The organism is Streptomyces sp. NPDC102279 (assembly GCF_044766365.1).
In the GTDB taxonomy this organism is placed as follows: Bacteria; Actinomycetota; Actinomycetes; order Streptomycetales; family Streptomycetaceae; genus Streptomyces.
This window is the reverse complement of sequence record NZ_JBIWLU010000003.1, coordinates 458,730-502,156: the sequence shown is the minus strand read 5'-3', so window position 1 is coordinate 502,156 and position 43,427 is coordinate 458,730. Positions and strand designations below refer to the sequence as shown.

Below are 43,427 nucleotides of genomic sequence, written 5' to 3'. Positions count from 1 at the left end.
GTCCGTCTGCCCCAAAAACAAATTTTTCCAGACCAGTGCAACCACCCATCTTTCGCCCCCCCCCCCCCCCCCCACCCCCCCGGGGGGGGGGGCGGGCCCCCCCCCCCCCCCCGGCCCCCCCGCCCGTTGACCCTGCCCCGACCAGGCACTCGAACCCGTGCCGTGCCGGGGGCGCGTCTGTGAGCTACGAAACCGCCGCCGGATCCGCCGACTTGGCGACCCCGTCGGTGTCGTCCTCCTCATCCCCCATGGCGATCCCGCGCCGCTTGGAGATGTACACGGAGCCCGCGATCACCAGGAAGGCGAGGATCGCGACGAACACCCGTACGCCGACGCTCTTGTCGTCGCCGTACGAGAACTTGACGATGGCCGGAGCGATCAGCAGCGACACCAGGTTCATGACCTTCAGCAGCGGGTTGATCGCCGGGCCGGCCGTGTCCTTGAAGGGGTCACCGACCGTGTCACCGATCACCGTGGCGGCGTGGGCCTCGCTGCCCTTGCCGCCGTGGTGCCCGTCCTCGACGAGTTTCTTGGCGTTGTCCCAGGCACCACCCGAGTTGGCGAGGAAGACGGCCATGAGCGTGCCGGTGCCGATCGCGCCCGCGAGGAACGAACCGAGTGCGCCGACGCCGAGCGTGAACCCGATCGCGATCGGTGTGAGCACCGCGAGCAGACCTGGAGTGGCCAGTTCGCGCAGCGCGTCCTTGGTGCAGATGTCGACGACGCGCCCGTACTCGGGTTTCTCGCTGTAGTCCATGATCCCGGGGTGCTCGCGGAACTGCCGCCGCACCTCGTAGACCACGGCGCCCGCGGACCGCGACACCGCGTTGATCGCCAGCCCCGAGAAGAGGAAGACGACCGCGGCGCCCGCGATGAGGCCCACCAGGTTGTTGGGCTGCGAGATGTCCATCATCAGGTTCATCGGCGCGCCCGGTCCGGAGACCTTCTCGCCCACGTCGCTCGCCGCCGTGGTGATCGCGTCACGGTACGAGCCGAAGAGGGCCGAGGCGGCGAGGACCGCGGTGGCGATGGCGATGCCCTTGGTGATGGCCTTGGTGGTGTTGCCGACGGCGTCAAGGTCGGTGAGCACCTGCGCGCCCGCGCCCTCGACGTCTCCGGACATCTCGGCGATGCCCTGCGCGTTGTCGGAGACCGGTCCGAACGTGTCCATCGCGACGATGACGCCGACGGTGGTCAGCAGACCGGTTCCGGCGAGCGCGACCGCGAACAGCGCCAGCATGATCGACGTACCGCCGAGCAGAAACGCCCCGTACACGCCGAGGCCGATCAACAGGGCGGTGTAGACGGCCGATTCGAGACCGATGGAGATGCCGGCGAGGACGACGGTGGCCGCGCCGGTCAGGGAACTCTTGCCGATGTCCCGGACGGGACGGCGGCTGGTCTCGGTGAAGTAGCCGGTCAACTGCTGGATCAGCGCGGCCAGCACGATGCCGATCGCGACGGCGAGGACCGCGAGGACCCGTGGATCGCCGCCCTTGGCCTTGATCGCCGCGTCCGTGACACCGTCCAGGTCGCCGTAGGAGCCCGGGAGGTAGATGTAGACGGCCAGGGCGACCAGCACCAGCGAGATCACCGCGGAGATGAAGAACCCACGGTTGATCGCGGACATGCCGCTGCGGTCCGAGCGGCGGGGTGCCACCGCGAAGATGCCGACCATCGCGGTGAGGACACCGATCGCGGGCACGATCAGCGGCAACGCGAGCCCGGCGTCGCCGAACGCCACCTTGCCGAGGATCAGCGCGGCGACGAGCGTGACGGCGTACGACTCGAAGAGGTCGGCCGCCATACCGGCGCAGTCGCCGACGTTGTCGCCCACGTTGTCGGCGATGGTCGCGGCATTACGCGGGTCGTCCTCCGGAATGCCCTGCTCGACCTTGCCTACCAGGTCGGCGCCGACGTCGGCGGCCTTGGTGAAGATGCCGCCGCCGACACGCATGAACATGGCGATCAGTGCCGCACCGAGGCCGAAGCCCTCCAGTACCTTCGGCGCGTCGGCCGCGTACACGAGCACCACACAGGAGGCGCCCAGCAGACCGAGCCCCACCGTGAACATGCCGACGACGCCACCGGTACGGAAAGCGATCTTCATGGCTTTGTGCGAGACCGCGGTGAGATCCCTTTCGGACTCACCCTCTGCCGGGGTCGCTTCCCGCGCGGCGGCGGCCACGCGGACATTGCTCCGAACGGCGAGCCACATACCGATATAGCCGGTGGTCGCCGAGAACGCCGCGCCGATCAGGAAGAAGATCGATCGCCCGGCGCGCTGATTCCAGTCGTCCGCGGGAAGCAGCATGAGCAGGAAGAACACCACGGCGGCGAATACGCCGAGCGTGCGCATCTGGCGTCCCAGGTAGGCATTGGCGCCCTCCTGGATCGCCTTCGCGATCTCCTTCATGCTGTCGGTTCCCTCGCCGGCCGCGAGAACCTGGCGCACCAGGATCCCGGCGACCACGAGCGCGGCCAGTGCGACGACGGCGATGACCACCACGATGAGGCGGTTGCCGTCCGTCAGGACCGCGGCTGCGAGGGTTGTGGGATGGCCAAACTGCTGAGGGGTAGAAAGCCCCGCCATTCGTCCTCCTTGACGCTTGGGCTGAGCTCAAGATGTGGACGGATTCTAGGTACCGGAACCTGATCAAAACAGTGTGCGGTAAGTGGAATTAATCTTCACGTACTCTTCAGCAAATGATCGTCGAGCGCTACAGGGCCCGAATGGAGTAATGCCTCTGAGGCATTGACGCATGATCCAGATATCACGCGCCTGATCGTGAATGAATTCACGAAACGCCGTAACCGATCACCCGTACAGCCGCCGCCCAGGTCGCGTATCGACGCTGCGCAAGCCTCGGACGTGGCAGAAGGGTCCGGAGAGAAATCGCGGGCGGGGCGGAGTGGGGGCGCCGTGCGGACCCCGGACATGCCGAAGGGCCCCACCGAGTAGGGCCCTTCGGGGCAAGAAAAAAGAGGGGCGGTTGTCAGGTAAGAGCCACGGCCGGCGGCGTGGTGGGCCAGCTCATCCTGATCAGTCCGCCGTGCTCTCCGGCGATGACTTCCACGTCGTCCACGAGACCGCTGATGACCGCGAGGCCCATCTCGTCCTCTTCGGTCTCCACGTCCGGACCGCCGGAAGCGGCGCCGGACGCCGCTCCACCGGGCACCGAACCAGGCGCCTCGTCACCGACCTCGATGGAGAACTGCTTCTCCTCCTCGATCAGCGACACATGCACCGGCGCCGAGATGCCACCGCTCTGGTGCAGCCCGACGGCGCGAGAACAGGCCTCGCCGACAGCGAGCCTGACCTCGTCGAGTACGGCCTCGTCCACTCCGGCCCTGCGCGCCACCGCTGCCGCCACCAGTCGGGCGGTCCTGACGTGCTCGGGCAGCGCGCTGAAGCGGAGTTCAACGGTGGCCATGCATCCCCCTCTGAACTACGGGCGTGCTGTCAGGAGGCCGGGCCGCGGGCCCGGCCTCCCACTTCTCGAGCCCGGGCCGGAACCCGGGAGACCGGTGGTCAGTCGGTCGCGTTGACCGCCTCCTCCACCGAGGTGTGAATCGGGAACACCTTGGTGAGACCGGTAATACGGAAGATCTTCAGAATGCGCTCCTGGTTGCAGACCAGACGCAGCGAGCCCTCGTGGGCACGGACGCGCTTCAGGCCGCCGACCAGCACGCCGAGACCGGTGGAGTCGAGGAAGTCCACGCCCTCCATGTCGACGACGAGGTGGAAGCTGCCGTCGTTCACCAGCTCGACCAGCTGCTCGCGCAACTTGGGCGCGGTATATACATCGATTTCGCCGCCGACCTCGACGACCGTACGGTCGCCATTGGGGCCGGACACATTGCGAGTCGACAGGGACAGGTCCACGGATCCTCCAGCACCTTGCTATCGAGCGGTCGCCCCATGGGACACCTCGGCAGAGCCCCCGGGACGGTTCGCCAGCCGCGATGGCATTCAATCACTTACCGGCAGGCGTGCACGACGCCTTGAGTCCATTGTCCGTCACGCCAGTGACACACTCGATGCCGATGGCCAAGAATCACCGATCCGATCGATCCTCGACGGACACAGCGTCCCGCCCCTCGCCGAGCACGGTCCTGGACCGGCTCGCCTCGGGGCCGAGCCGGGCTTCGCGCATCACTCATACGGAGCACTTGCCCCCGCGAGCGGGTCGCCATGCCGTCTGGCCGGACCGGATCCGTTCGGAGGTCATCGCCGCGGTGCAGGCCGCGGGTATCGAACACCCGTGGGCCCATCAGGCACGCGTCGCCGAGCACGCCCTGGACGGCGAATCGGTGATCGTCGCGACGGGCACCGCCTCCGGCAAGTCCCTGGCGTACCTCGTCCCGGTCCTCACAGCCCTCCTGGACGGCTCCGAGGCGCCGAACGGCCGGGGAGCCACCGCGCTGTATCTGGCCCCCACGAAGGCCCTCGCAGCCGATCAACGGCGTTCCGTGAAGGAACTTTCACAACCGCTGGGCAATGCGATCCGCCCGGCCGTGTACGACGGCGACACGCCGTTCGAAGAACGCGAGTGGGTTCGCCAGTACGCGAACTACGTCCTGACCAACCCCGACATGCTGCACCGCGGGATATTGCCCTCCCACCCCCGCTGGGCCTCCTTCCTGCGCTCCCTGCGCTACGTCGTCATCGACGAATGCCACACCTACCGTGGCGTCTTCGGCTCCCACGTCGCCCAGGTGCTGCGCCGCCTGCGCCGCCTGTGTGCCCGCTACGGCGCCTCCCCCGTCTTCCTGCTGGCCTCCGCGACCGCCGCCGAGCCCTCCGTCGCGGCCCGCCGTCTGACAGGGCTCCCGGTCGTCGAGGTCGCCGATGACGCCTCCCCCCGCGGAGAACTGGTGTTCGCCCTCTGGGAGCCCCCGCTCACCGAACTGCACGGCGAGAAAGGTGCACCCGTCCGGCGTACGGCAACCGCCGAAACGGCCGATCTCCTCACCGACCTCACCGTCCAGGGCATGCGCTCGATCGCCTTCGTACGGTCCCGGCGTGGCGCCGAGCTGGTCTCGGTCATCGCCCAGGAACGCCTCGCCGAGGTCGACCGCTCCCTCGCCCGGCGCGTCGCCGCCTACCGCGGCGGCTACCTCCCCGAGGAACGCCGCGCCCTGGAGCGCGCTCTGCACTCCGGCGAACTTCTCGGCCTCGCCGCCACCACCGCCCTCGAACTCGGCGTCGACATCTCCGGCCTCGACGCCGTCGTCATCGCCGGCTATCCCGGCACCCGCGCCTCGCTCTGGCAACAGGCGGGCCGCGCCGGCCGCGCCGGGCAGGGCGCGCTGGCCATCCTCGTGGCCCGCGACGACCCGCTGGACACCTTCCTCGTCCACCATCCCGAGGCCCTGTTCGACCAACCGGTCGAATCCACCGTCCTCGATCCGGACAACCCGTACGTCCTCGCCCCGCACCTGTGCGCCGCGGCGTCCGAGATTCCCCTCACGGACGCCGACCTCGAACTCTTCGGCCCCGCCACCGCCGATCTGCTGCCGCAGCTGGAGGCCGCGAAGCTGCTGCGCCGCCGGGCGACGGCCTGGCACTGGACGCGCCGCGAACGGGCCGCCGACCTGACCGACATCCGCGGCGAGGGCGGCACCCCGGTGCAGGTCGTCGAGTCCGGCACCGGGCGGCTGCTCGGGACCGTCGACGCGGGCGCCTCGCACACGGCGGTCCACGAGGGCGCGGTCCACCTGCACCAGGGCCGCACGTACCTGGTGCGCAAACTGGACCTGGAGGACTCCGTCGCCCTGGTCGAGGAGTCCAGCCCTCCGTATTCGACGGTCGCCCGCGACACCACCTCCATCGCCGTCCTCGAGACCGACGTCGAAGTCCCCTGGGGCGAGGGACGGTTGTGCTACGGCTCCGTCGAAGTCACCAACCAGGTCGTCTCCTTCCTCCGTCGACGTGTCATCACCGGCGAGGTGCTCGGCGAGACCAAGCTCGACCTCCCTCCCCGCACGCTGCGTACGCGCGCCGTCTGGTGGACGGTCACCGAGGACCAGCTGGACGCGGCGCGGATCAACCCGGAGATCCTCGGCGGGGCCCTGCACGCCGCCGAACACGCGTCGATCGGCATGCTGCCGCTCTTCGCCACCTGCGACCGCTGGGACATCGGCGGCGTCTCGGTCCCCCTCCACCCGGACACGCTCCTGCCCACCGTCTTCGTCTACGACGGCCACCCGGGCGGCGCCGGATTCGCCGAGCGCGCCTTCCACACGGCCCGCTCGTGGCTCGTCGCCACCCGCCAGGCCATCGCGTCCTGCGAGTGCGACGCCGGCTGCCCTTCCTGCATCCAGTCACCCAAGTGCGGCAACGGCAACGACCCCCTGCACAAGCGAGGCGCCGTACGCCTCCTCACAGAACTCCTGCGGGCTGCGCCGGACGAGTGACACCGCCCGCCGCACAGGGCCTCGCGCGGCCCATCAGGGTCTCGCGCGTCTCGCGAGCGTCGTACCTCTCATGGACTCCAGCCACGCAGGAAGCCCCGTCGCCCGCGCCGCCTCCGGCTCCCGCTCCGGTATCGACCACGATTTCGTCGAGGCCTTCCGGCCCGCAGGAACCTCGGCCCCTGCGGATGCCTGTCCCTCCGGTCCGGAGGGCGCTCTCCGCCCGAACCCCACGGGCACCGCCGACGCCACGAGTGCCTCCGCCCCCTTGAGCTCATCGGTCCCCGCAGATGCCTCTGCTTCCGGTGGTCGCGATGCCTCAACCCACGCAGATGCATCAACTCCTCCGGAGGGCTCCTCCCCCGGCGATGCCGATGCCGATGCATCGGCATCCGGCGGGCCGGCGGCATCCGCCCCCGGCGGTCCCGCCCGCGCCCTGGCTTCGGATGTGAACAGTCCGTCCCCCGACGCCGCCTTCACATCCGAGATCTCGCCCTCGACCGCGCACCGGACGAGCCGCGCGTTCTGCGCCCGGACCACCCGGTCCGCGCGGGCGCATGCCGCCACGCGGCCGTCGCTCCAGTGGTCGGCCGCGGCGAGGGCCGCCAGATCGGCTGCCCCTGCCGCCCGGTGCCGCGTCACGGCGGCGTGTCCCATCGCCAGCACCACACCGAACACGGCACAGAGCGCGGCCATCGCACCTACCGTCCAGACGGTGGCCGAGCCTCGGTCGGAGGACATCACTCTCCCTCCACTCGCCCGGCCCCTGTCCCCGCTCTCGTCACCCCCCGTCGCGCTCGGCACCCGGCACCCCCTCCTCCAGGCGCTCCGCCTGCTCATCGCCCGCTCACCCCCACCGTCTCCTCCGCCAGCGCCACCGCCTCGTCGCCGACCCCGAGGGAGAGCGCCGTGGGCCCCGGTGTTCGCGCGTCGACCGTCACCCTGACCAGGTCCGCCTCGCGGCTCACCGTGACCTTCGCGCCGGCGGGGGCCGCTCGGCGAGCGGTCGCCACGACCGCTTCCTGCGAGTCCTGGCGTGCCGCCGCCCGGGCACCCGCCCTCGCCGCGTCCACGCACTGGATCTGCGCGGACGCGGCGAGCAGGGCCCAGACCAGCGCCATCCCGACCAGCACCAGCGACGGCAGGACCACCGCCGCCTCGGCAGTCACGAAACCGCGATCCCCGGCGGCCCGGCTCTCCCTCAACAGGACTGCGCGTTCGCCTCGTTCACGTCTGGCCATTGAGTGCCCGCCCCACGATGCCCTGCAGTTCCTCGCTGACCTGCCCGCTCGTCACCACCTTGTAGAGCACGGCGGCGAAGGCCACCGCCGCGATGACTCCCACCGCGTACTCGGACGTGACCATCCCCGTGTCCCTCCGCACCAGCCGTGCGAGCATCCACGCCCGCGTCCACGCCCGTCCTCGCCTCAGAACCCGTACCGTCCTGCGCATTCCAACCCCCGTAAGGTCGAACCCTGCCCGTCATGTGGTCCACGTGAAGCGGCCCACCTGTCTCCGTCAGTCACCACCGCCCTCTCAGCCGGCACCCCCTTTCAGCAGTCCGCCGGCCAGCCCGATCACCACGGGCAGTACGCCGATAGCGAGGAACGCGGGGAGAAAGCACAGCCCCACGGGCGCGGTCACCATGACGGCCGCTCGTCGTGCCCGTGCCGTCGCCGTGCGACCCCACTCGGCGCGGGCCTCCGCCGCGAGCCTCCCGACCGGCACGGCCGCCGGCACACCCGAGTCGCCCGCGCGCTCCAGCAGTCGCGCCAGCCCCTGCGCACCCGGTATCGATGCCAACCTCCGCCACGCCTCGGCCGGTTCACCCCCGAGCCGCACCTCAGCCGCTCCCCGTGCCAGCCGCTCGCCCACCGGTCCGCCCAAGGCCTCACCCACCGCCTGGGCCGCCGTCACGGGACTCGCACCCGCCGCGATACAAGCGGCCACCAGGTCGGCGGCGAGCGGGAGTTGCCGGGCCGCCAAGGCTTCGTCGTACTCGACGAGATCCGCGGCCGCCGTCCGCAGCTTCCGCTCCCGCCACCAACGGATCCCGACGCCGGCCACCAGGCCCACCACAGCCCCGACGACACCGCCGACCAGGATCCAGCCGACACACACTGCGGCCGACACGGGCAGCCACCTGCGCCCGGATCCGCCGATGTCGAAACGGCGTCGCGGTTGAGGCGCCTCCAGTGCCAGCAGCACGGCCAACCGTCCACGCATCCTTCGCTCGCGTCGCGCCGCCCCGATCCACCGGGCGAACGATCCAAGCAGGAACACCCCGCACACCACCGCCCCCAGCCTGTGGACAACTTCCGCGCTCATGCCGCCTCCGCTCCTCGCACGATCCGCAGCGCCCACCACAGGCCCGCGGCCTCCAGCACCCCGCCGACCAGCAGGCATCCCAGCCCTGGCCCCGTGTGCAGCAGCACGTGCAGCGGATCGGCGCCGAGCGCCGTGCCGAGCAGGAGACCGAGCACCGGAAGGCCTGCGAGCATCGAGGCCGTCGAACGTGAGCCCGCCAACTGCGCCCGCATGTCCGCTCTTTGATCACGCTCGGCACGCAGCGCACCCTCAAGCCGGTCCAGCCCCGCAGCGAGTCCCGCACCCCGGTCCACGGCCACGCGCCAGCACGCGGCGAGCCCCGCCAGACCGTCGGCGCCGGGCTGACGCGCCGCCTCCGTGAGCGCACCCGGAACATCCCCGCCGAACCGAGCCGCCGCCAACACCACCGGCTGCCCACCACCGAGCCCGTCCGAGTCGCGCGCCGCTCCGAGCAACGCCTCCCCCGGCTGCCGTCCAGCCCGTACCTCACCGGCGAGAGCGCCGCACAGGGCGATCACGGCGTCGCCGCGCCGCTCCCGCTCCCGCCGCGCATCCGACGCCCGCCTCACCCGGCCCAGCAGTGGCACTCCGGCCGCCCCGAGGAGAAGAGGCACCACCGAGGAGCCGATCGCCGCGATCACCAATCCGGCCACGAGTGACCAGAGTTCGGGCCGCATCCGTGCCCGCAGTCGCCTCCACTCCGCGCTGACCCGCTCCCGGTGGGGCGGACCGACCCCCTCGGCCCCATCGCCCGCTAACAGCAGCCGCGCCCTGCGCGCTCCCACGCCGCGCCCGCTCATCAGCCAGGCCGCGATCCCGGCACACGCCATGGCGGCACTCACGTACACATCCGCCGCCTCACCGATCGCCATCCCACTCCCCGTTCGTCTCCCGGTCTCCGGGCGCGGTCGCGCCCGCTTCTCGTCCTGCTGACACAGGGGTCCTCGCAGTTCTCGTAACTCCACCGACCCCTTGAACTCCTCGCGCATCGATGCGAATCGGCCCGTGACGGCCTTGCCCGCCGTCCCGAAGCAGCCCCCGCAGCCGCTCCCAGCCGCGCTCGTACGCGAAGGCCTCATCGCCCCACCGGAGGGCCGGTACGGTGACCACCAGCCCAGACGGGTCGCGTTCGAGGACGTGCACCTCGGCGATCCGCCGCCGGCCCGCCCGGTCCCGGACAAGGTGCAGCACCACGGACAGGGCCGCCGCCAACTGGCTGTGCAGGGCCGCCCGGTCGAGCCCGGCCGCGGTACCCAGCGCCTCCAGGCGGGCCGGGACCTGCGCCGCCGCGTTCGCGTGGACCGTGCCGCAGCCGCCCTCGTGACCCGTGTTCAGCGCCGCCAGCAGCGAGACGACCTCCGGACCACGCACCTCACCGACGACCAGCCGGTCCGGGCGCATTCGCAGGGCCTGCCGGACCAGGTCCTGGAGCGCGACGAGCCCGACGCCCTCCTGATTGGCCGGCCGCCCCTCCAGGCGCACCACGTGCGGATGGTCGGGCCGCAGTTCCGCCGAGTCCTCGGCGAGCACGATCCGCTCCCCGGGGCCCACGAGACCCAGCAGCGCGCTGAGCAGCGTCGTCTTGCCCGACCCGGTTCCTCCACTGATGAGGAAGGACAACCGGGCGTCCAACAGAGCTCTGAGCACCCGGTCCCCGCCGGGTGGCACCGTCCCGGCCGCGACCAGTTCGTCGAGCGTGAACGCACGCGGCCGCACGACTCGCAGGGAGAGGCAGGTGGAACCGACGGCGACGGGTGGCAGCACGGCGTGCAGCCGTGTCCCGTCGGGCAGCCGGGCATCCACCCACGGCCGGGCGTCATCGAGCCTTCGGCCCGCCACGGCCGCGAGCCGTTGCGCGAGACGCCGGACGGCTGCCGCGTCCGGGAAGGAGACGGGCGTCAGCTCCAGGCCGCCACCCCGGTCCACCCACACCCGGTCGGGTGCCGACACCAGGACGTCGGTCACCGACGGGTCGGCGAGCAGCGGTTCGAGCGGGCCGCTGCCGACCAGCTCCGACCGCAACCGCTCAGCCGCACCGAGGACTTCGGCGTCCCCGAGCACCCGGCCCTGCGCCCGCAGCGCCTGCGCCACCCTCGCCGGGGTCGGTTCGCAGCCACTTTCGGCGAGCCACTGGCGCACCCCGTCCAGCAACTCGGCGGCCTCGTCGGCCCCGGACCACGTCTCCCCCGGTGTGCCCAGCGTCCCTCCGGCCCCGGACCACGCCTCCGCCCGGCCGGTCAGGAAGCCTCCCGGTACGCCCCTCGCCTCCGTCGTCCCGGTCATCCGACCCCCGTACGCCCCCGACACGCCCCCGTCCCGCGCGTCCAATGTCCTCATGGGCACCGCGTACTCAGGCCCGTCCCGTGCGTCCGTCCGCCCGTACGGCACTCCCTGGCGCAGGTCCTGCGGTCCCCTCCCCTTTCGCCCTTCGAGGCCCGCTCCGCAGTCCATGCCTGTGGTCGCGTCCCAGCTCATACGCCCCCTCCTTCGACCGGAATCCGCTCCCAGAAGGCCGTGCAGAACCGGGCCAGAGGCCCGCGGGCCACACTCCCTGGCGGTGGCCCGCCGTCCAACGGGGAGGGTTCTTCGGGTACTTCACCCACCAGGGGCAGGTCGAGCAGTCGAGCGACCTCGCGGTCGTCCAGTCCCGGAACGAACGGACCCCGCACGGCGACCCGCAGATCGCGCAGGACCATGCCGGCCGCGGACGCCATCCGCCCGGCCGCCGCGATGGCGCGCAGATCGCCCGGGACCACCAGCACCCCCACATCGAGCTGGGAGAGGACCTCGGCGACCCCCTCGTCGATACGGCGGGGCAGGTCGACGACCACCGCGCCGCCACGTCGTCTGGCGGCGGCCAGTACCGCTCGTACCGCTCGCGGCGGGATGGTGACCGCGTCACCCCTGTCCCAGCTGAGGACCCGGAGGGCGTGCAGTTCGGGCAGGGACTCCTCCAGAGCGCCGCCGCCGACCCTGCCGCGGGAGGCGGCGAACGCCGGCCAGCGCAGTCCCTCGGCCGCCTCTCCGCCGAGGAGTACGTCGAGTCCGCCACCCAGGGGATCCGCGTCCACGAGCAGGGTGCGCCTTCCCTGGCGCGCCGAGGTGAGGGCGAGTGCGCAGGCCAGCGTGGACGCGCCGGCACCGCCACGGCCGCCGAGGACGCCGACGGTGAGGGCGGGCCTGCCGATCCCTTCGGTCACGTCGGCGATCCGGTCGACCAGCCACTGCTCGCCGTCCGGCAGCATCAGGACGTGGTCGGCCCCGATCTCGACGGCTCGTCGCCAGACTCCGGAGTCGTCCTGATCCCGCCCGACCAGCACCACGCCCCTTCTCCGGGAGGCCCCGCGCACCCGCAGAGCGGCGTCGTCTCCCACCAGGACCAGGGGTGCCGCCTCCCAGCTGTCCCTGCGTTCCGGAATCCCGTGATGGACCTCGGGTCGCGCTCCCGCCGCCGCGCACAGGCGCAACAGGTCGTCGAGCAGTTCGACGTCCTCGGTGACGATCAACGGTCCGCCCTGCCGCCCCTCGGCGGTGGGCGGCCGGTCATGTTTGATGGCTCCCGCCACGATCTCCAGCCCCCTTCGCTGCTTCTTGCGCGGGGCCCTCCAGGACCCCGCGATTCCCGCCCGTATGAAGAGCCGGCTGGCGGCCTCCATATGAACGGCCGATACGAACCGGCCAAACGCGTCCGACAAACGGAACCCGCCATGAACTGGCGGCGAGCGGAGCGCGTGGGAATCACGGTGCAGCGATCCCGGAAATCGTGTGGATCTTGGTCGAAAACTGTGGACAACTCAGCGGCTGTGAATATCGCCTTCACCCATACCGGTGAGCTCTCAACGTCTTCCACAGAGCAGTCTCACGACTACACAAAGTCACGGATCATGGTCATGAAAAAAGCGCGGCCTGAACGGTGCCAAAGTCGCACCGAGGCCGCGCAGAGGTGGAAGAAAAAGCATCCGGACATGCGACGACCCCCGCCGGGGGGGAGAGCGGGGGTCGTCCCCACGGCCGACTCGGGGGGGGAGGAGCCGGACCGGGTTAGCACGGTCGCGAACGATCCGTGACTTCCATGGTGTACCCGAGAGCCTTCTCAGGCAAACCCACGCGCCTCACCTTACGCCGAATGGTGGGCCCTATGCTCAACCTTGTGGAAAACCACTCCTTGCCTCGTACAGCCGCCTTCTTTGACCTGGACAAGACGGTCATTGCGAAGTCGAGCACGCTCACGTTCAGCAAGTCGTTCTACCAAGGCGGACTGATCAACCGCAGGGCGGCCTTGCGCACCGCGTACATCCAGTTCGTGTTCCTGGCCGGTGGCGCCGACCACGACCAGATGGAACGGATGCGCAAGTACCTGTCGTCGATGTGCCGCGGCTGGAACGTCCAACAGGTCAAGGAGATCGTCGCCGAGACGCTCCACGACCTCATCGACCCGATCATCTACGACGAGGCCGCCTCCCTCATCGAGGAGCACCACACCGCCGGGCGCGACGTCGTGATCGTGTCCACGTCCGGAGCCGAGGTGGTCGAGCCGATCGGTGAACTGCTCGGCGCGGACCGCGTGGTGGCGACCCGCATGGTCGTGGGCGAGGACGGCTGTTTCACGGGCGAGGTGGCGTACTACGCGTACGGTCCGACGAAGGCCGACGCGATCAAGGACCTGGCCGCGTCGGAGGGCTACGACCTCTCCCGCTGCTACGCCTACAGCGACTCGGCGACCGACGTGCCGATGCTGGAGTCCGTCGGCCACCCGCACGCCGTGAACCCCGACCGGGCCCTGCGCCGCGAGGCGGTCGCCCGCTCCTGGCCGATCCTGGACTTCCACCGCCCCGTCCGCCTCAAGCAGCGGCTGCCCAACCTGTCCGTCCCACCCCGGCCGGCCCTGGTCGCGGCGGCGGCCATAGGAGCGGCGGCCGCCACGGCCGGGCTCGTCTGGTACGCGAGCCGACGGCGCGCCTCCGTGGTGTGAACAGCCCGCCCGGGGCGGGCATGAGCGTCTCGCGCGAGCCCCGAAGCGGGCGCCACGCGTGCGCGTGCAGCCCGCGAGCGCCCTTTTCTCACCCTTTGAACCTAAAAGTAAAGAAGTGTGGCCAGGGGTTCCGCTTCCTCCGGACCAGGAGTACAAAGGGGTTAACGGCCCGCGAGACCAAGGACATCCGCGAGGATCACCTTTGAACGCAACAAGGCCCCACGGACCGAGCATGAACATCGAGCACCCACGCGACGTCGACCCGTCGATTACGGGCCAGCCGCACCAGGTGACGGGCCGAAGTTCCCGACCTGATGGGCAACATCCGAGGACGCTTGGTAACCCGGTGAACATGCCAGCGGCGGTACGAGAACTCGTACCGCCGCAACCCTGTTCAGGGTGTTTCCACTTCCCGGCCCGCTGCCGGGCCGCCCTTCCCGCTAGGCCGCGCCTCGCTGAAGCGCCTCACAGACCGCCGCGGACTCCCGCGCGCCCAGCTCAACAGCCTTGCCGCAATGGGCGATCCAGGCAGCCATACCTTCTGGCGTGCCGGAGACATAGCCGTCCAGCGCCGCCAGATAGGCCGCGCGGCCCAGCTCGGCGTGACCGACCTCCACCGGACAGATCGACTTGGGGTCGAGACCACTGCCGATCAGTACGATGCGCTCGGCCGCGCGCGCGACCAGCCCGTTGCGGGACGTGAAGGGGCGCAGGGCGATCAGCTCACCGTGGACCACGGCCGCCGTGACCAGCGCGGGCGCCGAACCACCGGCGATGATCAGCTGAGAGAGGCCTTCGAGCCGCCCGGCGACCTCGTCCGCGTCCGGCAGGGGCAGCTCCACGAGGGGCTCGTCGACCCGCTCGCCGCGTTGTCGCGGCCGACCGGTGCCGTCGCCCTGGTCCGCCGCCGCCACCAGGTGCAGCCGGGCCAGCACCCGCAGGGGCGACTGCCGCCAGATGGACAGGAGTTGCCCCGCCTCGGCGGTCAGCCGCAGGGCCGCACCGACGGTGCGTGCCTCGTCGTCCGAGCTGAAGTCGGTCCGCCGGCGCACCTCTTCGAGAGCCCAGTCGGCTCCTGATACCGCCGCCGAACCGCGCGCACCGCGCAGCGCCGCCTCGGACGTGATCTCGTTGCTGCGGCGCCGCATGATGCGGTGCCCGTAGACCCGGTCCACGGCCTTGCGGACGGACTCCACGGATTCGGCCACCCCGGGAAGCGAGGCCAGAGCCGCGAGCGGATCGGCGGTCGCACCTGTCGTACTCATGAGTACGACCCTACGCACCTCACGGCCACACCCCACGAAGGAGTGGTCTTCTTCACGCAGTGCAACCACGGAATGCGATCAACGCACTACTCTTGGTGAACATGAAAATTGCTTTCGTCGGGAAGGGCGGCAGCGGCAAGACCACCCTGTCGTCGCTCTTCGTCCGCCACCTCGCCGCCTCAGGGGCTCCGGTCGTCGCCGTGGACGCCGACATCAACCAGCACCTGGGGCCCGCACTCGGCCTTGAGGAGACGGAGGCCGCGGCCCTCCCCGCGATGGGTGAGCGGCTGCCCGTCATCAAGGACTACCTGCGCGGCTCCAATCCGCGCATCGCCTCCGCCGAGACGATGATCAAGACCACTCCGCCCGGGCAGGGGTCGCGGCTGCTGCGGGTCGACGAGACCAATCCGGTGTACGACGCGTGCGCGCGACCGGTGAAACTCGACGGCGGCACGGTCCGTTTGATGGTCACCGGCCCGTTCACCGAGGCCGATCTGGGAGTTGCCTGCTACCACTCCAAGACCGGCGCGGTGGAGCTCTGCCTGAACCACCTCGTCGACGGCCCCGGCGAGTACGTCGTGGTCGACATGACGGCCGGCTCCGACTCCTTCGCGTCCGGCCTCTTCACCCGTTTCGACATCACGTTCCTCATCGCCGAGCCGACCCGGAAAGGGGTCTCCGTCTACCGCCAGTACAAGGAGTACGCCCAGGACTTCGGCGTCACCCTCAAGGTCGTCGGCAACAAGGTGCAGGGCGAGGACGACATCGACTTCCTGCGCGCGGAAGTCGGCGACGACCTCTTGGTGACGGTCGGACACTCCGACTGGGTCCGCGCCATGGAGAAGGGCCGGCCGCCCCGGTTCGAGCTCCTGGAGGAGGTCAACAGGCACTCGCTCTCCCGCCTGAAGACCGCCGCCGACGCCACGTACGAGCTGCGTGACTGGGATCGGTACACGCGTCAGATGGTGCACTTCCACCGTAAGAACGCGGCCAGTTGGGGCAACACGAGGACCGGGGCGGACCTCACGGAGCAGGTCGACCCAACCTTCGTACTCGGCGAGAGCCCGCTGGCCACGGCCTGAGCAGCCGGGCGGCCCCGGCTCCTCCGGCGAGGAGCGAGGGGCCGGGCCGGACCGGCGCGCCGCTACTGCTTGAGGGCCGGCGCGCCAGGGACGCCCTTCGGGGCCGGGGCGGGGCCTCCGGAGAGGAAGGACGCCCAGCCCTGCGACGGAGCCTCACCGACATCGAGGCCACGGAGCTTGGCGACGGTGGCCGGGTCCTGGGCGTCGAGCCAGTCGGCGAGCTGCCGGAAGGAGACACAGTGGACCTCAGCCTTGGTGCAGACGCGCTCGACGACCTCGTCGACGGCGCGCATGTAGTTGCGGCCGTTCCAGGACTCGAAATGGTTGCCGATCACCAACGGCGCACGGTTCCCGTCGTAGGCGCGCTCGAAGCCCTTGAGCAGGCCGTCACGCATCTGATCGCCCCAGAGCTCCTGCTTGTCGGGGTCGCCCTGGGTCTGGGTGCCCGACTGGTTGACCATGAAGTTGTAGTCCATGGTCAGCTGCTCGTAGGAGTGGCCGGGGAAGGGCACCAACTGCATCGACAGATCCCACAGGCCCTCCTTCTTCTGCGGCCAGAGCTGGTCGTTGACGCCACTGGTGTCGTAGCGGAAGCCCAGCTGATGGGCGGCCTTCATGAAGTTCTGCCGGCCCTCCAGACAGGGGGTGCGGGCGCCGATGAGTTCCTTGTCGTAGTCGAACGGCAGCGCCGATTCCTTCTTCAGTCCCGTGTTGGTCTTCCAGGACTTCACGAACGACTTCGCCTGGGCGATCTCGCTCTTCCAGTCCGCGACCGACCACTGGCCGACGCCGCCCTCCGTGCCGCAGAAGTGGCCGTTGAAGTGGGTGCCGATCTCGTTGCCCTCCAGCCACGCGCCGCGCAGCTGCTTCACGGTGTCCTCGATGCCCTGCTGGTCGTTGAAACCGATCTCCGAGCTGCCGGCCGAGTGCTGGGGTGGGCGGTACAGGTCGCGCTTGTCCTCCGGCAGCATGTAAACGCCGCTCAGGAAGTACGTCATGGTCGCGTTGTTGGCCTTGGAGATCTTCCGGAAGTGGGAGAAGAGCTTCTGGCTGTCCTCGCCGGCGCCGTCCCAGGAGAAGACCACGAACTGCGGCGGCTTCTGGCCGGGCTTCAGCCGCTCGGGCCGGGGCAGATGCGGCTGCGCCCCGGTGTACGAGGTGGAGCCGTCGCCGATCAGACGGACCGCGGTCTTCGGGGCGGGCGCACCTTCCGCCTTCTTCACGGTCTGCGTGGCGTGGGAAGAAGGGGTACCGCCCGCACAACCGGCGAGCGCAGTGGCGCAGGCCGCGGCGAGTGCTGCGCCCGCGGCGATCCTCTGGGTGGCGGCCATCTCCGCCCTCCTTTTCCTCGGTCGGTCACCCCTGGTCAGGGCGTCATGGGGTTGGCGTGCAGCCGTGTGCCGACAGCGCCGCCAAGGTTTCACGGGACCGAGAAGGAATAAGTACGACAAGCCGATAAAAAGCTCACTTCACTCCGGGGAGTGATTTACTGCCCCATTTGCTCCGGTTTACCGCATGAGCGCTTTACCCTGCATTACGATCCGTTTACCGAGCGTTGAAAATCCCGCCGCTGCACGCCGTGACCCACGGCCGCGACCCGCCCCCCGCCGCAATCGGACGGGGGACCACCTGTTCCGCGACCGCGCTGCCCCGGAGGAGACGGGAACATGTCTGCCTGCGTCCCCACTCGCGCCGCCGACCCCACTCGGCCCGCGCGCACCCACCAGCCCCACAGCCCCCCACCGACCCCGCCCCGCCGGTTCCGCATCGAGAGTGCGGACCTGTCGGCCTCGATCGCGGTCTTCCTGATCGCTCTCCCTTTGTCCCTCGGCATCGCCCTCGCCACCGGCGCCCCGCTCCAGGCCGGCCTCGTCGCCGCCGCCGTGGGCGGACTCGTGGCCGGGCGCATCGGCGGCTCGGCACTCCAGGTGAGCGGTCCCGCCGCCGGCCTGACGGTCGTCACCGCCGAACTGATCCAGCACTACGGCTGGCGCGCGACCTGCGGCATCACCGTTCTCGCCGGCATCACCCAACTCGGCCTCGGCTGCCTGCGCGTCGCGCGGACGGCTCTGGCGGTCAGCCCCGCGATCGTGCACGGCATGCTCGCCGGCATCGGCGTCACCATCGCCGTCGCCCAACTGCACATCGTGCTCGGGGGCGTGCCGCAGAGCGCCGTCCTCGACAACCTCGTCGGCCTGCCGGGCCAGGTGGCACGCATGCAGCCCGCCGCGGTGTCCATGAGCGTGCTGACGCTGGTGCTCCTGTTCGCCTGGCCGCGCCTGCCCGGGCGGACCGGCCGCCTGCTGCGCAAGGTGCCCGCCGCCCTGGTCGCCGTCGCCGGCGCCACCGCGACCGCCTCGCTCGCCGGACTGACCCTTCCCCGGGTCGACCTGCCCTCCTGGAGCAGCCACGCGCTGGCCGGACTCCCCGAAGGTCCGGTGCTCGGCGTCGCCGCAGCCGTCCTCACCGTGACGCTGGTCTGCAGCGTGCAGTCACTGCTCGGCGCCGTCGCGGTGGACAAGCTGGTGAGCGCCCGGCCGGAACTCCAGGCCCGCGTGGGCCGTTCCGGCCTCGACAGGGAATTGCTCGGCCAGGGCGCCGCCAACGTCGTCTCCGGCGCGCTCGGCGGACTGCCGGTCGCCGGTGTGGCCGTCCGCAGTTCCGCGAATGTCCAAGCGGGCGCTGTGAGCCGGAACTCCACGATGCTGCACGGCGTTTTCGTAGTAGTTGCCGCGCTGCTGATGGTCCCGATCCTGGAGCTGATCCCCCTCGCATCGCTCGCCGCCCTGGTGATGGCCGTCGGCATCCAGATGGTGTCCCTGCACCACATCCGCACGGTCACCCGCCACCGCGAGGTACTGGTCTACGCCGTCACCACACTCGGCGTCGTGTTCCTCGGCGTCCTCGAGGGTGTGGCGCTCGGAGTCGCCGTGGCCGTCGGCGTCGCCCTGCACCGCCTCACCCGCACCCGCATCACGCACGAAGAGAAGGGGGGAGTCCATCACGTCCGCGTACGAGGGCAGTTGACGTTTCTGGCGGTGCCGCGACTCAGCCGGGCCCTCCACCTCTTCCCCCGCGGGGCCGACATCGTCGTGGAGTTGGACGGATCGTTCATGGACCACGCGGCGTACGAGTCACTGCAGGACTGGCAGAGCTCGCACAGCGCCCAGGGCGGCACGGTGGAGATCACCGGGCGGGCCGGGACCCGGATCGCCGAGCCGGCCGACTCCGCGCACTGCCGTTGCCGCCCCTGGACACCGTGGCGGAACCATCACTGCGAGGATCCCAGTGCCATGGGATCCGCCTCCCCTTCCGGCGGGCACGACGAGAAGACCGGTGAGCCCCGGCCGAGCGGGCATCAACTGGCGCGCGGCATCAGCGCGTTCCAGCGGAACACCGCTCCGCTGGTGCGCGAGGAGCTGGCCAGGCTCGCGCGGGAGGGGCAGCGGCCGTCGCAGCTGTTCCTGACGTGTGCCGACTCCCGGCTCGTCACATCGATGATCACCTCCAGTGGTCCGGGTGACCTCTTCGTCGTGCGGAACGTGGGCAACCTCGTGCCGTTGCCCGGCGAGGAGAGCGGGGACGACTCGGTGGCCGCCGCCATCGAGTACGCCGTGGACGTGCTCAAGGTGCGGTCCATCACCGTGTGCGGGCACTCCGGATGCGGGGCCATGCAGGCGCTGCTGGCGTCGGAGCCCGGAGGGGCCCTCACGCCGCTGAAGCGGTGGCTGCGGCACGGGCGGCCGAGCGTGGAGCGGATGGCCGACGAGGACCGGCCGAAGCCGCGCCTCACCGGGCGGGAACCCGCCGACACGGTGGAGCAGCTCTGCCTGACCAACGTGGTGCAGCAGTTGGAGCACCTGCGGGCGCACGACTCCGTCGCGCGGGCGCTGCGCGAGGGTGCGCTCGAACTGCACGGGATGTACTTCCACGTCGGTGAGGCCCAGTCGTATCTGCTGGCCGACGGCCACGAGGCCGAGCTGTTCGGTCACGTGGGCGCGGCGGACGATCTGCGTCATCCCGCGTGAGCGGCGCGGGTGCGCGGCCCTGCCCGACGGGGCCGCGCACCCCGCCCGATGCCTGACACCTCCCTTTCCCTCCCCAGCGCTCTCCGCCGGCCTTTCGTGATCGCCCTCCTTGCGCCGCTGGACCCCCGCGACGACACGCCTGGCAGGGGGAACGGGGTGGCGGTGCCGGGCAAGGTGTTCCGTGAACCCGGTGTCCGCGGCGTACGTGCATCAGGGTGTGGCCCCGCCTTCCAGGCCGTCAGGCCTCGTGTGATCTTGTGGGGGCCGGCCGGGCCGCACCCCGTGGCGAGGATGCGCCACAGGGTCACGGGCCGGAGCGGCGACGGACGATAGGTCTAAACCAATTTGGGGTCGACCCTTGTCACCGAGCCCCCCGGTCTGATGAGCTGTGGCCTGGGACACAACGGACACCCTGGGAAAGGGAGATGTCGTGAGCAACGAAAGCCTGGCCAACCTGCTGAAGGAAGAGCGCAGGTTCGCGCCGCCCGCCGACCTGGCGGCGAACGCCAATGTCACCGCGGAGGCGTATGAGCAGGCCAAGGCTGACAGGCTCGGCTTCTGGGCCGAGCAGGCCCGTCGGCTGACCTGGGCCACCGAGCCGACCGAGACGCTGGACTGGTCGAACCCGCCGTTCGCGAAGTGGTTCGCCGACGGCAAACTGAACGTCGCGTACAACTGCGTGGACCGGCACGTCGAGGCCGGCAACGGCGACCGCGTCGCCATCCACTTCGAGGGTGAGCCGGGTGACAGCCGTGCCATCACCTACGCCGAGCTCAAGGACGAGGTCAGCCGGGCCGCCAACGCGCTGACCGAACTCGGTGTCGGCAAGGGCGACCGGGTCGCCGTCTACCTGCCGATGATCCCCGAGGCCGTCGTCGCGATGCTGGCCTGCGCCCGTATCGGCGCCGCGCACTCGGTGGTCTTCGGGGGCTTCTCCGCCGACGCGATCGCCGCCCGCATCAAGGACGCCGACGCGAAGCTGGTCATCACCTCCGACGGCGGTTATCGCCGCGGCAAGCCCTCCGCGCTCAAGCCCGCAGTCGACGACGCGGTCAGCCGGGCCGACGGGGTCGAGAAGGTGCTGGTCGTGCGCCGTACGGGCGAGGACGTCGCCTGGACCGAGGGCCGCGACGTCTGGTGGCACGACGTCGTCGCCAAGCAGTCGGCCGAGCACACGCCGGAGGCGTTCGACGCCGAGCACCCCCTGTTCATCCTCTACACCTCCGGCACGACGGGGAAGCCCAAGGGCATCCTGCACACCTCCGGCGGCTACCTCACCCAGGCCAGCTACACCCACCACGCCGTCTTCGACCTGAAGCCGGAGAGCGACGTGTACTGGTGCACGGCCGACATCGGCTGGGTCACCGGACACTCGTACATCACCTACGGGCCGCTCTCCAACGGCGCGACGCAGGTCATCTACGAGGGCACCCCGGACACCCCGCACCAGGGCCGGTTCTGGGAGATCGTGCAGAAGTACGGCGTGACGATCCTCTACACCGCGCCCACCGCGATCCGCACGTTCATGAAGTGGGGCGACGACATCCCCGCGAAGTTCGACCTGTCCTCGCTGCGCGTCCTCGGCTCGGTCGGTGAACCGATCAACCCCGAGGCCTGGATGTGGTACCGGAAGCACATCGGATCCGACAAGACGCCGATCGTCGACACCTGGTGGCAGACCGAGACCGGCGCGATGATGATCGCTCCGCTGCCCGGCGTCACGGAGACCAAGCCCGGCTCCGCGCAGCGCGCACTGCCCGGAATCGCCGCCACCGTCGTCGACGACGAAGCCAACGAAGTACCCGACGGCGGCGGCGGCTACCTGGTGCTGACCGAGCCGTGGCCGTCCATGCTGCGCACCATCTGGGGCGACGACCAGCGCTTCCTCGACACGTACTGGTCGCGCTTCGCGGGCAAGTACTTCGCCGGTGACGGCGCCAAGAAGGACGACGACGGCGACATCTGGCTGCTGGGCCGCGTCGACGACGTGATGCTCGTGTCCGGCCACAACATCTCCACCACCGAGGTCGAATCCGCCCTCGTCTCCCACCCCTCGGTCGCTGAAGCCGCGGTCGTGGGCGCCGCGGACGAGACCACCGGACAGGCCATCGTCGCCTTCGTCATCCTGCGCGGCACCGCGTCCGCCGAGGACGAGAACCTCGTCGCCGACCTGCGCAACCACGTCAGCACCACCCTCGGCCCGATCGCCAAACCCAAGCGGGTCCTCCCGGTCGCCGAACTGCCCAAGACCCGGTCCGGCAAGATCATGCGCCGCCTGCTGCGCGACGTCGCCGAGAACCGCGCAGTCGGCGACGTCACCACCCTCGCCGACTCCACGGTCATGGACCTGATCCAGGCCAAGCTGCCGGCAGCGCCCAGCGAGGACTGACGCGGGACCGTTTCCCGTAGGCCGCCCGGAGGGGGTGGCGGAGCATCCGGATTCCGGAGCTCCGCCACCCCCTCGGCAGTTTCCGCCACCCCCTCCGCGGTTTCCGGCACCTCCGGTTCGGTTTCCGGGGCCTGTCGCTCAGCTCTGGGTACCCGAGCGCGACGAGCGCGGCGCCACACCACCCGATGTCCGATTTCCCCGTAATGTGAAGGTCCCGGTGCCGACCCGGGCCGCACGTTGGGTACCGTAAGCAAAACGTCAAAGACGCGACAAGATCCATCATGGTGTGCCGGGAAGTCTGGTCGGCGAGTGCTCAGTCCTGCCTGCCGACCGGAGGTCCTCACCGTGACCGCGCCCCGCACCGCCACCCGTAAGTTCTTCGGACGGATGTCCCTGCCCGAACGCAACTTCGTCGCGGACGCGTTGCGCACCGAGACCGTCGGCGGCGTCCTCCTGCTGATCGCGGCGATCGTCGCGCTGGTCTGGGCCAACACACTGCAGGACAGCTATGCGAGCGTCTCGCACTATCACTTCGGACCCGCCGCGCTCGGACTCGACCTGTCCGTGGCGCACTGGGCGGCCGACGGCCTGCTCGCCGTGTTCTTCTTCGTCGCCGGAATCGAGCTGAAGCGCGAACTGGTCGCCGGGGACCTGCGCGACCCCAAGGCCGCACTGTTGCCCGTGGCCGCCGCGGTCTGCGGCATGGTCGCCCCCGCGGTCGTCTACACCCTGACCAACGTGGTCGGCGGCGGCTCCCTCGACGGCTGGGCCGTCCCCACCGCCACCGACATCGCCTTCGCGCTCGCCGTACTCGCCGTCATCGGGACGTCGTTGCCGTCCGCGCTGCGCGCCTTCCTGCTCACGCTCGCCGTCGTCGACGACCTGTTCGCGATCCTGATCATCGCGGTCTTCTTCACCGACTCCATCAACCTCCCCGCACTCGGCGGGGCCGTCGTCGGACTCGGCGTCTTCTGGCTGCTGCTGCGCAAGGGCGTCCGCGGCTGGTACATCTACGTCCCGCTCGCCCTCGTCATCTGGGGGCTGATGTACAACAGCGGCATCCACGCCACCATCGCCGGTGTCGCGATGGGCCTGATGCTGCGCTGCCATCCGCTCGAAGGCGAGGACCACTCCCCCGGCGAGCACATCGAACACTTGGTGCGCCCGGTGTCGGCAGGCCTGGCCGTCCCCCTGTTCGCCCTGTTCAGCGCCGGCGTCTCGATCTCCGGCGGAGCCATCGGCGACGTCTTCACCCGGCCCGAGACCCTCGGCGTCGTGCTGGGACTCGTCGTCGGCAAGGCCGTCGGCATCTTCGGCGGTACGTGGCTGACGGCCCGGTTCACCCGGGCCTCGCTCAGTGAAGAGCTCGAATGGGCCGACGTCGCCGCCGTCGCCACCCTCGCCGGCATCGGCTTCACCGTCTCGCTGCTCATCGGCGAACTCGCCTTCGTCGGCAACACGGCCCTCACCGACGAGACGAAGGCGGCCGTACTGATCGGCTCGCTCATCGCGGCCGTGCTCGCCACGGTCCTGCTGAAGATGCGGAACGCCAAGTACCGTGCGCTGTGCGAGGCGGAGGAGCGCGACGAGGATCTCGACGGCATCCCCGACATCTACGAACAGGACAACCCGGCGTACCACTTGCGCATGGCCGAGATCTACGAGCGGAAGGCCGCGGAACACCGCAGGCTTGCCGAAGTGGCGGGTGGGGCAGGCGAGGGGAACGACGGTCCGGCATGATCTGACAGGACCGCACAAACACATGCAGAAGAGGGAGATCGCGATGAGTGCACCCGACGGCAGCCCGGTCGGCGCCGAACGCAGCATCGGCCAGTTGTTCGCCTCGGCGACGACCGAGATGTCCGCACTGGTGCACGACGAGATCGCACTGGCGAAGGCGCAGCTCAAGCAGGACGTCAAGCGCGGCGCGGTCAGCGGCGGCGCGTTCTCGGCGGCCATCGGCGTGCTGATCTTCTCCCTGCCGATGCTCAGCTTCGCCCTCGCCTACGGCATCCGGACCTGGAGCGACTGGAACCTCGCGATCTGCTTCGTGCTGTCGTTCGCGGCGAACGTGCTGGTCGCGGCCGTCCTCGCACTGATCGGCCTGTTCTTCGCGAAGAAGGTCAAGAAGAGTCAGGGCCCGCAGAAGGTGGCCGCCTCCGTGAAGGAGACGGCGGGTGTCCTGCCGAACGCCAAGCCGCACCCCCGGCCCGCGCCGGTCGAGGACGTCCTCAAGGCTGTGGCACGCTCGTCCTCATGACGGACCCCGCCACACCTTCGGCCCAACCCGCCTCGGCCGTTCGGATCGACCTTCCCGGACGCAAGGTGATCCACCGGGACGTGGCCGCCAACGGCGCGCGCTTCCACATCGCCGAGGTCGGTGACGGCCCGCTCGTCCTGCTGCTGCACGGCTTCCCGCAGTTCTGGTGGACCTGGCGGCACCAGCTGGGAGAACTCGCCGACGCCGGTTTCCGGGCGGTGGCCATGGACCTGCGCGGCGTCGGCGGGAGCGACCGCACCCCGCGCGGCTACGACCCCGCCAACCTCGCCCTCGACATCACCGGGGTGATCCGGTCCCTGGGCGAGCCCGACGCCGCGCTGGTCGGGCACGACCTGGGCGGCTACCTGGCGTGGACCGCGGCCGTCATGCGGCCCAAGCTGGTCCGCCGGCTCGCCGTGTCGTCCATGCCGCATCCGCGGCGCTGGCGGTCCGCGATGCTCTCCGACGTCCGGCAGACCACGGCGGGCTCGTACATCTGGGGGTTCCAGCGTCCCTGGATCCCCGAGCGTCAACTCGTCGCCGACGAGGGCGCCCTGGTGGGGCGTCTGGTCCGGGAGTGGTCGGGTCCCCGGCAGCCGGACGACGACGCCGTGGAGGCGTACCGCCGGGCCATGTGTATTCCGTCGACCGCGCACTGCTCCGTCGAGCCCTACCGCTGGATGGTGCGGTCCATGGCCCGTCCGGACGGCATCCAGTTCAACCGGCGCATGAAGCGGCCCGTGCGCGTACCGACCCTGCATCTGCACGGCTCGCTCGATCCGGTGATGCGGACGCGCAGCGCGGCCGGCTCCGGCCAGTACGTCGAAGCGCCCTACCGCTGGCGGCTGTTCGACGGGCTCGGACACTTCCCGCACGAGGAGGATCCGGTGGCCTTCTCCACCGAACTGATCAACTGGCTGAAGGATCCGGAACCCGATCGGTGACCTGAGAGTCACCCCTGCGGAACCGTCCGGACACGGGCCGTATCGCGCCCGCGGCACGGACGGTGAACACCTGTCCTTCGAACAGCCAATTGCCTGACGCATAGGCCAATTGGGGCCTCCGGGCGAGGTTATGGACCTTGGGGCCCGGGCAGACGTCGGGGTATGGGCTGGACGCACGACTACAGTGACGCAGCACGCAATCGCCGCTCGGCCTCGGGTCTGAGCTCCCATCAGAGGGGCACCCCGCAGCTGACGGGTGCCGATCCTCGCGTGGGTATTCCGCGCATTCTGCGCCGCCGGGCCCGCTGGGTCTCGGTACGGCTCCGCCATCCCCGCGGCTGACGCCCCGACCGTCGGTCAGAGCGCGCAGCTGTCGCTGTCCACCTGCTGATTGGCCGTCCGCCCCTTGGCGATGTCCTTCTGGATCTCGTCCGCGGTGAGCGCGTAGCCGGTGTCGGCGTCGTCGAGCGACTTGGCGAAGACCACTCCGTACACCTTGCCCTCGGGTGTCAGCAGCGGTCCGCCGGAGTTGCCCTGACGGACCGTCGCGTACAGCGAGTAGACGTCACGGCGCACCGTCTTGCGGTGGTAGATGTCCGGCCCGTTGGCCGTGATGCGGCCCCGCACGCGCGCCGGCTGCACGTTGTACGAGCCGTTCTGCGGGAAGCCCGCCACGATCGCGCTGTCTCCGCTGCTCGCGTCCTCGGTGCTGAACCGCAGGGCGGGCGCCTTCAGGGCCGGTACGTCGAGGACGGCGATGTCGCGCTCCCAGTCGTACAGGACGACCTTGGCGTCGTACTTCCGGCCTTCTCCGCCTATCTGGACCGTCGGCTCGTCGACCCCGCCGACCACGTGCGCATTGGTCATCACCCGGCGGTCGCCGAAGACGAATCCGGTGCCTTCGAGGACCTTGCCGCAACTCTGGGCGGTCCCCATGACCTTGACGATGGAGCGCTGCGAGCGGGCGGCCACGGGGCTGGAGGCGAGCGCCGGGTCCGGAGGCCGGACCTCCGTGATGGGTTCGTTGGCGAAGGGGCTGAAGACCTGCGGGAAGCCGTTCTGCGCGAGGACCGAGGAGAAGTCGGCGAACCAGGTGTTGGCCTGGGAGGGCAGCGCCCGGGACACGCCGAGGAGCACCTTGGAGCTGCGGACCTCCTTGCCGAGCGTCGGCAGCGTCGTGCCCGCGAGGGCCGAACCGATCAGCCAGGCCACCAGGAGCATCGCCAGGACGTTCACGAGGGCGCCGCCCGTCGCGTCCAGGGCACGGGCCGGGGACCAGGTGATGTACCGGCGGAGCTTGTTGCCGAGGTGGGTGGTGAGCGCCTGGCCGACGGAGGCGCAGACGATCACGACCACCACCGCGACGACGGCCGCGCCCGTGCTCACCTTGCTGTCCTCGGTCGCCCAGCCCCAGATCACCGGGAGGAGATAGACGGCGACGAGGCCGCCGCCCAGGAAGCCGATCACCGACAGGATGCCGACGACGAAGCCCTGGCGATAGCCCACGATCGCGAACCACACGGCGGCGACCAGCAACAGGATGTCCAGCACATTCACGGAGGTCACCTTGTCATGCGCGCCAGTCGAGCGGGACCTGCTTCTCGCGGTCCCACGGGCGCTCCCAGCCCGCGTAATGCAGGATCTTGTCGATCACCCCGGCCGTGAAACCCCAGACCAGGGCCGATTCGACCAGAAATGCGGGGCCTCGGTGTCCGCTGGGGTGCACGGTGGTCGCACGGTTGGCCGGGTCCGTGAGATCCGCCACGGGGACCGTGAAGACGCGGGCCGTCTCGCCCGGGTCGACGACTCCGACCGGGGTCGGCCGGCGCCACCACCCGAGGACCGGGGTCACCACGAAGTGGCTCACCGGGATGTACAGCTTGGGCAGGACGCCGAAGAGCTGGACACCGCTCGGGTCGAGGCCCGTCTCCTCCTCGGCCTCGCGCAGGGCGGCGCGCAGCGGGCCCTCGCCCGCCGGGTCGCCGTCCTCGGGGTCGAGGGCGCCACCGGGGAACGACGGCTGCCCGGCGTGTGATCTGAGGGTCCCGGCGCGCTCCATGAGCAGCAGCTCGGGACCGCGCGCGCCCTCGCCGAACAGGATGAGCACGGCGGACTGGCGCCCCGTGCCGTTCGTCGGCGGCAGGAAGCGGCTCAGCTGGAGCGGTTCGACCGTCTCCGCGGCGTGCGCGACCGGATCCAGCCAGTCGGGCAGTCCGTCCCTGGAGACCAGCACCTGTCCGCCCTGCGTGTTGCTCGCGTCCCGTGTGTTGTCCGTGCGCGTCATCGCCACCCCCGTTCTGCTGTTCCCAACGCCCGCCGGGGCCGTGTTCGTTCCGTCATCCGGCGCCCAGTGGCGGTGCGGGGATGCCTCCCGCGTCCAGATAGGACTGCGGGGGGTTGAGCCGCTGGCCGGGGAAGCCGCCCTTCTCGTACTTCAGTAGCTTCCTGGCCTTCTCCGGATCGGTCTCGCCCTCCCCGTACGCCGGGCAGAGCGGGGCGATGGGGCAGGCGCCGCAGGCCGGCTTGCGGGCGTGGCAGATGCGGCGGCCGTGGAAGATCACGTGGTGCGACAGCATCGTCCACTCGCTCTTCGGGAAGAGCTCGCCGACGGCCGCCTCGATCTTGTCCGGCTCGGTCCGCTCGGTCCACTGCCAGCGCCGCACCAGCCGCTGGAAGTGGGTGTCCACGGTGATGCCGGGCCGTCCGAACGCGTTGCCGAGCACGACGAAGGCGGTCTTGCGGCCCACTCCGGGCAGCTTGACGAGGTCTTCGAGCCGTCCGGGCACCTCACCTCCGAAGTCGTCCCGCAGGGCCTTGGAGAGCCCTATGACCGACCTGGTCTTGGCACGGAAGAACCCGGTCGGGCGCAGGATCTCCTCGACCTCCTCCGGGTTGGCCTCGGCGAGGTCCTCGGGGGTCGGGTACTTGGCGAAGAGCGCCGGCGTCGTCTGGTTCACCCGGAGGTCGGTGGTCTGCGCGGACAGCACCGTGGCCACGATCAACTGGAAGGGGTTCTGGAAGTCCAGCTCCGGGTGGGCGTACGGATACACCTCGGCGAGCTCGCGGTTGATCCGGCGGGCCCGGCGGACGAGAGCGGTGTGCGACTCGTTGCGCGGCGGCTCGGCGACGGCGGTCTGCCCGGGCGGGGCCTTCTTGGCCGCGGCCTTCGCCGGCGCGGCCTTCGTTCCGCGGGTGCTCGCAGCCGCTGCTTTCTTGGCCGCGGCTTTCGCGGGAGCCGCCTTCTTGGCCACCGCTTCGGCGGGAGCCGCCTTCTTCGAGGCGCCCTTCTTGGCAGCGGTCCCCGTAGAAGCGGATTTCTTGGCGGCACCCCCCGCGGCGGCAGCCGTCCTGGCGGCCGCACTCCTCGCCGGAGCGGCCTTCCCGGAGACATCCTCCACAGGAGCACCCTTCTTGGAGACCGCCTTCTTGGAGGCTGTCTTAGTGGCCGTCACCTTCTTGACGGCTCTTTTCACCGGTGTCTGTTTTGCCCTTTTCGTCGGCTCTTTGGTTCCGTCGGGGACCTGTTCGCCCACAGCGGAATCGCGACGTACAACCATCCGCCCAGCCCCCTTGGCCTGTGCTCTCACCGGCGATTTGGACACCCGGCCAGCCTAGAGCCCGGCACCGACATCCGCCCCGGACCCTGAAGATCGGCCCCCAATTGGCCCCCTGCCGCACTCGTTGGGACGCCAGTGCGGCAGACTTGTGACTGATCACACTGTTTGGACCGTCCGGCAAGATGGGGAACACGGTCCCCTGGTACCAAGGGGGAACAAGATCCCCTGAGCAGGTCGACAAGGAGAGAACTCGTGGACGACGTTCTGCGGCGCGCCCCGCTCTTCGCGGCGCTCGATGACGAGCAGGCCGCGGAGCTCCGCGCCTCCATGAGTGAGGTGACGCTCGCGCGCGGCGATGCTCTCTTCCATGAAGGGGACCCCGGAGACCGCCTCTACGTGGTCACCGAGGGCAAGGTGAAGCTGCACCGCACCTCCCCCGACGGACGCGAGAACATGCTGGCCGTCCTCGGCCCCGGTGAGCTGATCGGCGAGCTGTCGCTGTTCGACCCGGGCCCGCGTACGGCGACCGCCAGCGCCCTCACCGAGGTAAAGCTGCTCGGCCTCGGCCACGGCGACCTCCAGCCGTGGCTCAACGCACGCCCCGAGGTGGCCGCCGCCCTGCTGCGCGCCGTCGCCCGGCGCCTGCGCAAGACCAACGACCAGATGTCCGACCTGGTCTTCTCCGACGTGCCCGGCCGTGTCGCGCGCGCCCTCCTCGACCTCTCGCGCCGCTTCGGCGTGCAGTCGGAAGAGGGCATCCACGTGGTGCACGACCTCACGCAGGAGGAGTTGGCCCAGCTGGTCGGCGCCTCCCGAGAGACCGTCAACAAGGCGCTCGCCGACTTCGCGGGCCGTGGCTGGCTCCGGCTGGAGGCCCGCGCGGTGATCCTGCTCGACGTCGAGCGACTCGCCAAGCGCTCGCGCTGACGCCTTCGCCCGTACGTCGACGGGGCCCGTCTCCTCTGGAGACCGGGCCCCGTCGCCGTTGCGGAGGCGCTAGATGAGCCCGTGCTCGCGCAGGTACTCCATCTGCGCCCGGACCGAGAGTTCGGCGGCGGGCCACAGGGAGCGGTCCACGTCCGCGTAGACGTGCGCGACGACCGCCTCCGGGGAGCGGTGGCCGTCCTCGACCGCCGTCTCCACCTGGGCGAGCCGATGGGCGCGGTGGGCGAGATAGAACTCGACCGCTCCCTGCGCGTCCTCCAGGACGGGCCCGTGCCCGGGCAGCACCGTGTGGACGCCGTCGTCGACCGTGAGGGACCGGAGCCGGCGCAGCGAGTCGAGATAGTCGCCCAGGCGGCCGTCGGGATGGGCCACCAGCGTCGTACCGCGCCCCAGGACGGTGTCCCCGGTCAGCACGGCCTGATCGGCCGGGAGATGGAAGCACAGCGAGTCGGCGGTGTGCCCCGGGGTGGCGACGACGACGAGTTCGAGGCCGCCGAGGCTGATCGCCTCGCCCGGAGCGAGCCCCTCGTCGCCCAGCCGCAACGCCGGGTCCAGGGCCCGCACCTTCGTGCCGGTCAGCTCGGCGAACCGCCCGGCGCCCTCGGCGTGGTCGGGGTGTCCGTGCGTCAGGAGGGTCAGCGCGACGCGTTTGCCGGCCTTCTCGGCCGTGTCCAGCACGTTCCGCAGATGGACGTCGTCCAGGGGGCCCGGGTCGATGACCACCGCGAGCTCGGAGTCCGGCTCGGACACGATCCACGTGTTCGTGCCGTCCAGGGTCATCGCCGAGGCGTTGGGGGCGAGGACGTTCACCGCCCGCGCGGTGGCGGAGCCCGAGAGGACGCCGCCTCGGGGCTGCCCGGGAAGGGCGGCTGCGTCGGTCATGCGGAGGCTCCGCCCGTCGGGATGTGCTTGGTGAACTCGTCGTGCCCGGGCCACGAGAGGACGACCTCGCCGTCCTCCAGGCGCGCCTCGGCCAGGACGGGGGTCATGTCGCGGGCCGCCGCAGCGGCGAGGGCGTCGGCGGCGCTCTCCCGGTCGACGACGCCCCGCAGCGTCGCGATGGTGGGCGGCATCATCAGGAGCTCGCCCTTGTCGTATCCGGCGGCCGCGTCGGCGGGACGGATCCACACGGTCCGGTCGGCTTCCGTGGAGGCGTTGCGCGTGCGCTGGCCCTCCGGGAGGACGGCCACGAAGAACCAGGTGTCGTAACGGCGGGACTCGAACTCGGGGGTGATCCATCGGGCCCAGGCCCCGAGCAGGTCCGAGCGGAGCACGAGGCCCCTGCGGTCGAGGAACTCGGCGAAGGACAGGTCCCTGGCGACCAGGGCAGCCCGGTCCGCCTCCCAGTCGTCACCGGTCGTGTCCCCGACCACGGTCTCCGGGCCGGGTCCCGCGAGCAGGACGCCCGCCTCCTCGTACGTCTCCCGTACGGCCGCGCAGACGATGGCCTGCGCCGAGGTCTCGTCCACGCCGAGGCGCCGCGCCCACCACGCGCGCGTGGGGCCCGCCCAGCGGATCTGGTGCTCGTCGTCGCGGGGGTCCACGCCGCCGCCCGGATACGCGTACGCGCCTCCGGCGAAGGCCATGGAGGCGCGTCTGCGCAGCATGTGCACCACAGGGCCGCCCTGGCTGTCCTTGACCAGGATCACGGTGGCCGCGCGCCGGGGTGTGACCGGCGTCAGCGTGCCCTCGGTGAGAGCCCGGATCCGATCCGGCCACTCCGCCGGAAACCACTGCCCATTCCCCATGGCCGGAGGCTATCCCGAGCCGGGCGGATGTTCGAGACCCCACCGCCTCACAAGCCCGTCTCGCCTCTTTGGCCCCTGCCCAGCCCGTACCTGGGGTTCCGCCCCGGACCACCCGCCGGGCCTCTCGGAACGCACAACGAGGGCTACGCGTGCGTGAGCTCCACCTGGATCTCGACCTCGACCGGCGCGTCCAGCGGCAGCACGGCCACCCCGACCGCGCTCCGGGCGTGGACGCCCTTCTCGCCGAGCACCGCACCGAGCAGCTCACTCGCGCCGTTCAGCACACCGGGCTGCCCGGTGAAGTCCGCCGCGGAGGCGACGAAGCCCACGACCTTCACGACCCGCGCGATGCGGTCCAGGTCGCCCGCGACCGACTTCACGGCCGCCAGGGCGTTCAGCGCGCACGTCCGGGCCAGCTCCTTGGCCTCCTCGGCCGTGACCTCGGCGCCCACCTTCCCGGTGACAGGAAGCTTCCCGTCCACCATCGGAAGCTGACCGGCCGTGTACACGTACACCCCCGACTGCACGGCGGGCTGGTAGGCCGCCAGCGGCGGGACAACACCGGGCAGCGTCAGGCCGAGCTCGGCGAGCTTCGCCTCGACCGCCCCGCTCATGCGGACTTCTCGCGCTTCAGGTAGGCCACCAGCTGCTCGGGGTTGTTCGGCCCGGGCACGACCTGGACGAGCTCCCAGCCGTCCTCGCCCCAGGTGTCCAGAATCTGCTTCGTGGCATGGACGAGCAGCGGCACGGTTGCGTATTCCCACTTGGTCATATGGCCGACTGTAGCCGCTGCCGAGGACCACCCACCGCCCCAGGCGACCCACCACATCCGGCCACATCACCCCGTTCCGCGCGCAGCTTGTCCACAGCCTCCTGCTTACTCCGGCCGCGGACTGGTTAGGCTCGAATACGTGAGCAGGCTCCAGGTCGTCAGCGGCAAGGGCGGTACCGGCAAGACCACGGTAGCCGCGGCCCTAGCGCTCGCCCTCGCTACAGAGGGCAAGCGCACCCTCGTCGTCGAGGTCGAGGGCAGACAGGGCATCGCGCAGCTCTTCGAGACGGAGACGCTGCCCTACGAGGAGCGGAAGATCGCCGTCGCTCCGGGCGGCGGGGAGGTGTACGCCCTCGCCATCGACGCGGAACTGGCGCTGCTGGACTACCTCCAGATGTTCTACAAACTGGGCGGCGCCGGCCGGGCCCTCAAGAAGCTCGGCGCGATCGACTTCGCGACCACCATCGCGCCCGGAGTGCGGGACGTCCTCCTCACCGGCAAGGCCTGCGAGGCGGTGCGGCGCAAGGAGAAGAGCGGCCGCTTCACGTACGACTACGTGGTGATGGACGCGCCTCCGACGGGCCGCATCACCCGCTTCCTGAACGTGAACGACGAGGTCGCCGGTCTCGCGAAGATCGGCCCGATACACAACCAGGCCCAGGCCGTCATGCGGGTCCTCAAGTCGCCGGAGACGGCGGTCCACCTGGTGACGCTGCTGGAGGAGATGCCCGTACAGGAGACCGCGGACGGGATCGCGGAACTGCGTGCCGCGAAACTCCCCGTGGGCCGGATCGTCATGAACATGGTGCGCCCGGCGCTCCTCGACGAGACCGACCTGGCCCTCGTGGAGACCGCGCCGCGCACGGCGATCGCCAAGTCGCTCTCGTCGGCCGGCCTCGGCGGCGCGCGCCGCGGCGGACTCGCCGAGCGGCTGGTGGGCCCCCTGCTCGAACAGGCGGAGGAGTACACCGAGCGGCACGCGCTGGAGACCGAACAGCGCAGCGTGCTGGCCGAGCAGGGCCTGCCCCTGCACGAACTGCCGCTGCTCGCCGAGGGCATGGACCTGGCCGGTCTGTACGAACTGGCCGCACTGCTGCGGAAGCAAGGGATGTCATGAGTCTGGACCCCGCTCGTGTCCTCGACCTCGACCCGCTGCTCGACGACCCGAAGACCCGCATCGTGGTGTGCTGCGGCTCGGGCGGCGTCGGCAAGACGACCACGGCGGCGGCTCTCGGGCTGCGTGCCGCGGAGCGCGGCCGCAAGGTCGTCGTCCTCACCATCGACCCCGCGCGCAGGCTGGCGCAGTCCATGGGCATCGACTCGCTCGACAACACCCCGCGCCGGGTGAAGGGCGTCGAAGGCAGCGGAGAGCTGCACGCGATGATGCTCGACATGAAGCGGACGTTCGACGAGATCGTCGAGGCGCACGCGGACGGCGAGCGAGCGACCGCCATCCTCAACAACCCCTTCTACCAGTCGCTTTCGGCCGGCTTCGCGGGCACGCAGGAGTACATGGCGATGGAGAAGCTGGGCCAGTTGCGGGCGCGCGACGAGTGGGACCTGATCGTCGTCGACACGCCGCCGTCCCGCTCCGCGCTGGACTTCCTGGACGCCCCGAAGCGCCTCGGTTCCTTTCTGGACGGGCGGCTGATCCGGCTGTTGACGGCGCCGGCGAAGCTGGGCGGCCGGGCGGGCATGAAGTTCCTGAACGTCGGGATGTCGATGATGACCGGCACCCTGGGCAAACTCCTCGGAGGCCAACTCCTCAAGGACGTCCAGACGTTCGTGTCCGCGATGGACACCACCTTCGGCGGATTCCGCACGCGCGCGGACGCCACGTACAAGCTGCTCCAGGCGCCCGGCACGGCCTTCCTCGTGGTGGCGGCCCCGGAGCGGGACGCGTTGCGGGAGGCGGCGTACTTCGTCCAGCGGCTTGCCGCCGAGGACATGCCGTTCGCGGGTCTGGTGCTCAACCGTGTGCACGGGAGCGGGGCGGCCCGGTTGTCCGCCGAGCGGGCACTCGCCGCCGCGGAGGATCTTGATTCGGCCGCGTCGGAGGACGAGGAATCCGCCACCGCAGAAAATCTTGACGAGGCCGGCATTGTCGATCAGGGGGGCGGGAAAGCTGGTCTTCGTAACTCTCCCGACACGTACGGCAGTTCAGATTCCACGGCTTCCGAGACGGCAGCTCCTGACGAAGGCTCCCCCGACGCCCCGCCCAGGACGGCCACCACGGACAGCACCCCCGGCACGGACGGGACCGCCGCCACGGACCCCGAGCGCTCCGTCGACCAGCTCACCGCAGGCCTGTTGAGGCTGCATGCCGAGCGCATGCAGCTGCTCTCGCGCGAGCAGCGGACACGTGACCGCTTCACCGCACGCCATCCCGAGGTGGCGGTGGCGGAAGTGGCGGCACTGCCCGGCGATGTACACGATCTGGCGGGGCTGCGGAACATCGGGAACCGGCTCGCGGCCCACAAGCCGGAGCTGCCCGAGAGCTGAGCGGGCGGCAACCGGTCGCCCTCAGTGCGCTCGACGTACAAGGCCCACGGCCCCCACGGCGCTGCGGACACCCGAAGGGGGCTGCGGACACCAGGACGGACCCGCGCAGCCTGACCGCGCACCGCACTCCGTCCGTTCGGCGCGCCTCAAGGGCACGAGGGGTGGAGGGCGGCATCCACCCTGCGCGCCCGGACCTTCCCGCCCGGACACGCACCGCCTCGGCTCGGCACCACGAACCCGCCGCGGTCACCTCGGCACCACGAACACTCCGCGGTCACCTCGGCGTCTCAGCCGTCCCGACGTCTCCTGCGGGGCACCTCGGGGTCCGGTCGCCGAGCGGGCGACCGCGAACGGCCCTCAGCCCACCGCCGCGTAGCGCTCGTACACCTCTTCCTCGTCCAGAGGGAGCAGGCCGGCGCCGCGCTCGTACTCGGTACGCGCGGTCTCCAGCAGGCGACGCCACGAGGTGACCGTCGGCCGGCGGCGCAGCAACGCGCGGCGCTCCCGCTCGGTCATGCCACCCCACACGCCGAATTCGACGCGGTTGTCGAGCGCATCGGCGAGGCACTCCGTGCGTACCGGACATCCGGTGCACACTGCCTTGGCCCTGTTCTGCGCTGCTCCTTGAACGAACAGTTCATCCGGATCGGTAGTGCGGCAGGCCGCCTGCGCACTCCAGTCGGTTACCCAGCCCATACCGGCGCCGTCCTCTCCCGAATCGAGGCTCCCCCACGGCGGCAGCGGCATATTCACCGCCGCCAGTTGAGGACGTTACGGAAGGTGGGCACAGCGCAACACCCCCTTCGGGCCCAATCTTGAATGGCCCGAACGGACTATGCGTAAGCGGCAGATCACCCGGGGGAGTGAGCTGAGGACATGCGTGACTATCCCGGCAAACCGGGACAGTTCAGTGGAGTCACAACGGACGCCGGGTGACACACAAGGCTGATTCGGACACGCTCTCCACAAAAATCGTGGAACCTCCGGAACGATTCGGGGTCGCCGGACGTATTGATACGTAGCCGCACTGCTGTGACAGTTGAGAGCAGCTTAGGCCAAGGCATATACGCGTGTCCGGCGAATGAGAACGTAGGCTGCCCTCATGCCAAAGAAGCGCTCGGGCGGTGGTCTGTCCCCTACGCAGCAGGCCGCCAAGTTCCTCGGTGTCAGCGTGCTCGCGGGCGCCGTCATGGCCGGAATCGCCCTGCCCGCCGCCGGCGCGCTCGGCCTCGCGGCCAAGGGCTCGGTCCAGGGGTTCGACGACATTCCGGACAACCTGAAGAGTCCCGCGCTGAGCCAGCGGACCACGATCCTGGACAACAAGGGCGGTCAGATCGCGACGGTCTACTCGCGCGACCGCACGGTGGTCGACCTCAAGGACATGTCGCCGTACATGCAGAAGGCGATCGTCGCGATCGAGGACTCGCGCTTCTACCAGCACGGCGCGGTCGACCTGAAGGGCATCCTGCGCGCGGTCAACCAGAACGCGCAGAACGGCGGAGTGGCCCAGGGCGCCTCCACCCTGACCCAGCAGCTGGTGAAGAACTACTTCGTGGAGGAGGCCGGCGACGACCCGACGAAGGTCGCGCAGGCCACCCAGCAGACCATCGGCCGCAAGATCCGCGAGCTGAAGTACGCGATCCAGCTGGAAGAGAAGCTGGGCAAGAAGAAGATCCTCGAGAACTACCTGAACATCACGTTCTTCGGGGAGCAGGCCTACGGAGTCGAGGCCGCCGCCCAGCGCTACTTCTCCAAGCACGCCAAGGACCTGAACCTCCAGGAGTCGGCGCTCCTCGCGGGCATCGTCCAGTCGCCCAGCCGGTACGACCCGGTCAACGACGAGGAAGAGGCCACCAAGCGCCGCAACACCGTCCTGGAGCGCATGACCGAGGTGCACGACATCTCCCAGGAGGAGGCCGACAAGGCCAAGGCGGCCAAGCTCGGGCTGCACGTCAGCCAGCCGAAGAACGGCTGCATCACGGCGGTCGCGGGCGCCAGCTTCTTCTGCAAGTACGTGGAGAACGTCTTCAAGAGCGACCCGGTCTTCGGCAAGACGCGGGAAGCCCGCGCCAAGGTCTGGAACCAGGGCGGCCTGACGATCCGTACGACGCTGGACCCGCAGGCGCAGGAGTCGATCCAGACCTCGATAAAGGATCACGTCAACAAGTCCGACAAGGTCGCGGCGGCGGGCACCCTGGTCGAGCCGGGCACCGGCAAGATCCTCGGAATGGGCCAGTCGAAGCCGTACGGCTACGGGAAGAACGAGACCGAGTACAACTACTCGGTGAACTACGGCATGGGCGGCTCGAACTACGGCTTCCCGACCGGTTCGACGTTCAAGCCGTTCGTGGCCGCGGCGGCGCTGGAGCAGGGCAGGCCGGCGACGCAGGAGTACTCGTCGCCGAACAAGATGCCGTACCCCAGCCCCGTGCAGACCTGCGGCAGCAAGCCGTGGACGAACCAGTCGAACGAGGTCGTCCCGAACGAGAGCGCCTCCGAGGTCGGTCCCTACCGGCTGAAGGAGGCGATGGCGAAGTCGGTCAACACCTACTTCGTGCAGATGATCTCCGACATCGGCCTCTGCCCGGTGATCAACCAGATCGACAAGCTCGGCGTCGTGCAGGGCAACGGCGACAAGCTCCCCCAGGTGCCGTCCATCGCCCTGGGCGCCAAGGGCATCTCGCCGCTCACGATGGCCACGGCGTACGCCGCCTTCGCCTCCCGCGGCATGTACTGCACGCCGATCGCCATCGAGTCGATCAGCCAACAGGTCGGCGAGCGCGAGAAGTCCCTCGAAGTGCCGAAGTCGACGTGCTCGCGGGCCATGTCGGAGAAGACCGCGGACACCGTCAGCACCCTGCTGAGCGGCGTGATCGACTCCGGTACGGGCCAGCAGGCCGGCCTCACCGACCGCGCCAACGCCGGTAAGACCGGTACCACCGACGAGCGGAAGAACGCCTGGTTCGTCGGCTACACGCCGAACCTGTCGGGCGCCGTCTGGGTCGGCAGCGCCTCCCAGCGGGTCCACATGGTGGGCATCTCGATCGGCGGCGTCTACCACGACAAGGTCTACGGCGGTGAGGTCCCCGGACCGATCTGGCGGGACCTGATGACGGGGGCGCTCGTCGGCAAGGAAGCCCCGCCCTTCAACAAGGTCGTCATCCCCGACCTCGACAAGGACAAGGACAAGAACCGCGACAAGGGCGGCGACGACGGCAACAACGGCGCCCCGAACGGCAACGCGGGCGGAAACGCCAACGGCGGGACCACCCTCGGGAACACCATCAGCGGCCAGGGCGACGGTGGCGGGACGATCCCGACGCCTTCCTTCTCCATCCCCGAGGGATTCATCCAGGGGAACAGCAACGGCGGTACCGGGAACGGCGGCAACGGAGACGGCGGCCAACGCTGACCCGTACGCCCTGACGCTCCGGCGTCCCGACGTCGGACAGGGAAAAGGGCACCTTCGCGGCGGAGGAAGCGGCACACGCGCTTCCCGCTTCGCCTCGAAGGTGCCCTTTCCGCTGGCGTACCTACGTTCTCGCTCGCCCCTCGTGCGGGACGAGGACGCGCTGCGACGGTACGAACGGGCGAGGGATCAGCCCGCGAGCAGCTGCTTCACGATGGCGGCGACGCGTCCGCCCTCGGCCTGGCCGGCCACCTTCGGGTTCACGATCTTCATGACCTGACCCATGGCGCGCGGCCCCTCGGCGCCCGCCGCCTTCGCCTCCTCGACCGCCTGGGCGACGATCTGCTGGAGCTCCTCGTCGGACAGCTGCTTGGGCAGGTACGCGGCGAGAACCACGCCCTCCGCCCGCTCCCGCTCGGCCGACTCGGCACGCCCGCCCTGCGCGAAGGCCTCGGCGGCCTCACGGCGCTTCTTCGCCTCGCGCGTGATCACCTTCTGCACTTCGTCGTCGGAGAGCTCGCGCTTGGTCTTGCCCGCGACCTCCTCGTTGGTGATCGCGGAGAGGGTGAGCCGGAGCGTCGAGGAGCGGAGCTCGTCGCGCCCCTTGATCGCGGCGTTGAGGTCTTCCTGCAACTTCGACTTGAGCGTGGTCATGCCGCCAAGTGTCGCAGGTGCGGTGAGGTGGCCGCCCGTTGATTTCGCAGCGCGCCCGACGGGCACTCAACGGCCGCCGGACGGAAGCCGCCGGGTTTCGTACGGGGTTGTCCACAGGGGGGCACGCGGACTTGGCGGGGTCTGACACGATGGACGTATGCGCGCGCGATACGGAGTACCCCTGGGAATCACGGCGGTGGGCGCCGCCGGTCTGCTCTACTCGGCCGGGTTCGAGGCCCGTTCCTTCCGCCTCCGGCGGGTGACGGTCCCGGTCCTGCCGCCGGGCATGCGACCGCTGCGTGTCCTGCAGGTATCCGACATCCACATGGTGAGCGGGCAGCGCAAGAAGCAGCGCTGGCTGCGTTCCCTGGCCGGCCTGCGGCCCGACTTCGTGATCAACACCGGGGACAACCTGTCGGACCCGGAGGGCGTGCCCGAGGTCCTGGACGCGCTGGGCCCCCTGATGGAGTTCCCGGGGGCCTACGTCTTCGGTTCGAACGACTACTACGGCCCCAAACTCCGCAACCCCGCCCGGTACTTGTTCGAGAAGGCCCAGGGCCGTCACGGGCTGAACGGCAACAAGCCGGCGGTGAGTGCCATCCACAACCCGTGGGAGGACCTGCGGGACGGCTTCGACACCGCGGGCTGGCTGAACCTGACGAACACCCGGGGCACGCTGAAGACAGAGGGCTCGGAGATCGAGCTGACAGGCCTCGACGACCCGCACATCAAGCGCGACCGGTACGCACGCGTGGCCGGCGGCCCGTCGGAGTCCGCCGACTTCTCGATGGGCGTCGTGCACGCCCCGTACCTGCGCACCCTTGACGCGTTCACCGCCGACGGCTACCCCCTGGTCCTGGCGGGCCACACCCACGGCGGCCAGCTCTGCCTCCCCTTCTACGGCGCCTTCGTGACCAACTGCGACCTCGACACGGACCGCGTCAAGGGCCTCTCCACCCACACGGCAGAGGGCCGCACCTCGTACATGCACGTCTCAGCGGGCTGCGGCACGAACCGCTACACCCCGGTCCGCTTCGCGTGCCCGCCGGAGGCGTCGTTGTTGACGTTGGTGGAGCGGAAGTAGGGGCACTCGTCGAGGTCGGCGCCGGGGGCCCCTCGGCCCGTTCCGCCCGGACGCCGGTCCTACGCGGCCGGAAGGCCAGGCGACGGTCCCGGTGAGCGTTCGCTCACGGCCGCCGTGACACCCACTCGCCGCATCCCATATCGCCCGATTCGACCGATCCACTTAGCGTGGGGCCATGATCACCCCCATGCCCCGGGACATACCCGATCTCCCCGCGATACCGGGCATCGCTCCGCCGATCGTCTCCTTCGTCCCGGCGACGGCGGTCGTCACGCCCACGCGCCGCCCGCTCACGGCGGTCTTCCGCGTCCTCGTGGCCCTGGCGGCGGCGGCCGGCGTGGCCATCGACGTGAAGCTGGGCAGCCCGGTCCGGGTGCTGAGCTACTTCACGATCCAGACCAACCTGCTCGTCGCCGTGGTCTTCGTGGCGTCGGCCCGCCGGGCCTGGTCGGCCCGTCGCCCCCTGCCCGGGGTACTGACGGGCGGCACGCTGATCTACATCTCGATCACGGGCCTGGTGTACCACCTGCTCCTGGCGAACGAGTCCAGCCCGTTCTCCATGACCGGAGGCGTCGACACCCTCTCCGGCTGGCACGCGGTGGCGAACCATCTCCTGCACACGGTGACGCCGATCGCCGTGGTGCTCGACTGGCTGCTGCTGACGCGGCCGGCCCCACTGGCGTTCCGGAACGCGGTCACCTGGCTGCTCTACCCGCTCGCCTACCTGGTGTTCTGCCTGGTCCGCGGCGCGGCTGTGTCGCCGGGGAGCCCGGCGCGCTATCTCTACCCGTTCGTCGACGTGGACCGCCACGGATACACGGGTGTCCTCGGCAATACCGCCATCCTCGGCGTGGCCTTCTACGCCCTGGCCCTGCTCATCGTCGCGGTCGACCACGTCCGCCCGGACCCGGTCCGACGCCACGTACGAAGCCTCGAAAACCGGATTTCGTCTCCCGGCGCCAGTGGGCTAAAGTAAACGACGTCGCCGCGAGAGCAGTGACGATCGGGGTGTAGCGCAGCTTGGCAGCGCGCTTCGTTCGGGACGAAGAGGTCGTGGGTTCAAATCCCGCCACCCCGACAGCTGAGTAGCAGGTCAGAGGGCCCTTACCGGGTAGGTAGGGGCCCTCTGGCGTTGCTGCGTGTCCTTGTGAGTGGGCGGACCTCCGGGTCGCGCTCGGAGGTCCGGCCTGCGCCGCGGCGCGGGCCGGACCTCGCGTGGAGAGGGCTCAGCGGCCGAGTCCGGAGCCGAAGGACAGGCCGGTCACCGGCGGGGGCAGCTTCAGGCTTGTGCCGTCGAAGATGATCGAGCCGGAGGTGGCGATGCCGGACCCGGTGCCGCGGAGGTTCCAGACCCGGCCGTTGCCGTTGTCCTCGTTCGTCGCGGCGGCGAAGAGGTCGGCGCGGCCGTCGCCGTTGATGTCGCGCAGCCATACGGCGCTGCCGAAGAGGTCGTTGGTCTCGTTGCCGCCGGGGACACCGGCGGTGCCCTGGTGGATCGCGGCGCCCTTGCCGGTGATGCCGTTCGCGGAGCCGTACAGCAGGGTGACGGAACCCGCGTTGCCGACGGAGCCGATGTCCTCGTAGGGGGCGCCCACCGCCAGGTCTGCGTAGCCGTCGCCGTTGACGTCGGCGGCCGAGACCGAGAAGCCGAACGAGTCGGCGTTCTCGTCGGTGCCCGGCACCCCGGGGCTCGCCTGGCTGAAGTCGGTGGTGCGGGAGGGGCCGTTCGGGCCGCCGTACACCACCCGGACGAAGCCGCCCGTGACGGCGGGGCCCGTGGTGGCGTCCGCCGCGCCGAAGGCGATGTCTGCGTAGCCGTCGTGGTCGAAGTCGCCGCTTGCGTAGGCGGATCCGTTGACCTCGGGGACGGACCAGGAGGGTTCTGGAGTCAGGCCCGACGGGGTGCCGTGCTGGTAGCCGATCTGGTCCAGGACGAGGTCGGCCGCACCGTCGCCGTCGAAGTCGCCGACGGTGCCCTGGGGCTCCAGCAGATAGTCGCGGAAGATCTCGTCGGCCACCGGAGGAGTGGTGGCCGGCTTGAAGGGGCCGGGAGTGACGGTGACGGTGTGGTGGTCGCCGTCACCGCCGACGTTGATGGTCACCAGGTCGGTGACGCCGTCACCGTTGACGTCGGCGGGGAACAGCCCACCGTTGCCCAGCCCGATAGTGTCGGTGGCGGCGGGCAACGATGTACCGGTGGTCAGGCCGGAGGCGCTGCCCCACAGGATGGTGATCCGGCCGTTGCGGACGCCGTCGGAACCGGCCTCGCCGGAGGCGGAGACGATGAGGTCGGCGCGGCCGTCCCGGTTGAGGTCGGCGCTGCTCCAGCGTGCGCCGAAGCGGTCGCCGGCCTCCGAGGCGCCGGGGACCGAGCCGGTGGACTGGCTGACGATCTGACGGTCGGCGGTCCTGAGCCCGGTCTTGGAGCCGGGGATCACGACCAGGTAGCCGGCTGCCTTGAAGCCGTTCGCGGTGCTGCCGGCGACGCCGATCACCAGATCGCGGTAGCCGTCGCCGTTGAAGTCGTACGCCTTGGCGGCGCCGGCCGCGGAAGCCGGGCCGGCACCAGCCGCCAGCAGGCCACCGGTGAGGGCGGCGGATGCGGCGGTGGCCAGAGTGACGCGTATGCGGTGGTGCATGCGGGTGTTCTCCTGGGCGGGCGGGGATGCTCGGGGCATCACAGGGTGTGGGCCGCCAGTGCGCCGCACCGGATTCACCGCGTGTTGGCTCGGGTGTGGAGTGGCGTTGGCACAGCGCAGACCAACGGAAGGTGCCCTTGGTTGCAAGGGGACGCAGATTTGCGTCCCCGCCCCGCCGTGAAACCCGCGGTGAAAACGGTCCTCGAGCCCCTCGCAGCGCCGGACACGGCCCACGCCTCACCCGACCATGGACAGGGCCACACCCCCTCAAGCCTCCAGCCAAGCCCTCCGGTGCCGGGCGACGCTGTGGATCCTGGTGACCTGGGAGGGCGTCCAGACGCCCGTCAAAGGGGCCAGGGCGGAGACTTCGCGTTCTCGGTAGACCCTCACCTTGAGTTGGGTCGCCTCGACCTTCAGGTCGGTGATACCGAC

Annotated in this window: 38 protein-coding genes and 1 tRNA gene (1 of these 39 only partly in view); 16 read left to right on the top strand and 23 right to left on the bottom strand. The window is 70.3% G+C overall.

Annotation, left to right across the window (positions count from 1 at the left end; translation table 11 throughout):
* Positions 1-184: 184 nt before the first annotated feature.
* The 3 genes from ACIRQH_RS09060 to bldG all read right to left on the bottom strand — a co-directional run bounded on the left by ACIRQH_RS09060 (position 185) and on the right by bldG (position 3,886).
* Positions 185-2,593 (bottom strand): sodium-translocating pyrophosphatase, encoded by a 2,409-nt coding sequence (locus ACIRQH_RS09060; RefSeq protein ID WP_358815453.1) that lies wholly within the window; start codon positions 2,591-2,593, stop codon positions 185-187.
* Positions 2,594-2,996: 403 nt separating this feature from the next.
* Positions 2,997-3,434 carry an ATP-binding protein gene (locus tag ACIRQH_RS09055; protein WP_081218540.1) on the bottom strand — a complete coding sequence of 146 codons (438 nt, stop codon included), beginning with the start codon at positions 3,432-3,434 and terminating at the stop codon, positions 2,997-2,999.
* Between the two features lie 98 nt (positions 3,435-3,532).
* A complete protein-coding gene (bldG, locus tag ACIRQH_RS09050; protein WP_028799135.1) occupies positions 3,533-3,886 on the bottom strand; it encodes an anti-sigma factor antagonist BldG in 354 nt (117 codons plus the stop codon).
* An 80-nt stretch (positions 3,887-3,966) separates the two neighbouring features.
* On the opposite strand from bldG, the gene ACIRQH_RS09045 reads away from it, so the two are divergent.
* Entirely contained in the window at positions 3,967-6,420 is a 2,454-nt protein-coding gene (locus tag ACIRQH_RS09045) for a DEAD/DEAH box helicase (protein ID WP_404224864.1), read from the top strand.
* A 33-nt stretch (positions 6,421-6,453) separates the two neighbouring features.
* On the opposite strand, the gene ACIRQH_RS09040 is transcribed toward ACIRQH_RS09045, so the two are convergent.
* The 7 genes from ACIRQH_RS09040 to ssd form a co-directional block, all read right to left on the bottom strand.
* Entirely contained in the window at positions 6,454-7,158 is a 705-nt protein-coding gene (locus ACIRQH_RS09040; protein ID WP_404224862.1) for an Rv3654c family TadE-like protein, read from the bottom strand.
* Positions 7,159-7,253: 95 nt separating this feature from the next.
* Entirely contained in the window at positions 7,254-7,658 is a 405-nt protein-coding gene (locus tag ACIRQH_RS09035) for a TadE family type IV pilus minor pilin (RefSeq protein ID WP_404224860.1), read from the bottom strand.
* Entirely contained in the window at positions 7,645-7,869 is a 225-nt protein-coding gene (locus tag ACIRQH_RS09030; RefSeq protein ID WP_388875730.1) for a DUF4244 domain-containing protein, read from the bottom strand. Before ACIRQH_RS09030 ends, ACIRQH_RS09035 begins: the two co-directional genes overlap by 14 nt.
* Before the next feature lie 84 nt (positions 7,870-7,953).
* On the bottom strand, positions 7,954-8,745 hold the full coding sequence (locus ACIRQH_RS09025; protein WP_388875733.1) for a type II secretion system F family protein: 792 nt from the start codon (positions 8,743-8,745) through the stop codon (positions 7,954-7,956).
* On the bottom strand, positions 8,742-9,617 hold the full coding sequence (locus ACIRQH_RS09020; RefSeq protein WP_404224857.1) for a type II secretion system F family protein: 876 nt from the start codon (positions 9,615-9,617) through the stop codon (positions 8,742-8,744). The genes ACIRQH_RS09025 and ACIRQH_RS09020 overlap by 4 nt, the downstream gene beginning before the upstream one ends.
* Positions 9,604-11,028 carry a TadA family conjugal transfer-associated ATPase gene (locus ACIRQH_RS09015; protein ID WP_404224855.1) on the bottom strand — a complete coding sequence of 475 codons (1,425 nt, stop codon included), beginning with the start codon at positions 11,026-11,028 and terminating at the stop codon, positions 9,604-9,606. Before ACIRQH_RS09015 ends, ACIRQH_RS09020 begins: the two co-directional genes overlap by 14 nt.
* A 188-nt stretch (positions 11,029-11,216) precedes the next feature.
* On the bottom strand, positions 11,217-12,311 hold the full coding sequence (gene ssd / locus ACIRQH_RS09010) for a septum site-determining protein Ssd (RefSeq protein ID WP_388930219.1): 1,095 nt from the start codon (positions 12,309-12,311) through the stop codon (positions 11,217-11,219).
* A 572-nt stretch (positions 12,312-12,883) separates the two neighbouring features.
* On the opposite strand from ssd, the gene ACIRQH_RS09005 reads away from it, so the two are divergent.
* Positions 12,884-13,717, top strand: a complete 834-nt coding sequence (locus ACIRQH_RS09005) for an HAD family hydrolase (protein WP_358815445.1) — start codon at positions 12,884-12,886, stop codon at positions 13,715-13,717.
* Positions 13,718-14,157: 440 nt separating this feature from the next.
* Here ACIRQH_RS09005 and ACIRQH_RS09000 read toward each other — a convergent pair whose 3' ends face one another.
* Positions 14,158-14,982 carry an oxidoreductase gene (locus ACIRQH_RS09000; protein ID WP_388875744.1) on the bottom strand — a complete coding sequence of 275 codons (825 nt, stop codon included), beginning with the start codon at positions 14,980-14,982 and terminating at the stop codon, positions 14,158-14,160.
* A 101-nt stretch (positions 14,983-15,083) separates the two neighbouring features.
* Between ACIRQH_RS09000 and ACIRQH_RS08995 the strand changes: the two genes are divergently transcribed.
* Positions 15,084-16,064 carry an ATP-binding protein gene (locus ACIRQH_RS08995; protein WP_404224853.1) on the top strand — a complete coding sequence of 327 codons (981 nt, stop codon included), beginning with the start codon at positions 15,084-15,086 and terminating at the stop codon, positions 16,062-16,064.
* 62 nt (positions 16,065-16,126) lie between these two features.
* Here ACIRQH_RS08995 and ACIRQH_RS08990 read toward each other — a convergent pair whose 3' ends face one another.
* Positions 16,127-17,395: a hypothetical protein gene (locus ACIRQH_RS08990; RefSeq protein ID WP_388930161.1), complete on the bottom strand. Its 1,269-nt coding sequence runs from the start codon at positions 17,393-17,395 to the stop codon at positions 16,127-16,129.
* A gap of 336 nt (positions 17,396-17,731) precedes the next feature.
* On the opposite strand from ACIRQH_RS08990, the gene ACIRQH_RS08985 reads away from it, so the two are divergent.
* The 6 genes from ACIRQH_RS08985 to ACIRQH_RS08960 all read left to right on the top strand — a co-directional run bounded on the left by ACIRQH_RS08985 (position 17,732) and on the right by ACIRQH_RS08960 (position 26,027).
* Positions 17,732-20,092 (top strand): SulP family inorganic anion transporter, encoded by a 2,361-nt coding sequence (locus tag ACIRQH_RS08985; protein ID WP_388875752.1) that lies wholly within the window; start codon positions 17,732-17,734, stop codon positions 20,090-20,092.
* Positions 20,093-20,480: 388 nt separating this feature from the next.
* Positions 20,481-22,481: an acetate--CoA ligase gene (gene acs, locus ACIRQH_RS08980; protein WP_358815440.1), complete on the top strand. Its 2,001-nt coding sequence runs from the start codon at positions 20,481-20,483 to the stop codon at positions 22,479-22,481.
* A 345-nt stretch (positions 22,482-22,826) separates the two neighbouring features.
* Positions 22,827-24,221, top strand: coding sequence for a Na+/H+ antiporter NhaA (gene nhaA, locus ACIRQH_RS08975; protein ID WP_388930160.1), 1,395 nt, complete (start codon positions 22,827-22,829; stop codon positions 24,219-24,221).
* Positions 24,222-24,264: 43 nt separating this feature from the next.
* A complete protein-coding gene (locus ACIRQH_RS08970) occupies positions 24,265-24,741 on the top strand; it encodes a phage holin family protein (protein WP_358815438.1) in 477 nt (158 codons plus the stop codon).
* Positions 24,738-25,685, top strand: a complete 948-nt coding sequence (locus tag ACIRQH_RS08965; protein WP_404224849.1) for an alpha/beta fold hydrolase — start codon at positions 24,738-24,740, stop codon at positions 25,683-25,685. Before ACIRQH_RS08970 ends, ACIRQH_RS08965 begins: the two co-directional genes overlap by 4 nt.
* A gap of 162 nt (positions 25,686-25,847) precedes the next feature.
* Positions 25,848-26,027, top strand: coding sequence for a hypothetical protein (locus tag ACIRQH_RS08960; RefSeq protein ID WP_358815436.1), 180 nt, complete (start codon positions 25,848-25,850; stop codon positions 26,025-26,027).
* 15 nt (positions 26,028-26,042) lie between these two features.
* Here ACIRQH_RS08960 and ACIRQH_RS08955 read toward each other — a convergent pair whose 3' ends face one another.
* From ACIRQH_RS08955 to nth, 3 genes are read right to left on the bottom strand one after another with little or no spacing between them, the layout of a single operon-like run.
* Positions 26,043-27,242, bottom strand: coding sequence for a MarP family serine protease (locus tag ACIRQH_RS08955; protein WP_358815435.1), 1,200 nt, complete (start codon positions 27,240-27,242; stop codon positions 26,043-26,045).
* Positions 27,243-27,255: 13 nt separating this feature from the next.
* On the bottom strand, positions 27,256-27,969 hold the full coding sequence (locus ACIRQH_RS08950) for an NUDIX hydrolase (RefSeq protein ID WP_388875766.1): 714 nt from the start codon (positions 27,967-27,969) through the stop codon (positions 27,256-27,258).
* A 52-nt stretch (positions 27,970-28,021) separates the two neighbouring features.
* Positions 28,022-29,137, bottom strand: a complete 1,116-nt coding sequence (gene nth, locus ACIRQH_RS08945; protein ID WP_388875769.1) for an endonuclease III — start codon at positions 29,135-29,137, stop codon at positions 28,022-28,024.
* 357 nt (positions 29,138-29,494) lie between these two features.
* Here nth and ACIRQH_RS08940 point away from each other — a divergent pair, with 357 nt between their 5' ends.
* Entirely contained in the window at positions 29,495-30,169 is a 675-nt protein-coding gene (locus ACIRQH_RS08940; RefSeq protein WP_016642758.1) for a Crp/Fnr family transcriptional regulator, read from the top strand.
* 69 nt (positions 30,170-30,238) lie between these two features.
* On the opposite strand, the gene ACIRQH_RS08935 is transcribed toward ACIRQH_RS08940, so the two are convergent.
* From ACIRQH_RS08935 to ACIRQH_RS08920, 4 genes are all read right to left on the bottom strand, one after another.
* Complete coding sequence (locus tag ACIRQH_RS08935) at positions 30,239-31,069, bottom strand: MBL fold metallo-hydrolase (RefSeq protein ID WP_358815432.1); 831 nt, start codon at positions 31,067-31,069, stop codon at positions 30,239-30,241.
* Positions 31,066-31,935: an NUDIX hydrolase gene (locus ACIRQH_RS08930; RefSeq protein WP_358815431.1), complete on the bottom strand. Its 870-nt coding sequence runs from the start codon at positions 31,933-31,935 to the stop codon at positions 31,066-31,068. The genes ACIRQH_RS08935 and ACIRQH_RS08930 overlap by 4 nt, the downstream gene beginning before the upstream one ends.
* Positions 31,936-32,078: 143 nt before the next feature.
* On the bottom strand, positions 32,079-32,549 hold the full coding sequence (locus tag ACIRQH_RS08925) for a RidA family protein (RefSeq protein ID WP_358815430.1): 471 nt from the start codon (positions 32,547-32,549) through the stop codon (positions 32,079-32,081).
* On the bottom strand, positions 32,546-32,707 hold the full coding sequence (locus ACIRQH_RS08920) for a DUF4177 domain-containing protein (protein WP_075033571.1): 162 nt from the start codon (positions 32,705-32,707) through the stop codon (positions 32,546-32,548). The genes ACIRQH_RS08925 and ACIRQH_RS08920 overlap by 4 nt, the downstream gene beginning before the upstream one ends.
* A gap of 139 nt (positions 32,708-32,846) precedes the next feature.
* On the opposite strand from ACIRQH_RS08920, the gene ACIRQH_RS08915 reads away from it, so the two are divergent.
* Both ACIRQH_RS08915 and ACIRQH_RS08910 read left to right on the top strand, forming a co-directional pair.
* Positions 32,847-33,824 (top strand): ArsA-related P-loop ATPase, encoded by a 978-nt coding sequence (locus tag ACIRQH_RS08915; RefSeq protein WP_358815429.1) that lies wholly within the window; start codon positions 32,847-32,849, stop codon positions 33,822-33,824.
* Positions 33,821-35,209 (top strand): ArsA family ATPase, encoded by a 1,389-nt coding sequence (locus tag ACIRQH_RS08910; RefSeq protein ID WP_404224845.1) that lies wholly within the window; start codon positions 33,821-33,823, stop codon positions 35,207-35,209. Before ACIRQH_RS08915 ends, ACIRQH_RS08910 begins: the two co-directional genes overlap by 4 nt.
* 357 nt (positions 35,210-35,566) lie before the next feature.
* On the opposite strand, the gene wblA is transcribed toward ACIRQH_RS08910, so the two are convergent.
* The gene (gene wblA / locus ACIRQH_RS08905; RefSeq protein WP_028799159.1) at positions 35,567-35,905 is read right to left on the bottom strand and encodes a transcriptional regulator WblA; all 339 of its coding nucleotides are present in this window, start codon (positions 35,903-35,905) and stop codon (positions 35,567-35,569) included.
* A gap of 406 nt (positions 35,906-36,311) precedes the next feature.
* Between wblA and ACIRQH_RS08900 the strand changes: the two genes are divergently transcribed.
* Complete coding sequence (locus tag ACIRQH_RS08900; RefSeq protein ID WP_404224843.1) at positions 36,312-38,621, top strand: transglycosylase domain-containing protein; 2,310 nt, start codon at positions 36,312-36,314, stop codon at positions 38,619-38,621.
* A 186-nt stretch (positions 38,622-38,807) separates the two neighbouring features.
* On the opposite strand, the gene ACIRQH_RS08895 is transcribed toward ACIRQH_RS08900, so the two are convergent.
* Complete coding sequence (locus ACIRQH_RS08895) at positions 38,808-39,272, bottom strand: GatB/YqeY domain-containing protein (RefSeq protein WP_355880341.1); 465 nt, start codon at positions 39,270-39,272, stop codon at positions 38,808-38,810.
* Between the two features lie 157 nt (positions 39,273-39,429).
* On the opposite strand from ACIRQH_RS08895, the gene ACIRQH_RS08890 reads away from it, so the two are divergent.
* The 3 genes from ACIRQH_RS08890 (at position 39,430) to ACIRQH_RS08880 (ending at position 41,434) form a co-directional block, all read left to right on the top strand.
* Positions 39,430-40,356, top strand: coding sequence for a metallophosphoesterase (locus ACIRQH_RS08890; protein ID WP_358815426.1), 927 nt, complete (start codon positions 39,430-39,432; stop codon positions 40,354-40,356).
* Between the two features lie 175 nt (positions 40,357-40,531).
* Positions 40,532-41,332 (top strand): Pr6Pr family membrane protein, encoded by an 801-nt coding sequence (locus ACIRQH_RS08885; RefSeq protein WP_404224841.1) that lies wholly within the window; start codon positions 40,532-40,534, stop codon positions 41,330-41,332.
* A 28-nt stretch (positions 41,333-41,360) separates the two neighbouring features.
* Positions 41,361-41,434 (top strand) — tRNA-Pro (locus ACIRQH_RS08880).
* A 148-nt stretch (positions 41,435-41,582) separates the two neighbouring features.
* Here ACIRQH_RS08880 and ACIRQH_RS08875 read toward each other — a convergent pair.
* Both ACIRQH_RS08875 and ACIRQH_RS08870 read right to left on the bottom strand, forming a co-directional pair.
* Positions 41,583-42,995: an FG-GAP and VCBS repeat-containing protein gene (locus ACIRQH_RS08875; RefSeq protein ID WP_404224839.1), complete on the bottom strand. Its 1,413-nt coding sequence runs from the start codon at positions 42,993-42,995 to the stop codon at positions 41,583-41,585.
* A gap of 267 nt (positions 42,996-43,262) precedes the next feature.
* Positions 43,263-43,427, bottom strand: partial view of a nuclease-related domain-containing protein gene (locus ACIRQH_RS08870; protein ID WP_388930156.1) — the end only. It continues 375 nt past the right edge of the window; 165 of the gene's 540 nt are visible here — the last part of the coding sequence; the start codon falls outside the window, past its right edge; its stop codon occupies positions 43,263-43,265.

Coding starts and splice junctions, on each gene's coding strand:
- ACIRQH_RS09060 (WP_358815453.1), bottom strand. CDS start 2,593: ATGGCGGGGCTTTCTACCCCTCAGCAGTTTGGCCATCCCACAACCCTC.
- wblA (WP_028799159.1), bottom strand. CDS start 35,905: ATGGGCTGGGTAACCGACTGGAGTGCGCAGGCGGCCTGCCGCACTACC.
- ACIRQH_RS08930 (WP_358815431.1), bottom strand. CDS start 31,935: ATGGGGAATGGGCAGTGGTTTCCGGCGGAGTGGCCGGATCGGATCCGG.
- ACIRQH_RS09045 (WP_404224864.1), top strand. CDS start 3,967: ATGGCATTCAATCACTTACCGGCAGGCGTGCACGACGCCTTGAGTCCA.
- ACIRQH_RS08885 (WP_404224841.1), top strand. CDS start 40,532: ATGATCACCCCCATGCCCCGGGACATACCCGATCTCCCCGCGATACCG.
- ACIRQH_RS09030 (WP_388875730.1), bottom strand. CDS start 7,869: ATGCGCAGGACGGTACGGGTTCTGAGGCGAGGACGGGCGTGGACGCGG.
- ACIRQH_RS08925 (WP_358815430.1), bottom strand. CDS start 32,549: ATGAGCGGGGCGGTCGAGGCGAAGCTCGCCGAGCTCGGCCTGACGCTG.
- ACIRQH_RS08950 (WP_388875766.1), bottom strand. CDS start 27,969: ATGACGCGCACGGACAACACACGGGACGCGAGCAACACGCAGGGCGGA.
- ACIRQH_RS08995 (WP_404224853.1), top strand. CDS start 15,084: ATGAAAATTGCTTTCGTCGGGAAGGGCGGCAGCGGCAAGACCACCCTG.
- ACIRQH_RS09040 (WP_404224862.1), bottom strand. CDS start 7,158: ATGTCCTCCGACCGAGGCTCGGCCACCGTCTGGACGGTAGGTGCGATG.
- ACIRQH_RS08960 (WP_358815436.1), top strand. CDS start 25,848: ATGGGCTGGACGCACGACTACAGTGACGCAGCACGCAATCGCCGCTCG.
- ACIRQH_RS08935 (WP_358815432.1), bottom strand. CDS start 31,069: ATGACCGACGCAGCCGCCCTTCCCGGGCAGCCCCGAGGCGGCGTCCTC.
- ACIRQH_RS08965 (WP_404224849.1), top strand. CDS start 24,738: ATGACGGACCCCGCCACACCTTCGGCCCAACCCGCCTCGGCCGTTCGG.
- ACIRQH_RS08990 (WP_388930161.1), bottom strand. CDS start 17,395: ATGGCCGCCACCCAGAGGATCGCCGCGGGCGCAGCACTCGCCGCGGCC.
- ACIRQH_RS08890 (WP_358815426.1), top strand. CDS start 39,430: ATGCGCGCGCGATACGGAGTACCCCTGGGAATCACGGCGGTGGGCGCC.
- ACIRQH_RS08875 (WP_404224839.1), bottom strand. CDS start 42,995: ATGCACCACCGCATACGCGTCACTCTGGCCACCGCCGCATCCGCCGCC.
- ACIRQH_RS09055 (WP_081218540.1), bottom strand. CDS start 3,434: ATGGCCACCGTTGAACTCCGCTTCAGCGCGCTGCCCGAGCACGTCAGG.
- ACIRQH_RS09035 (WP_404224860.1), bottom strand. CDS start 7,658: ATGGCCAGACGTGAACGAGGCGAACGCGCAGTCCTGTTGAGGGAGAGC.
- ACIRQH_RS08910 (WP_404224845.1), top strand. CDS start 33,821: ATGAGTCTGGACCCCGCTCGTGTCCTCGACCTCGACCCGCTGCTCGAC.
- ACIRQH_RS09000 (WP_388875744.1), bottom strand. CDS start 14,982: ATGAGTACGACAGGTGCGACCGCCGATCCGCTCGCGGCTCTGGCCTCG.
- ACIRQH_RS09015 (WP_404224855.1), bottom strand. CDS start 11,028: ATGACCGGGACGACGGAGGCGAGGGGCGTACCGGGAGGCTTCCTGACC.
- ACIRQH_RS08920 (WP_075033571.1), bottom strand. CDS start 32,707: ATGACCAAGTGGGAATACGCAACCGTGCCGCTGCTCGTCCATGCCACG.
- ACIRQH_RS08895 (WP_355880341.1), bottom strand. CDS start 39,272: ATGACCACGCTCAAGTCGAAGTTGCAGGAAGACCTCAACGCCGCGATC.
- ACIRQH_RS09005 (WP_358815445.1), top strand. CDS start 12,884: ATGCTCAACCTTGTGGAAAACCACTCCTTGCCTCGTACAGCCGCCTTC.
- ACIRQH_RS08985 (WP_388875752.1), top strand. CDS start 17,732: ATGTCTGCCTGCGTCCCCACTCGCGCCGCCGACCCCACTCGGCCCGCG.
- ACIRQH_RS08900 (WP_404224843.1), top strand. CDS start 36,312: ATGCCAAAGAAGCGCTCGGGCGGTGGTCTGTCCCCTACGCAGCAGGCC.
- ACIRQH_RS09020 (WP_404224857.1), bottom strand. CDS start 9,617: ATGGCGATCGGTGAGGCGGCGGATGTGTACGTGAGTGCCGCCATGGCG.
- ACIRQH_RS09025 (WP_388875733.1), bottom strand. CDS start 8,745: ATGAGCGCGGAAGTTGTCCACAGGCTGGGGGCGGTGGTGTGCGGGGTG.
- ACIRQH_RS08970 (WP_358815438.1), top strand. CDS start 24,265: ATGAGTGCACCCGACGGCAGCCCGGTCGGCGCCGAACGCAGCATCGGC.